This is a genomic window from Shewanella sp. NKUCC06_TVS (genome assembly GCF_019345515.1).
GTDB classification, from domain to species: Bacteria; Pseudomonadota; Gammaproteobacteria; order Enterobacterales; family Shewanellaceae; genus Shewanella; species Shewanella oncorhynchi.
In genome coordinates this window covers 115343-173013 of the sequence record NZ_JAHKQX010000011.1, presented here as the reverse complement: position 1 = coordinate 173013, position 57671 = coordinate 115343, and the positions used below count along the sequence as shown (strand labels likewise).

Annotated in this window: 49 protein-coding genes (1 of these 49 cut by a window edge); 18 read left to right on the top strand and 31 right to left on the bottom strand. The window is 45.9% G+C overall.

The window, feature by feature from the left end; all coding sequences use genetic code 11:
- Nucleotides 1-483: 483 nt before the first annotated feature.
- On the bottom strand, nt 484-3249 hold the full coding sequence (gene polA, locus KO531_RS13900; protein WP_219251463.1) for a DNA polymerase I: 2766 nt from the start codon (nt 3247-3249) through the stop codon (nt 484-486).
- Between the two features lie 387 nt (nt 3250-3636).
- Here polA and elbB point away from each other — a divergent pair, with 387 nt between their 5' ends.
- Nucleotides 3637-4299, top strand: coding sequence for an isoprenoid biosynthesis glyoxalase ElbB (gene elbB / locus KO531_RS13895; protein ID WP_219251462.1), 663 nt, complete (start codon nt 3637-3639; stop codon nt 4297-4299).
- A gap of 88 nt (nt 4300-4387) precedes the next feature.
- On the opposite strand, the gene glpG is transcribed toward elbB, so the two are convergent.
- From glpG to KO531_RS13870, 5 genes are all read right to left on the bottom strand, one after another.
- Nucleotides 4388-5233: a rhomboid family intramembrane serine protease GlpG gene (gene glpG, locus KO531_RS13890; RefSeq protein ID WP_219251461.1), complete on the bottom strand. Its 846-nt coding sequence runs from the start codon at nt 5231-5233 to the stop codon at nt 4388-4390.
- Entirely contained in the window at nt 5230-5535 is a 306-nt protein-coding gene (gene glpE, locus KO531_RS13885) for a thiosulfate sulfurtransferase GlpE (RefSeq protein WP_006084745.1), read from the bottom strand. The genes glpG and glpE overlap by 4 nt, the downstream gene beginning before the upstream one ends.
- Before the next feature lie 101 nt (nt 5536-5636).
- Nucleotides 5637-6662, bottom strand: coding sequence for an L-threonine 3-dehydrogenase (gene tdh / locus KO531_RS13880; RefSeq protein WP_012090660.1), 1026 nt, complete (start codon nt 6660-6662; stop codon nt 5637-5639).
- Nucleotides 6663-6673: 11 nt separating this feature from the next.
- Nucleotides 6674-7867: a glycine C-acetyltransferase gene (locus KO531_RS13875; protein ID WP_168826108.1), complete on the bottom strand. Its 1194-nt coding sequence runs from the start codon at nt 7865-7867 to the stop codon at nt 6674-6676.
- A 286-nt stretch (nt 7868-8153) separates the two neighbouring features.
- Nucleotides 8154-8801, bottom strand: coding sequence for a TetR/AcrR family transcriptional regulator (locus tag KO531_RS13870; RefSeq protein ID WP_219235129.1), 648 nt, complete (start codon nt 8799-8801; stop codon nt 8154-8156).
- 147 nt (nt 8802-8948) lie between these two features.
- Between KO531_RS13870 and waaA the strand changes: the two genes are divergently transcribed.
- A complete protein-coding gene (gene waaA, locus KO531_RS13865) occupies nt 8949-10214 on the top strand; it encodes a lipid IV(A) 3-deoxy-D-manno-octulosonic acid transferase (RefSeq protein WP_219251460.1) in 1266 nt (421 codons plus the stop codon).
- A gap of 26 nt (nt 10215-10240) precedes the next feature.
- Here the strand turns inward: waaA and KO531_RS13860 are convergent, their stop codons facing one another.
- A complete protein-coding gene (locus KO531_RS13860) occupies nt 10241-10996 on the bottom strand; it encodes a 3-deoxy-D-manno-octulosonic acid kinase (RefSeq protein ID WP_219251459.1) in 756 nt (251 codons plus the stop codon).
- Nucleotides 10997-11094: 98 nt separating this feature from the next.
- Here KO531_RS13860 and KO531_RS13855 point away from each other — a divergent pair, with 98 nt between their 5' ends.
- From KO531_RS13855 to KO531_RS13840, 4 genes are read left to right on the top strand one after another with little or no spacing between them, the layout of a single operon-like run.
- Nucleotides 11095-12144, top strand: coding sequence for a glycosyltransferase family 9 protein (locus tag KO531_RS13855; RefSeq protein ID WP_219251458.1), 1050 nt, complete (start codon nt 11095-11097; stop codon nt 12142-12144).
- A gap of 24 nt (nt 12145-12168) precedes the next feature.
- A complete protein-coding gene (locus tag KO531_RS13850; RefSeq protein WP_219251457.1) occupies nt 12169-13236 on the top strand; it encodes a hypothetical protein in 1068 nt (355 codons plus the stop codon).
- Nucleotides 13237-13294: 58 nt separating this feature from the next.
- Nucleotides 13295-14287 carry a hypothetical protein gene (locus KO531_RS13845; RefSeq protein ID WP_219251456.1) on the top strand — a complete coding sequence of 331 codons (993 nt, stop codon included), beginning with the start codon at nt 13295-13297 and terminating at the stop codon, nt 14285-14287.
- Nucleotides 14288-14305: 18 nt separating this feature from the next.
- Nucleotides 14306-15055 carry a glycosyltransferase gene (locus KO531_RS13840; RefSeq protein ID WP_168826120.1) on the top strand — a complete coding sequence of 250 codons (750 nt, stop codon included), beginning with the start codon at nt 14306-14308 and terminating at the stop codon, nt 15053-15055.
- Between the two features lie 84 nt (nt 15056-15139).
- On the opposite strand, the gene KO531_RS13835 is transcribed toward KO531_RS13840, so the two are convergent.
- Both KO531_RS13835 and wecB read right to left on the bottom strand, forming a co-directional pair.
- Complete coding sequence (locus tag KO531_RS13835) at nt 15140-16252, bottom strand: glycosyltransferase family 4 protein (protein ID WP_219251455.1); 1113 nt, start codon at nt 16250-16252, stop codon at nt 15140-15142.
- On the bottom strand, nt 16252-17373 hold the full coding sequence (wecB, locus tag KO531_RS13830; protein WP_346345249.1) for a UDP-N-acetylglucosamine 2-epimerase (non-hydrolyzing): 1122 nt from the start codon (nt 17371-17373) through the stop codon (nt 16252-16254). Before wecB ends, KO531_RS13835 begins: the two co-directional genes overlap by 1 nt.
- A 297-nt stretch (nt 17374-17670) precedes the next feature.
- On the opposite strand from wecB, the gene coaD reads away from it, so the two are divergent.
- Nucleotides 17671-18162, top strand: a complete 492-nt coding sequence (gene coaD, locus KO531_RS13825; protein ID WP_105250747.1) for a pantetheine-phosphate adenylyltransferase — start codon at nt 17671-17673, stop codon at nt 18160-18162.
- A gap of 90 nt (nt 18163-18252) precedes the next feature.
- The gene (locus KO531_RS13820) at nt 18253-19728 is read left to right on the top strand and encodes a capsule assembly Wzi family protein (protein WP_168826126.1); all 1476 of its coding nucleotides are present in this window, start codon (nt 18253-18255) and stop codon (nt 19726-19728) included.
- A gap of 72 nt (nt 19729-19800) precedes the next feature.
- Here the strand turns inward: KO531_RS13820 and mutM are convergent, their stop codons facing one another.
- From mutM to KO531_RS13780, 8 genes are all read right to left on the bottom strand, one after another.
- Nucleotides 19801-20616, bottom strand: a complete 816-nt coding sequence (gene mutM / locus KO531_RS13815) for a bifunctional DNA-formamidopyrimidine glycosylase/DNA-(apurinic or apyrimidinic site) lyase (protein ID WP_071940241.1) — start codon at nt 20614-20616, stop codon at nt 19801-19803.
- Between the two features lie 35 nt (nt 20617-20651).
- Nucleotides 20652-21107 carry a hypothetical protein gene (locus tag KO531_RS13810; protein WP_219251454.1) on the bottom strand — a complete coding sequence of 152 codons (456 nt, stop codon included), beginning with the start codon at nt 21105-21107 and terminating at the stop codon, nt 20652-20654.
- Nucleotides 21108-21197: 90 nt separating this feature from the next.
- Nucleotides 21198-22181, bottom strand: a complete 984-nt coding sequence (moaA, locus tag KO531_RS13805; protein WP_131524425.1) for a GTP 3',8-cyclase MoaA — start codon at nt 22179-22181, stop codon at nt 21198-21200.
- A gap of 16 nt (nt 22182-22197) precedes the next feature.
- The gene (locus tag KO531_RS13800; RefSeq protein ID WP_219251453.1) at nt 22198-24009 is read right to left on the bottom strand and encodes a bifunctional molybdopterin-guanine dinucleotide biosynthesis adaptor protein MobB/molybdopterin molybdotransferase MoeA; all 1812 of its coding nucleotides are present in this window, start codon (nt 24007-24009) and stop codon (nt 22198-22200) included.
- A 36-nt stretch (nt 24010-24045) separates the two neighbouring features.
- Nucleotides 24046-24636, bottom strand: coding sequence for a molybdenum cofactor guanylyltransferase MobA (gene mobA, locus KO531_RS13795; RefSeq protein WP_113940167.1), 591 nt, complete (start codon nt 24634-24636; stop codon nt 24046-24048).
- Nucleotides 24620-25330, bottom strand: coding sequence for an energy-coupling factor ABC transporter ATP-binding protein (locus KO531_RS13790; RefSeq protein ID WP_173248426.1), 711 nt, complete (start codon nt 25328-25330; stop codon nt 24620-24622). The genes mobA and KO531_RS13790 overlap by 17 nt, the downstream gene beginning before the upstream one ends.
- 3 nt (nt 25331-25333) lie before the next feature.
- A complete protein-coding gene (locus KO531_RS13785) occupies nt 25334-26041 on the bottom strand; it encodes an ABC transporter permease (RefSeq protein WP_168826136.1) in 708 nt (235 codons plus the stop codon).
- A complete protein-coding gene (locus KO531_RS13780; RefSeq protein ID WP_131524430.1) occupies nt 26038-26862 on the bottom strand; it encodes a substrate-binding domain-containing protein in 825 nt (274 codons plus the stop codon). Before KO531_RS13780 ends, KO531_RS13785 begins: the two co-directional genes overlap by 4 nt.
- 284 nt (nt 26863-27146) lie before the next feature.
- Here KO531_RS13780 and KO531_RS13775 point away from each other — a divergent pair, with 284 nt between their 5' ends.
- The gene (locus KO531_RS13775; RefSeq protein ID WP_105250738.1) at nt 27147-28529 is read left to right on the top strand and encodes a sigma-54 dependent transcriptional regulator; all 1383 of its coding nucleotides are present in this window, start codon (nt 27147-27149) and stop codon (nt 28527-28529) included.
- Between the two features lies 1 nt (nt 28530).
- Entirely contained in the window at nt 28531-30684 is a 2154-nt protein-coding gene (locus KO531_RS13770; protein WP_105250737.1) for a cache domain-containing protein, read from the top strand.
- A 339-nt stretch (nt 30685-31023) separates the two neighbouring features.
- On the opposite strand, the gene KO531_RS13765 is transcribed toward KO531_RS13770, so the two are convergent.
- Together KO531_RS13765 and KO531_RS13760 are read right to left on the bottom strand one after the other, a co-directional pair.
- The gene (locus tag KO531_RS13765; RefSeq protein WP_219251452.1) at nt 31024-31482 is read right to left on the bottom strand and encodes a GNAT family N-acetyltransferase; all 459 of its coding nucleotides are present in this window, start codon (nt 31480-31482) and stop codon (nt 31024-31026) included.
- Nucleotides 31483-31582: 100 nt separating this feature from the next.
- The gene (locus tag KO531_RS13760; protein ID WP_219251451.1) at nt 31583-32242 is read right to left on the bottom strand and encodes a 7-cyano-7-deazaguanine/7-aminomethyl-7-deazaguanine transporter; all 660 of its coding nucleotides are present in this window, start codon (nt 32240-32242) and stop codon (nt 31583-31585) included.
- Nucleotides 32243-32447: 205 nt separating this feature from the next.
- Here KO531_RS13760 and KO531_RS13755 point away from each other — a divergent pair, with 205 nt between their 5' ends.
- Entirely contained in the window at nt 32448-33188 is a 741-nt protein-coding gene (locus KO531_RS13755) for a transporter substrate-binding domain-containing protein (RefSeq protein WP_219251450.1), read from the top strand.
- A 21-nt stretch (nt 33189-33209) separates the two neighbouring features.
- On the opposite strand, the gene KO531_RS13750 is transcribed toward KO531_RS13755, so the two are convergent.
- Complete coding sequence (locus KO531_RS13750) at nt 33210-34568, bottom strand: isochorismate synthase (RefSeq protein WP_219251449.1); 1359 nt, start codon at nt 34566-34568, stop codon at nt 33210-33212.
- Nucleotides 34569-35083: 515 nt separating this feature from the next.
- Here KO531_RS13750 and KO531_RS13745 point away from each other — a divergent pair.
- From KO531_RS13745 to KO531_RS13735, 3 genes are all read left to right on the top strand, one after another.
- The gene (locus KO531_RS13745; RefSeq protein ID WP_219251448.1) at nt 35084-36454 is read left to right on the top strand and encodes an ABC transporter ATP-binding protein; all 1371 of its coding nucleotides are present in this window, start codon (nt 35084-35086) and stop codon (nt 36452-36454) included.
- Between the two features lie 306 nt (nt 36455-36760).
- Nucleotides 36761-37951, top strand: a complete 1191-nt coding sequence (locus tag KO531_RS13740; RefSeq protein WP_219251447.1) for an HD-GYP domain-containing protein — start codon at nt 36761-36763, stop codon at nt 37949-37951.
- A gap of 113 nt (nt 37952-38064) precedes the next feature.
- Nucleotides 38065-38700: a paraquat-inducible protein A gene (locus KO531_RS13735; RefSeq protein ID WP_173497953.1), complete on the top strand. Its 636-nt coding sequence runs from the start codon at nt 38065-38067 to the stop codon at nt 38698-38700.
- 66 nt (nt 38701-38766) lie between these two features.
- Here KO531_RS13735 and KO531_RS13730 read toward each other — a convergent pair whose 3' ends face one another.
- From KO531_RS13730 to KO531_RS13715, 4 genes are read right to left on the bottom strand one after another with little or no spacing between them, the layout of a single operon-like run.
- Nucleotides 38767-39072 (bottom strand): DUF3240 family protein, encoded by a 306-nt coding sequence (locus KO531_RS13730; RefSeq protein WP_173497814.1) that lies wholly within the window; start codon nt 39070-39072, stop codon nt 38767-38769.
- Entirely contained in the window at nt 39069-42122 is a 3054-nt protein-coding gene (locus KO531_RS13725) for a CusA/CzcA family heavy metal efflux RND transporter (protein WP_219251446.1), read from the bottom strand. The genes KO531_RS13730 and KO531_RS13725 overlap by 4 nt, the downstream gene beginning before the upstream one ends.
- A gap of 1 nt (nt 42123) precedes the next feature.
- A complete protein-coding gene (locus KO531_RS13720) occupies nt 42124-43152 on the bottom strand; it encodes a membrane fusion-like protein (RefSeq protein ID WP_219251445.1) in 1029 nt (342 codons plus the stop codon).
- Nucleotides 43149-44372 (bottom strand): metal transporter, encoded by a 1224-nt coding sequence (locus tag KO531_RS13715; protein ID WP_219251444.1) that lies wholly within the window; start codon nt 44370-44372, stop codon nt 43149-43151. Before KO531_RS13715 ends, KO531_RS13720 begins: the two co-directional genes overlap by 4 nt.
- Nucleotides 44373-44517: 145 nt before the next feature.
- Here KO531_RS13715 and KO531_RS13710 point away from each other — a divergent pair, with 145 nt between their 5' ends.
- Both KO531_RS13710 and KO531_RS13705 read left to right on the top strand, forming a co-directional pair.
- The gene (locus KO531_RS13710) at nt 44518-45063 is read left to right on the top strand and encodes a LuxR C-terminal-related transcriptional regulator (protein ID WP_105250726.1); all 546 of its coding nucleotides are present in this window, start codon (nt 44518-44520) and stop codon (nt 45061-45063) included.
- Nucleotides 45064-45176: 113 nt separating this feature from the next.
- Nucleotides 45177-45323, top strand: a complete 147-nt coding sequence (locus tag KO531_RS13705; RefSeq protein WP_105253023.1) for a hypothetical protein — start codon at nt 45177-45179, stop codon at nt 45321-45323.
- 23 nt (nt 45324-45346) lie between these two features.
- On the opposite strand, the gene KO531_RS13700 is transcribed toward KO531_RS13705, so the two are convergent.
- Together KO531_RS13700 and KO531_RS13695 are read right to left on the bottom strand one after the other, a co-directional pair.
- Complete coding sequence (locus KO531_RS13700) at nt 45347-46297, bottom strand: putative sulfate exporter family transporter (protein ID WP_219251443.1); 951 nt, start codon at nt 46295-46297, stop codon at nt 45347-45349.
- Nucleotides 46298-46583: 286 nt separating this feature from the next.
- Nucleotides 46584-47147 (bottom strand): malate synthase, encoded by a 564-nt coding sequence (locus KO531_RS13695; RefSeq protein ID WP_011845404.1) that lies wholly within the window; start codon nt 47145-47147, stop codon nt 46584-46586.
- 255 nt (nt 47148-47402) lie between these two features.
- Between KO531_RS13695 and KO531_RS13690 the strand changes: the two genes are divergently transcribed.
- Together KO531_RS13690 and drt4 are read left to right on the top strand one after the other, a co-directional pair.
- On the top strand, nt 47403-48932 hold the full coding sequence (locus tag KO531_RS13690) for a DUF3612 domain-containing protein (RefSeq protein ID WP_219251442.1): 1530 nt from the start codon (nt 47403-47405) through the stop codon (nt 48930-48932).
- A gap of 467 nt (nt 48933-49399) precedes the next feature.
- Nucleotides 49400-51022, top strand: coding sequence for an antiviral reverse transcriptase Drt4 (gene drt4, locus KO531_RS13685; RefSeq protein WP_219251441.1), 1623 nt, complete (start codon nt 49400-49402; stop codon nt 51020-51022).
- Between the two features lie 411 nt (nt 51023-51433).
- Here the strand turns inward: drt4 and KO531_RS13680 are convergent, their stop codons facing one another.
- The 5 genes in view from KO531_RS13680 to KO531_RS13660 are tightly spaced (at most 4 nt apart) and all read right to left on the bottom strand, a layout consistent with a single transcriptional unit that may run on beyond the window.
- A complete protein-coding gene (locus KO531_RS13680) occupies nt 51434-51760 on the bottom strand; it encodes a DUF3325 domain-containing protein (RefSeq protein WP_011845407.1) in 327 nt (108 codons plus the stop codon).
- Nucleotides 51757-53352, bottom strand: coding sequence for a PepSY-associated TM helix domain-containing protein (locus KO531_RS13675; RefSeq protein ID WP_219251440.1), 1596 nt, complete (start codon nt 53350-53352; stop codon nt 51757-51759). The genes KO531_RS13680 and KO531_RS13675 overlap by 4 nt, the downstream gene beginning before the upstream one ends.
- Nucleotides 53349-53717 (bottom strand): hypothetical protein, encoded by a 369-nt coding sequence (locus KO531_RS13670; protein ID WP_105250720.1) that lies wholly within the window; start codon nt 53715-53717, stop codon nt 53349-53351. The genes KO531_RS13675 and KO531_RS13670 overlap by 4 nt, the downstream gene beginning before the upstream one ends.
- Complete coding sequence (locus tag KO531_RS13665) at nt 53710-56877, bottom strand: efflux RND transporter permease subunit (RefSeq protein WP_219251439.1); 3168 nt, start codon at nt 56875-56877, stop codon at nt 53710-53712. The genes KO531_RS13670 and KO531_RS13665 overlap by 8 nt, the downstream gene beginning before the upstream one ends.
- Nucleotides 56878-56881: 4 nt before the next feature.
- A protein-coding gene (locus tag KO531_RS13660; RefSeq protein WP_219251438.1) for an efflux RND transporter periplasmic adaptor subunit crosses the window boundary here: on the bottom strand, nt 56882-57671 show its 3' portion. The gene runs 260 nt beyond the window's last position; 790 of the gene's 1050 nt are visible here — the last part of the coding sequence; its start codon lies off the right edge, out of view — the gene reads right to left on this strand; it ends in the stop codon at nt 56882-56884.

Genomic DNA, 57671 nt, shown 5'->3' with positions numbered 1-57671 from the left:
AATGATTAATTGGCTGATTTATAGATGAAACTCGAAATTTATATACAAAAGTGATCAATACTTGAGATTTGATTTTTTACTCTAATCCTGACCTAAGATTTTGGTGTACGCGTGAGAGAACAACCGTTATGGCATTCTTGAGCATATATGGCTGACTTGAATGCAGTTTCAATTCGAGTAAATCACACCCTTTAATATCCATCTGCTGTGGCAGTGTATCGATGAACTCTACTGCCAAATGTATCAGGTAAAGATTGTTTGGCTGTGAGTGAATCATTTCTGCCGATGAAGTTTGTCTAACTTAACGAGCTAATTTGTATTGTGAAAGGGTTATTTATGCTGAGTGATGAAAAGGACTCTGTATTGATGTGCTTAGAGGCGATTAAGACGGGAGAGAGCTAATCTGAGCTCAAAATATTGAAGTCAGATTAGCTTTATTTGCAGTTAAATCATATTGATAGTCTTTAAAGGTGTATCGCTGGATTAGTGAGCTTCATCCCAGTTATCACCAATGCCCGCTTCGGCAAGCAGTTCAACATCGAGATTAGCTGCTTGCGCCATCAAGGTGCAGATTGTCTTTTTAAGTGCCTCTGCTTTATCTGCATCGACTTCAAACACTAATTCATCGTGAACCTGCATGATCATAGTGATTTCGCCTTGGGTTTCTGTTTTGATCCACTGGGCAATATTGAGCATGGCCTTTTTGATGATGTCGGCAGCCGTACCTTGCATTGGCGCGTTAATCGCAGCACGTTCAGCACCTTGGCGGCGCATCGCATTACGATCACGAATTTCGGGCAAGTAGAGGCGACGACCAAACAGAGTTGACACATAACCTAAGTCAGCAGCACCCGCCCGCGTTTCTTCCATATAACGTAATACGCCAGGATAACGGGCAAAGTAGGTATCGATATAGGTTTGTGCTTCATGGCGTGGGATATCGAGCTGACGCGCCAAACCAAAGGCTGACATGCCATAAATTAAGCCGAAGTTAACCGCTTTGGCACGGCGGCGTTGTTCTGTGGTTACTTCATCAAAGTCGGTACCAAATACTTCTGCAGCAGTGGCTCGATGAATGTCTTTGCCCTCGGCGAAGGCTTTGAGTAAGCCTGCATCTTGGGATAAATGGGCCATGATCCGTAGTTCGATTTGCGAGTAGTCGGCGGCCAAAATTTTACGGCCTGCTGGGGCGATAAAGGCTTGGCGAATACGGCGACCTTCTTCGGTGCGAATCGGAATATTTTGCAGGTTAGGTTCGCTTGACGATAAGCGACCTGTTGCCGCATTAGCTTGATGATAGCTAGTGTGTACGCGACCTGTTTTGGCGTTGACCATCAGTGGCAGCTTATCGGTGTAAGTGCTCTTTAACTTAGATAGACTTCGATGCTCGAGGATCACCTTTGGCAGTGGGAAATCTAAGGCTAATTCGACTAATACTTCTTCCGCGGTCGATGGCGCGCCCTTTGGGGTCTTTTTGGTGATCGGATAACCTAGCTTTTCATAAAACAATACTTGCAGTTGCTTAGGTGAACCAAGATTGAATTTTTCACCGGCAATGTCGTAGGCTTTTTCTTCTAAGGTATCGATTTTACGCGCCAGTTCATCGCTCTGTTGGCCGAGTAACATACTGTCGATTAATACCCCTTGACGTTCAATGTCCGACAACACTTGGATTAGCGGTAATTCGACTTCGGTAAACATGGCGGCAAGTTCGGCTTCTTTCTCGAGTCTTGGCCATAAATGTTGGTGTAAACGCAGTGTGATGTCAGCATCTTCTGCTGCATAAGGTGCAGCCGTCTCTAGCGGGATTTGGTTGAAGGTCAGCTGTTTTGCACCTTTGCCAGCAATTTCTTCAAAACTGATATTTTTATGGCCTAAATACTTGAGTGCTAAACCATCCATATCATGGCGCGAAGCCACTGAGTTGAAAACATAGGATTCGAGCATAGTGTCGAAAGCGACGCCCTGTAGTTTGATCCCTGCATTGGCTAAGATACTGATGTCGTACTTAAGATTTTGACCGACTTTCTTGATCTTTGGATCCTCAAGCAGTGGACGCAGTTTTTCTAACGCGACCGTTTTATCGATTTGAGTCGGTGCACCAACGTAATCGTGGGTCAAAGGAAGATAAGCGGCTTTTCCTGTCTCAACGGCGAAGGAAATCCCGACTAATTCCGCCACCATGTAATCTAAGCTGGTGGTCTCTGTATCTACCGCAATCAAGTCGGCTTCTTTAAGCTTAGCAATCCAAGCGTCTAATTCGGCTTCCGTGAGAATGCAGTCGTACTGTGTTGCAATCGCTTCGACTGGAGTTGAGTCTTCTTGTGTCTCGGATGCCGCATCAATTGGGGTATTTGCAGTGATTTTATTATCTAAGACTTCGGCTAACCAACGCTTAAACTCCATCTCGCCGTAGCATTTGATCAGTTCATCTTTGTCCGCAGGCTTGATGGTGAGTTCGTGCCAGTCTTGCTCAAGTTCGACATCGGTTTTGATGGTGGCGAGTTCGTAAGAAAGCTTGAGCATGTCGGCATTTTCAATAATCTTCGCCGCCATGGTTTTAGAACCCCTAAAGCCGAGCTCGGCGACTTTTTCGGGTTCCGCTAATAAATTACTCACGCTGCCGGCTCCTGTGAGCATAGCGAGCGCTGTTTTCTCACCTACGCCGGGTAAGCCGGGAATGTTATCGGCCTTGTCGCCCATCAGCGCGAGCAAATCAATGATACGGTCTGGACCAACACCAAATTTAATCGCGACTTCTTCTGGGCCCATTATGGTGTCTGTCATGGTGTTGATGAGCGTGACGTTCTCATCGACTAACTGCGCCATGTCTTTATCGCCAGTGCTGATAAGCACTGCACGGTTTTCTAAACTGGCTTGGCGAGCAATAGTGCCGATCACGTCATCGGCTTCGACGCCGGAAATCGAAATCAGTGGTAAACCCAGTGCACGAATAATGCGGTGTAAAGGTTCGATTTGCGAACGTAGGTCATCAGGCATAGGTGGGCGCTGTGCTTTGTACTCGCTGTACATGTCATTGCGGAAGGTTTTGCCCTTGGCATCGAACACGACTGCGATATGGCTCGGCTGATAGCGAGTCAGCAAGCTGCGTAACATATTCACTACGCCATAAACGGCACCGGTTGCTTCGCCCTTTGAGTTTGTCAGGTGAGGAGGCGCATAATAAGCGCGATATAAATAAGAAGATCCATCCACAAGCACAAGTGGGTTTTTAGCGACGGTTGGCATAAGTATTTTTCGTTTATCGATGACTTAGATGGCGCTAAGCATGCCACATAAGCGCTATTTCAGCCATGGCAAAATGACTCCCAGCCTGTGGATAAGTCTGTGAGTGAAAAAGTCAACTGAGAATAATGGCGATGATTACGGCTTAGTGCGATATTTTTAAGTTGTTGTTTTTTATATTTATAAAAGATTTTTGTGAGTTCAATACTGTTTCTTAAAAAATCTTCCCAATTTGTGGATTTTTTATTGACTCCGTAAAATACATCTAAGGATTGGCTTAATTTTCGGCACCCGTCAGATTCGACGAATTAAGTTAGCACGATTTTTAATCAGATCAACTAGTTTGTTTGTAGTTTGTTAAAACTTAATGACATAAGAAGGATATTTTTAATGAAAAAAGTCGCAGTGTTACTGAGTGGATGCGGTGTTTTCGATGGAACAGAGATCCATGAATCGGTTTTAACGCTTTTATGCTTATCTAAAGCGGGGGCTCACTACCAATGTTTTGCACCTGATATCAAACAGATGCATGTGGTAGATCATCTCACTGGCGAGGTCAATGCTGCTGCAAGTCGTAACGTGCTGGTGGAGTCGGCGCGTATCGCCCGTGGCGAAGTCAAAGCGACCACAGAATTAGATATCGCCGAATTTGATGCCTTGATCATTCCCGGTGGCTTTGGTGCGGCGAAAAATCTGTGTAACTTTGCGACGAATGGCAGTGAGTGTGAAGTGGAACCGCTGGTGACTGATTTTATCAATGAGTTCATTCTGGCGAAAAAGCCCGTTGGTTTTATCTGTATTGCTCCTATGATGATCCCGCGTTTATATCCCCAGGGTGTAAAAGGCACTATCGGTAATGATAGCGATACTGTTGCAGCGTTTAATTTGATGGGCGGTGAGCATCAAGTTGCTACAGTACATGAGATAGTCGTGGATGAAGCGAATCGCATTGTCAGCACTCCCGCTTATATGTTGGCTGGTAATATTGCTGAAGCGCATTCAGGCATCGAGAAGCTAGTCGTTAAGCTACTAGAAATGACTGATCAGAGTTAGTTTGAGCGGTTTGTAGAGGAGTGAAGCGAGTCATTGAACCAAGATAAATTTTAGGATTTATCTTGGTTCACTATATTAGATTGAGCTATTAGATTGAGCTCGAGGATTTGCGGCTATCAAATAAACCTTGGGCTAAACCTATGAGTAAGCCGCCAATGTGGGCGCCGTTAGCAACCGAAACCCCGAGAATATCTGTGAATCCCAATGCCAACCATATCATCATAAAGCCCATATATGATGGTGGGAAATCTATTCCAGCTACGGGTTTACGTATACCCATGATCCAAGTGTAACCCACCACTGCATACACAACGCCGGACAGCCCGCCAAAGTTAGGTCCACCGACATAATATTGGATAACGTTTGGCAGAGTTCCTGCGACAAACAGCAGGATGAGTAATGGTGCAGTACCGATACTGGTTTCGATTTTGCCACCTAAATACCACCACCAGAGCAAATTAAAGATGACGTGCATGGCTGAAAAATGCAGTAGGCTCGGTGTAAAAATACGCCAGAACTGGCTGAACTCTGAATGAGGTACGGCCCCAAAATAGGACAGTGCTTCGTAGGTTTGGTTGGCGAATCCTAAGTTCATCGCCGCAAAAATGATTACGCAAACCGCAAATACGATCAGCGTGACTGGGCCTGCGCCAGTAATAAATTGGGTGAACAACTGCAGCGAAGGGGCACCATAATCGAGTTTGGTTTGGGTATCGCCGTGTTCCCACGAGGCTTGCAGATATTTATTGTCGTATGGGTGAGCAATAAAATGGGCAAACTCTTTGCGTGCTTGCTCCACATCTTTGTCATGGATGACGAGAATGGCGACGCCTTGCTCCAGCGGCTCAATTTGGCAGTCAATGTCTTCCCCTTTGAGGTAATCGACAAATGCCTGCGCGGCTCTACTGTTGGGGAGTCGGCCAATTTCTATCATGCATTCGCCTCATGCCAGGCGCTATAGCCGCCGTCTAGGCTGTAAACGTCATCAAAACCTTGTTCGCATAAATATTGCGCCGCATTTTGGCTGCTCATGCCGTGGTAACAAACCACCACCAGTGGGCTATCCATATCGGCTTGGCTAATAAATTGCGCTAGGTTTTCGTTATTCAGGTTAGTTGCACCTGCAATATGGCCGTTGGTGAAGCTATTGCCATCGCGGATATCGACGATTTGCACTGGCTGTGCTTCGGTCATTTGCAGCAATTGATTAACGCTTAAGTGTTTAAAGGAAGACATAATAAAACCTGACAAAGCTAAGAGATGGAAATCAAGATGGGATAAGTGTGCAACAAGGGGCTGCGAGTGTACAGCCCCTATCTAGGTAATGCTCTGCAGGATTAATCCCAGCTGAGGATCACTTTACCCGATTGGCCCGAGCCCATAGCGTCGAAACCTTGTTGGAAATCATCAATCTTGAAGTGGTGAGTGATGATAGGTGAAATATCTAAGCCTGATTGGATAAGACTGGCCATCTTGTACCAAGTTTCGAACATTTCACGGCCGTAGATGCCTTTGATGACCAAACCTTTGAAGATCACTTTGCTCCAGTCGATGGCCATTTCACCACTTGGTATACCGAGCATAGCGACTTTGCCGCCGTGGTTCATGGTATCTAACATGGCGTGGAAGGCTGAGGGTACGCCAGACATTTCTAATCCAACGTCGAAACCTTCGGTCATGCCCAGTTCTTTCATCACGTCTTTTAGGTTTTCTTTTGACACGTTCACAGCGCGCGTGGCGCCCATTTTACGGGCCAGTTCTAAGCGGTATTCGTTGACGTCGGTGATCACCACATGGCGCGCACCTACGTGACGACATACTGCTGCCGCCATGATGCCGATGGGACCTGCGCCTGTGATCAACACGTCTTCACCGACTAAATCGAAGGATAATGCTGTGTGCACAGCGTTACCAAACGGGTCAAAGATTGAGGCTAAATCATCGCTGATATCATCAGGGATTTTAAAGGCGTTAAAGGCGGGGATAACTAAGTATTCTGCAAATGAACCTTCACGATTGACACCCACGCCAGAGGTGTTACGGCATAAATGGGTGCGGCCTGCGCGGCAGTTACGGCAGTGGCCACAGGTAATATGACCTTCGCCAGACACGCGGTCTCCAATCTTAAAACCACGAACTTCTTGGCCGATATCAACCACTTCGCCGACATATTCATGACCAACAACCATGGGGACTGGAATGGTTTTTTGTGACCATTCGTCCCAGTTGTAGATGTGCATGTCGGTGCCACAAATCGCAGTTTTTTTAATTTTGATCAGCAGATCGTTGTGGCCCATCACTGGCTTAGGCGCATCGACTAACCAAATACCTTTTTCGGCTTTTAACTTGCTTAGTGCTTTCATTGTCTTAAGTCCTAAATAATGCCCATTTCTTTGGCAATACGGGTAAAGGCGGTGATCGCTTTGTCGAGTTGCTCACGGGTATGTGCCGCTGACATTTGCGTACGGATACGGGCTTGTCCCTTAGGAACGACTGGGAACGAGAAGCCAATAACATAAATATGTTCTGCTAATAAGCGGTTAGCAAAGTCGCCCGCCAGTTTCGCATCACCAATCATCACTGGGATAATCGCGTGGTCGGCGCCGCCCAAAGTAAAGCCTGCTGCTGACATTTGCTCACGGAAATAACGGCTGTTTTCCCATACGGCTTCGCGCAGGGCTTGGCCTGATTTGAGCATTTCTAACACATGGATAGATGCAGTCACGATTGACGGCGCTAATGAGTTAGAGAACAGGTAAGGACGTGAACGCTGGCGTAACCAGTCGATGACTTCTTTTTTACCCGAAGTGAAACCGCCCGATGCGCCGCCTAAGGCTTTGCCTAAGGTGCCGGTGATGATGTCCACTCTGTCCATCACATTGCAATATTCGTGGGTTCCACGGCCGTTTGCGCCAATAAAGCCTACCGCGTGAGAGTCATCGACCATCACCAGTGCGCTGTATTTATCGGCTAAATCACATACGCCTTGCAGGTTAGCAATCACGCCGTCCATCGAGAATACGCCATCGGTGGCGATCAAGATATTACGGGCGCCCGCTTCTTTCGCGGCGATCAACTGAGTTTCTAAATCGGCCATATCGTTGTTGGCATAACGGAAACGCTTTGCTTTACATAAACGTACACCGTCGATGATAGAAGCATGGTTTAACGCATCAGAAATGATGGCGTCTTCTGCATCTAACAAGGTTTCGAATAGACCTGCGTTCGCATCAAAACATGAAGAGTACAGAATGGTGTCTTCAGTGCCGAGGAATTCGCTCAGGCTAGCTTCTAGCTTTTTATGTATGTCTTGGGTACCGCAAATAAAACGTACTGATGCCATACCAAAGCCGTGGCTGTCTAAGCCCTGTTGGGCGGCTTTGATTAGCTCTGGGTGATTCGCTAGGCCTAGGTAATTATTCGCGCAAAAGTTAACAACTTCTTGGTGATTAACTTGAATGGCAGTTTGTTGCGGTGAGGCAATAACACGCTCGCTTTTATATAAGCCTTCGGCTTTGATGTCTGCAAGCTGTTGATTAATCTGTGCGTAGAATGAGGTAGAGGCCACCTGATATCTCCTTAGTTAACTTTATTCTGATTTTGGGAGTGGCGGCATTCTAACTCTAAACCTAATCGGCCTACAGCCTTTTTTTCATGCAGGTTCGCAAGATAAACTAGTTTAGGGCTAAAGTGGTTTTTACATTATAAAAACTAATGTGCAACATAAGTTTGCCACTGTTTGACTGAGTATTCTTTTAAGCGTTGTAGAGCGAAAACGGGTTCGCACTCAGTACTATAATTGCTTTGAGTTTAGTTCCGAATGCGAGTTCCCAACATAGGTGTTTGGGATGACGTTATAGAGATTCTTGACTCGCTAGCGCGTGGTAATGTTGCTCTAGGCGAGTAAAAGTCGCAACGGAAGTCGGGGTTGCATAGGCTTTGAAAATCATCAGCACCCTTAAAACGCCTTCATAAAGTGTCGCTTTAGTAATGGTTGACGTGCTGGATTGTGTGAGTTGATAACCAATCCAAAAGCTGACGATCATCTTAATGGTATCCGCCAGTGGCGTGATTTTGTCAGCATCGACACACAGAAATCCATCTTGTGTGAGTTTATGCAGCACATGGCTTGAACGCGTTAAGACTTGCTGCTGTGCGTGCAAATAGCGTTTTTTTAGTTCTCCATCGCGGGCGAGAATATCCGCAAGATTGGCGTACATAAAGCGGAATTGCCACAAGGTATAGAACATAGCATCGAAGTAGCCGATTAACAGTTCTACATCCACTTGCTTATCTTCATAGGGTTGGAAACCCGATTCGAGATGATTCTCATATAGACTGAAAATACAGCGGATAATGTCTTCTTTATTGCGAAAATGGTAATAAAGATTCCCGGGACTCATATTTAAGTGAGCAGCAATGTGATTGGTGGTGATGTTTCTTTCGCCATGCTCGTTGAACAGTTCAAGACTGGCATAGATTATTTTGTCGCGGGTTTTCATAAGTTATCCAAATTGCTAGTGAACGCCACATAATTGATCAAAGAAAGCTAACCAACGACCGCCGAACTGCTGGTAAATTATCCCTAATTTGGTGCATATGCTAACATTGCCGCTATTCATCAGGCAAAACTCATAAGCACGTTTTTAATGAATCGTTTTCTCTATTCCACGATCTTATATTTATTATCCCCTTTGCTAGTCGTCTATTTAGCATTTCGTGCTATTAAAAGCCCTGATTACCGCGGTCGTTGGGGGGAGCGTTTTGGATTAACCCGACTTAAATCGACGGATTTACTGGTCCATTCTGTGTCTATGGGCGAAACGCTCGCGGCAATCCCATTGATCCGTTTGATTATGCAATCACACCCTGAGCTAAGCATTACGGTTACCACAACCAGCCCAACAGGGTCTGCAGAAGTGCGCAAAGCCTTTGGTGACTCAGTGCAGCATTGTTATTTGCCCTTTGACTTACCTTGGTGCGTGAGGCGTTTCTTGTGCCAAGTCTCGCCTAAGTGGTGTGTGATTATGGAAACTGAGCTGTGGCCTAACTTAGTTGCTGTTGCTGCCAAACGCGGTGTGCGCTTGATGTTAGCGAATGCCCGTCTGTCGGCCAAGTCGGCGGCGCAATATGCTAAGCGCCCTAAACTCAGTCGACCTATGTTGCAACGACTCGATATTATTGCGGTGCAGACTCGAGTGGAAGCGCAGCGTTTTATCGAGTTAGGTGTATCGCAGGACAGAGTGACAGTATGCGGTAGCTTGAAGTTTGATCTCAGTATTACGCCTGAGCGTTTAGCCAATGCCAAGCTGTTGCGTCAGGCTTGGGGGCGTGAAACCTCGCCGATTTGGGTCGCAGGCAGTGTGCATCCTGGAGAATTTGACGCCATGCTCATCGCCCATAGGCAATTATTGGCTCAGTGGCCCGATGCCTTGCTGATTATTGCGCCGCGTCATCCTGAGCAGTTTTCTGCCGTTGCTGAGTTTGTTGCCAGCCAAGGTTTTGAATCTGTTCGCCGCAGCGGTAATCTTCCTGTGGCGGCCACGACTCAAGTGCTGGTAGGCGATACCATGGGTGAACTTCTGACCTTTTATGGCGCCGCGGACCAAGCCTTTGTCGGTGGCACGCTGATCAATAATGGTGGCCATAATCCCTTGGAGCCTGTTGCTATGGGCGTACCTGTTATGGTGGGGCCGAACCATTGGGACTTTGCCCAGATTACGCAGATGTTGGCGGATGCTGGTGGGTTAAGGGTTGTCGCTTCGGCGGATGAACTTGCCGCTAACTTGATTGAGTATTTTGCTAAACCTGAGTTACGCCTGCAGGCGGTGAACGCGGGATTGGCTGTGGTTGAGGCTAATCGTGGTGCCTTGCAACGACAATTTCTTCTCGCGCAATCTTTAATAACCGCTTAATTCAACGGGATAATTTGTTAAGTGGATCAGGCGCTTTGTATCGCCGTTTGGTAGCCCTGCATCAGTGATGACCAGTTATCAGCGGTGAAGGCAAGGTTTGGTAGCTTGGCTTGTTCTTTATTAAAGGAACGTAACAGTCTGTCTAGATTCGATTGCTGCCATTGCGGGCTCGGTGTTTTTAACTCACCACGGTCGAAATCGATAAGATAAAACCGCTCTGGCGTTAAGAGTTCAGTTTGTGCGGGCTGGAACAGAATATTCTTGGCATTGAGGTCGGCGTGGTACACACCACGCTGATGGAATTGGGCGATGCAAGCCCCTAATGCCTGCCATTGCTCTGTGCTCATGACCCCTTTGCCGAGTTTAGCGACTAAATCTTCGGCACCTTCGACCCGTTCGATAATGATATCGGCGCGGTAAAATAATCCATCGCGCACTATGTTGGCGGCAATCGGTTTAGGTACAGCAAAATCTTCGCGATACAAAATGTCTAATAAGCGTAACTCTCCCATGGCGCGGGTATTTTCGAGGCCAGTATAAACGTAAGCATCTTTGCTGAATTTCTCCATTAAGCCGCCACGCCAATAATGACGCAATACCCAATGACTGTGCTCAAATGCCACAAACCAAGTGGTGTAGCGGCCTTTGGATGAACCGACGACAGCATTTTTAGTCCGCCAAAAATCCACCGTGAACCACGCGGGATCGATATCTGTTGGCGTATTTTGGCAAACTGCAATGTTACCTTGGGCGGTTTTTATGAGCTGTATCTGAGCATTCATCGGAGATTTGTTGACTTAAGCGTGGCACCTAGGGCCATTCTACATTAAGATCCTTAGCTTGCGCCAAATAACCTTAAGAGCTTTTAGCTTCAATCCCAATGAGTTTAAATCCCAATACCATGAATTCCCTTTGTTTGCTGCGCTTATCCGCTATCGGTGACGTCTGTCATGCCGTGGCTATGGTGCAGGCGATTCAGCGGCAATACCCCGAGCTCAAAATCACATGGGTGATCGGTAAACTCGAATATCAATTGTTGAAGCATTTACCTGGTATTGAGTTTGTTATTTTCGATAAATCTCAAGGATGGCGCAGCTATTTTAATTTGCGTAAGGCGTTAAAAGGCCGACGTTTTGACGTGCTGCTGCATATGCAGGTTGCGCTACGTGCAACCTTGGCTTCATTAGCCATTTCGGCAAAGGTGCGCATAGGTTTTGATCGTGCCCGCGCTAAAGAAGGTCAGTGGCTAGTGACAAATCACAGGGTGGAGCCCTTGGCCAAGCCCCATGTGCTCGAAGGATTTATGGGATTCGCTAAGGCGATTGGCGTTAACGATCTCACTCCTCAATGGCATATTCCTGTGCCAATTGCGGATACTGAATTTGCCCAGATGCAGATTAAAGACAATGAAAAAGTCTTTATCATTTGCGCCGCAGCCAGTAAGGCTGAACGTAACTGGTTACCAGAGCGTTATGCCGCCGTTGCGAGCCATGCGATTGCGAAAGGATTTAGAGTCATGCTGTGCGGTGGCCCAACTCAACTTGAGAAGGATTTAGCAGAGCAAATTTTGCAGGCGTGTCCCTCTAAAATCGATAATTTAGTGGGCAAAACCAGTCTGACTCAATTATTGGCCCTGCTAAAACGCGCAAGCTTAGTGTTAGCACCAGATACGGGCCCTGCGCATATGGCGGTTACCCAAGGTACCCCAGTCATTGGTTTATATGCCCATTCCAATCCTGGGCGCACAGGTCCTTACCTATCGCAGCAATATGTGGTGAGTGCCTATGATAAGGCCATGAGATCGCAACATAGTGGACAAATTAAGTGGGGAACTCGCGCTAAAGGTGAGCATTTGATGGCTTTGATCAGTGTTGAAGCTGTGATTGAGAAGTTTGATCTGGTGGAGCATGACACTAAAGCTTCAGAATAAATTTATTTGGATTAAAGGTTAATTATGGCTCCTCAAAAAGCCCCTAAGTTTTTGTTTATCCCAGTCTCATCGGCTGAGGGCATAGGTGAGTATATGCGCTCAATGATCATTGCCGATGAGGTGAAGAGAACTTGGCCGAATGCCGAGATCAAGTTTATTTTGAGTCAACAAGCTCCCTATGCGACTCAGTGCCCTTATCCTGCTGAGCTACTCGAAGATACGCCAACTAAACAAGTCAAGGCGGTTAACCAAATCATGTCTGATTTCCTGCCTGATATAGTATTGTTTGACGCATCCGGTCGTAAATCGCAGTTAGTCCATGCCCATAAACTCGGTGCAAAGGTAATCTTTCTCAGTCAGCATAAGCGTAAGCGTAGTCGTGGAATGAAAATTGGCCGCGCTTTAGTGACGGATTGTCATTGGGTTGTGCAACCAGAATTTGTGATTGGCCCTATTAGTTGGTTAGATCGCCTTAAGCTGAAGCTAATTAATAGACCTGAGCCTTTGAATATTGGTCCTGTCTTTACCCAGCCAGATATAATTACCCAATCTGCATTATTAGCGCAATATCAGCTAACGCAAAATGAGTTTGTATTATTCAATGCGGGTTCTGGTGGTCACAGGGTGAATGGTGAACTAGCCGCTGATATTTTTGCTAAGGCTGCCAGTGAAAGTTATAAAGCATCTGGTATTTTAAGTGTCATGGTTTTCGGCCCGAATTATCCAAATCTTCTGCCTGAGCTTGAGGGGGTAGTTGTTATTCCCCAATTGAATAATCAGCAATTTATTAATATGTTGGCCGCGGCTAAGGCTGCCGTATTGAGCGGTGGGGATACTTTATTACAAGCGATAGCGCTGCACAAACCGACATTAGCGGTTCCTGTATCGAAGGATCAGCCGCCAAGGATTACAGCTTGTGTGGCTCAAGAGTTGGTTTTGAGTTGCGATACAGCATTGGAGCCAATGAAAAATAACCTTGCAAAACTGTTATCTCAAGAACAAATGATGCATCTTTGTACTAAATTGGCACGAAGCAAACATTTGAATGGATTGGATATTGCGATAAAACAACTAAGGCTATGGGTTAAATAGTTGCTAGAAGAGTCACGTTTTAGCTTTTTGCATTTATAGAATTAGGGACGCACATATTATGGGATTTGATGGAAAAGTATTGAATTATGATGAGTTTAAAGTAGATCTCGCCAAACTTGATGAGCCGAGAAAACCTGGAATAAGTGCTATTCTGCGAATAAAGAATGGTGCCGAATTTCTGAGATCTAGTATTGAGACCCATATTCCTTACTATGATGAAATTATTGCCTGTTATAATGATTGCACTGATAATACTGCTGAAATATTAAATGATTTGAAAGAAAAATATCCTGAAAAAATAAAAGTTTTTGAATATTTACCTAAAGTTCATCCTATATTCTCAGATGCACATAATAGCTGTACAACCTATGATGTTCATAGTTTGGCAAACTTTTACAATTATACCCTTTCAAAAACCAGCTATAATATAGCAACAAAGTTAGATGATGATCATATTGCAATTGATCGTAATCTTAAACCAGTAATTAGCAGGATTCGTAACGATATTGCTTCTAACGTTAAGAAAGTATATACATTCTCAGGTGTTAATCTAGCATTTGATGTGAACAACAAGTTAGGAGTTTATAAAAGAGAACCTCTCGTTGGTACAGGGGATCATATGTACTTCCCTGTTTCTTCTAAAATTTATTTTTCTCAAGAAAAAAATGTTGAAGCATTTAAGTTCTTGGATAGTAAATATGAAAAGAAATATATGGGGGTTATGTATTTTCATCTTAAATATTTAAAAAGTGGTTATGGTTTTTTAAATTTGGAACCCCAGAAGCGTAATGAGATTGTAAAGCAATTTGTTTCAAATTCTGATGTTGTTGGCTTCGAAGATTTTATTAGTGAAGATTCTATAAATAATCTATGTAAGTATCATAACTCTATTGAGTATTGGTTGCGAACACAGAAAGTTTTCAATGTCATCATTTACGCTTTATTTAAAAGAAATCCACCATTAAGAATTGCGCGCTTAAATCAGCTTTTTCAGGATTTAAATGGTATTGATTTAGATGAATGTGTTACGAGGCGTTTAAAGAAATTTTAATTTATAATGGGTCTTGTTATGAGTAATAACACTGTTTCACTGGTTGTCACGAGTTGTAATCGTTTTGACTTACTCGAAAAAACAATTGAAAGCTTTTTAAAATATAATACCTATCCTATATCACAATATATTGTGATAGAAGATAGCCATAATCGCGAAAAACTTGAGAACACGCTGGCAAAGTTCAAGGGAATTGAATTTGTTATGGTTCACAATGAACCGCAGTTAGGGCAAATGAAAAGTATCGATAGAGCCTATTCTTTGGTAACTTCTGACTATATATTTCATTGTGAGGATGATTGGGAGTTCTATCGCGAAGGCTTTATCGAAAAATCGTTCGAGGTTTTACTTTCAGATGATAAAATAGTAACAGTCTGGTTGCGTGAAACTAATGATACTAATAGCCATACAGTGCTTCCTGAGTTGTACTTTTGTAAAAATGATGCTTCATTGACGTATCGGGTTATGCATCAAAATGATTTGCTTCATGGCGTCTATTGGCATGGCTTTACGTTAAATCCAGGCTTAAGGCGTTTAGCGGATTATCAGTTGATTGCGCCGATTGCACAATATACAAGTGAAGGTGGAGTGGGTAATAAGTATTATGAACTAGGCTTTAAAGCTGCAATTTTTCCCGAGGGAAGTGTGAGACACATAGGTTACCATCGGGGAATTCGTTATAAAGCTGATATAGCTAAATGGCGAAAAGATTTCAACGTTGCGTTTAGACGTTTTAAGTCAAAAATACATAAAATATTGAAAGTATAATATATAGCCACTACATGATTAAAGTCAACCATGTAGCTCTATTCTACTTCCTAATCACATTTTTAAAACTTATGTAAGTTGTGATTATTGATTATTGATTACGTCAATCCAGCCTTTACTCCAAGTATCTTTAGCACATGGAAGTGTAATAGAGTTTAAACCATTTTTAGCAAGATTTTTACATAAATCAACATTATTGAGAGCGCTTGAAAGTGCTTGTTCCATATCTTGCGAAGTTGGCATTACTAATGAGCCATTGTATCCATCAATAATTAGATTTGATAGTCCGCCAATGTTGGAACTCAGTACCATACAACCTGCGGCCATAGCTTCTATCATTGAGAGTGATGTACCTTCTGATCCTAAAGTAGGAATAATAGCGATATGATGTTCTTTATGTACTTTAAAACAGTCATCTGGACCATATTGCATTATATCTACGTTAGAGTCATTGGCAAATAATGATTCTAAATATGGTTTTAAGGGACCATCACCTGCAAAGCTGACTTGAATATTGTGTTGAGGTAATAATCTTTTTATGATTGGTGCAATTAGCTCTATCCCTCGGTAGTCAACAAAGCGCCTGGCGATAATTATTTTAATTTCACTATTATTATTCCATTTTTTTTCAAAGTCAGAGTTACTGATTTTTTCATTATAAAAATTGTATATTATTTTTACTTTTTTATTCCCAACATTAAACCACGTGCGATACCAATTTATGAAGTTGTGGTCTACGCATACCAAGGTAGAGTTATTTTTTATGTAAGATAAGTACTTACAGTGGTTTAATAGTGAGGATGTAAACTGAACAAATGAATTGTTAGTTTTTCTCGGTTTATCCCAAGATATTCCGTGTTGAATAGCTATTTGTTTGTATCCACTCAGGTTTACAGCGTATGAGTCTGTTGCGTAAATGATAATATCTTTTTTCTTATCTGCATTTATTTGTACCCATTTAGCGAGTGCAAATTTCTTTAGGTTGCCACGAAAAAACCCTGTACTAACTCCATGAACATTGACATGTAAAGTTTCGAACATAAATGGCTCTTTGGCTGGCTGCACTAAATGACACTTCCATCCCTGTAGAGATAATACTTCCGTCAGGTTAAGGATGTAGTTTTCTATGCCGCCAATAGTTGTTAATGTGCCATCTAAATTAAACATTGCACGATAAATTATATAAATATTAGACATTAGTCGACCTGATAATGAAGTTTTATAATCTTGTGTATTCGTTGGCACGCTTGTCCATCGCCATAAGGGTTAACTGTTTCACCAAAGGCCGAGGGGTTGTCTATTAGTAGTGTAATTTCAGATACGATTTTATCTATGTCAGTACCGACTAATCTAACCGTTCCTGCTGTAACGGCTTCTGGTCTTTCAGTCTTATCTCGTAGAACTAGCACTGGTTTTTTTAAAGAAGGCGCTTCTTCTTGAATTCCACCAGAATCAGTAAGAATAATATCTGCTCGATCCATTAGTGAAACAAAGGATTGATAATCCAACGGTTCTATAAGATGGAAATTATCTAGTTCACCTAAGTATTCATATACAGGCTTCTGAACCTGAGGATTTAGATGCACAGGATAGATCAGTTGCACGTTAGGATTTGATAGTGCGATGGTTTTTAATGCCGTGCAGATATTTTCAAATCCGACGCCAAAGTTTTCTCTACGATGCCCTGTAATTAAAATCACTTTTTTGCCCTGTAACTGATCAAACAAGGGACTAAGTTCTGAAGGGTGACTGTAATTATCTTTTCGGGTAAAGGCCAAGGTTTCAAAAAGCGCATCAATAACAGTATTACCAGTGACGTAAATATGTTCAGGCAAATATCCTTCATTTTTTAGATTTTGTGCCGCAGTCTGCGTTGGGGCAAAATGCAATTTTGACAACACTGCGGTTAACTTACGATTAGCTTCTTCTGGCCAAGGAGAATGAATATCGCCTGTCCGTAATCCAGCTTCAATATGACCGACATCCACTTTTTGATAAAATGCGGCTAATGCAGCAGAAAAGGAGGTGGTTGTGTCGCCATGAACCAAGACGATCTGAGGCTGAAATTCTTTAATGACTTTGCCTACGCCTTCAACGATCGCTCCTGTTAACCATTCCAAAGTTTGATTTGGCTTCATTAAATCCAAATCATAGTCTGGTTTTAATTCGAAAATACTTAATACTTGGTCAAGCATATGGCGATGTTGAGCTGTTACACAAATTTTTACATCTAGTTGTGTATCAGTAGCGAGCATTTTCGCCAGAGGACACATTTTGATCGCTTCAGGTCGGGTGCCAAATACAAGAAGAATTTTCACAATAAAACCTACCCAAGTTACGGATGGAAAGTAGTTGCTGTTTTCGGTGTGTTATTGGGCAAAATTGAACCTTTTAAGATTAGTATGTTGGCCAATTAACTGCAGCTGAATAACAATTTTCGAATAGTCATTCTACCTTTTAGGTGGCTCTTTGGCTATGACACATTAGAGAAGCTAGGTTCACTGACGTCTATTTTTTGTGCGCAAGACGGCACATCGAAGATACTTTTGCGCTGCGACATAAGCGGGTGATAAACTGCGATACATAGTATTTCAAACACCTTTTTTGTTGAATTCATGCATACAAGAGCTATTTATCCAGGAACTTTTGATCCTATCACCAATGGCCATGCCGACTTGATTGAGCGTGCGGCTAAACTGTTTAAACATGTGGTGATTGGCATTGCGGCTAATCCTTCCAAGCAGCCTAGATTCACCCTTGAAGAGCGAGTTGAATTGGTCAATCGGGTGACTGCTCATTTGGATAATGTCGAGGTGGTGGGGTTTTCGGGGTTGCTAGTGGATTTTGCCAAGGAGCAAAAGGCCAGTGTACTTGTGCGTGGGTTACGCGCGGTATCCGACTTTGAATATGAATTCCAATTAGCAAATATGAATCGCAGATTGAGCCCTGATCTGGAAAGCGTGTTTTTAACGCCTGCCGAGGAAAACTCATTTATCTCTTCAACCTTAGTAAAGGAAGTCGCTTTGCATGGTGGCGATGTGAGCCAGTTTGTTCACCCTGAAGTAACGGCTGCATTGGCGGCAAAGCTTAAGTTGGTTAAACCTTAGATTTTACCTGCGAACTAGATAGTTTTTACGTAGGAGTTTTGTGTTAACTTTGAGGCATTGTTGCCTTGTGATGATACTTAAAAGGATGTTATGAAGGCTTTTTTTTCCCCCACGATCCTTGCTACTAGCATTGCCTCTGGCCTATTTTTTTCTTCAATGCTTGCTGCTGCACCTTGGGTCGATGCCTCTGATATATATCTTAGAGCTGACATTCAAGCACTTGCTGATGCGGGTGTGATCACTGTGCCAGTGAATACTTATCCATTGATGTGGTCAGGTATTGGTGGTGATTTAGCGAAAATTGAGCCTGAGCTGCTTTCTCCCTCTTTAGTACAAGCCTTTGCACGGGTTAATTTTTATTATCAAAATGCTGTCGATAATCGTGGTAATGCACGGGTAAAAGTATCGGCAGCATCTGATCCTGCTCGCTTTCAACATTATGGTTCTGACTATCGCGAGAAAGGTGAAGTGCTGGGCTCCTATGAGTATTTAGGATCGCGTGTTGCTTATAAGGCGACAGTGGCAGAAACTTATGATCCGCAAGATAATAAAAATTTCCGCCTTGATGAGTCTTATTTTGCCATCATTTTTGGCAATTGGATCGCAACCTTAGGCGCGGTTGAGCAGTGGTGGGGACCGGGGTTTGACTCGGCTCTACATCGTTCTAATAACGCCCGCCCTATGTCATCGTTAACCTTGAGCCGTAACAATGCTGCGGCTTTTGAAACACCTTGGTTATCTTGGATTGGCCCTTGGACCTTTAAAACCGGATTTAGCTTAACTGAAGTGGATCGTGCTGTGCCTAAGACGGCGGAGTGGGATATGCGCTTAAGTGCAAGACCGATTAAACAGTTAGAAGTGGGATTGTCTTGGTCGACTTTATTTTGTGGTGAGGGCCAAGATTGTAACTTTGACTCTTGGTGGGATTCGGTTGCGAGTAATGCTGTTTGTATCGATGGTACAAATGAATGTGCGCCGAATGAGCGCCGCGATGCAGGCCATAGAACTCAAAGTATCGATATGCGTTATGCCGATACTTTGCAGGATATCCCCGTTGGATTATATCTCGAACATAGTTGTGAAAATGGTAGTGACTGCGGCTCACTTTGGGGTATTGATACCCATTTTGGCACATCGGGTAAGCAGTTTAAGTTGTTTATGGAATATTCGGACACCTATGTAAAATGCGATGGTGATAGTGCCAATTGTTTCTATGAGGATCCTGTCTATCTGAGTGGTGCTCGCTACTATGGTCGTGCTTTGGGTTCTACCTATGATAGTGATGCACAAGTGTTTGTGGTTGGATTAGTTGGCCAGTTTAATAACAGCCGTGGTTTTACCTCGTTGCTGCGTTATGCGAAGCTGAATAAAGATGGCTCCAATGTAGCGAACACTTGGGCACCACAACCGCCAAAAGAAGATTTATTGATGCTGGAGCTTTCTTACCGTATGCCAGTGTGGAAAGGCATGTGGAGCTTAGGTGGAACAGTATCGAGATCGGAGTTTGAAGTTCAAGAAAATGATACCAATGCCACGCTATTTAGCAGTTTTGAGTATCGTTTTTGACAGCTGTAATTGATTAAATAACGAAAAATGCCAAGCACTTGCTTGGCATTTTGGCTTATAAATAACGTAATATTAGCGTGTTTGGCAAATGCCACAAAATACTGTGGTGCGTTGGCCTAAACGGATTTCACTCAGCAAGTTACCGCAGCTTGTGCAGGTTTCACCGCCGCGACCGTAGACATGCAGTTTTTGGGCGAAGTAGCCCGGCTTGCCATCGGCATTGGTGAAGTCTTTCAGCGTGGTGCCACCCTGTTTAATGGCGTGGGCTAAGATTTGCTTCACTTCTGCAACTAAAACGGTCAAACGCTCGATATCGATTTTACCTGCTTCGGCCTCTGGGTGAATGCCCGCCGCAAACAGGGCTTCATTGGCGTAAATGTTGCCCACTCCCACCACGATATGATTATCCATCAGGCAGAGCTTGATCGCTTTTTTCTTGCCCGCTAAAGCTGCCGCTAATTGTGCGACATTAAAGGCATGGGTCAGTGGTTCTGGCCCTAATTTGGCGAGTAATGGATGCGCTTCTTCTGGGAGTTCACACCATAGCCAAGCACCGAATCGTCTCGGATCGTTAAAACGTAAAATACGGCCGTTGGCGAGCACTAAGTCGATATGGTCATGCTTTTCCACTGGCGTGTCGTGGGGCAAAATCCGTAAACTGCCCGACATGCCTAAATGCACTATGCTGGTGCCCGCGTCGGTGTCGATTAATAGATACTTAGCACGGCGTCGCACTTGGCGTATGACTTGGCCGATAATCTGTTTGGCTATGTCAGGCACTGGCCAGCGCAACGAGCCATTGCGGATCACAAGATCAACTACGGTTTGCTCGACAAGGAAAGGGGCAATACCCTGACGGGTGACTTCAACTTCTGGTAATTCCGGCATGGATTCTTTCTTATCTTAAGTAAAATGGGGCGGCATTAAGCTGCGGGTTTCGCATCGAGGATCGGTTGCAGTTTAGCTCGTAAACTCGGAGGCACTAAATACCAATTGCCTGCGGGAGACTTTAAGGCGCCTTCATTGGGAAAATAGATCCACAGTTGAGCATCGCGGATATCTGCAATCTGTATAACTAATTCTTGCGGATTATCTGTGGTTTCTGGCGCGGCGGTTAAGGGGGATACCCGTATGGTTTGCCACGCCTTTGCCCATTCATCACAGTTGAGGACTTTAGTGTCGCACTCCCATTGTGATGCTTGCTTGTGCAGCCATAACCCATCGAGTTGCAGCTGTGAAAGCGGCGCATTATCGTCAAATAGCAGCTGAGCATCACTCGGAACATTATTGGTTTTGTTATCCATAAAAGTCAGCACGGCGACCATAAAGGCGCAGGCGACTATGATGATGTTATTCCATTGCTTACGAGTTAATGCCATAGAAATGTGTAGCGCTAAGTATGGGGTGATGCTTCGAGTTTATCACGGCCAAATTGAGATGCTAGCCCTTAAGCGATGGAGTGGTGATGCTTAACCGCCAGTGGCGTTCATAAAGCGTAGGATTTGTACCTGATTATTGCCAAAGTCGTGCTGCTTAGGCTTGAGATTAATTCCCGCGAGAATAGCGACTTTTAATCTTTCAATATCAGCCGGAAATTCCCGGACTATGCTTTTGAGATCAACGGCATGTTCATTGCCTAAACACAGCAGTAATTGGCCTTCGACTGTGACGCGCACGCGATTACATTCGTGGCAGAAGTTGTGGCTGTGGGGCGAGATAAAGCCGATATGGATTGGGCTGTCGGCCATAGTGTAATAACGTGCTGGGCCGCCGGTACGTTTGTTGGAAAGCTGTAGCGGATAGTGACTATTGATGATGGCTTTTACTTCATCGCTGCTGCAATGACGGGCGCGTTTCCGCTCATCCATTTCGCCAAGTGGCATTTCTTCGATAAAGGCGATGTCTAAGTTACGGCCACGGCAGAAATCAACTAAATCAATAACTTCATTATCGTTCTGCTGTTTTAAAATCACCGCATTAATCTTAATACGTTCAAATCCCGCCGCAATAGCCGCATCAATACCATCGATGACTCTGTCTAATTTGCCGTTACGCGTTAGCTGAGTAAACAGTGTGGGGTTTAAGGTATCTAGGCTGATATTGAGGCGCTTTAATCCTGCATCAAACATGGGTTTAGCGAATTTTGTCAGCCTTGAACCATTGGTGGTCATGGATAAATCCGTCAGCCCAGGCAGTTTGCCAAGCAGACCCACTAGCTGATCGCAATCGGTGCGAACTAAGGGCTCACCGCCGGTCAGGCGAATTTTAGTCACACCAAGCTCGGTAAAGGCTTGGGCAATCCAAGCTAATTCTTCGAGGTGGAGTACGTGGTCCTTTGGCAGAAAACAGGGATCTTCCGTCATGCAATAAACACAGCGAAAGTCGCAGCGGTCGGTGACCGAGAGCCGTAAATATTCGACCTTACGGCCAAAGGAATCCACAATTAGACTCATAAAAACTCACTGGATCCTAAAGCAGATCCGCAAAGGGTTGAATAAATACAGTTTCACCTGCATTCACGGCTTCTGCATCATCCCCTATGATGATGAGGCAATTCCCTTTAACCATTGAACTTAACATCCCAGAACCTTGGTTGCCCGTGCTACTAACGTGTAGGCGTCCATCTTTACCAAGCTGATAAATCCCGCGAATAAATTCGGTGCGGCCTTGGCGGCTTCGTAGAGTTTCATCACTTATTGCAGGGAATAGCTGCGCTTGCCAGTTCACTTCACCTGCTAATTTTCGTAAAGCGGGCTGCACAAATTGCAGGAAAGACACCATGACTGCGACTGGGTTGCCAGGTAGCCCGAAGAATAAGCTGTCATTCACTTTACCAAAGGCGAGTGGCCGACCCGGACGCATGCTAATCCGCCAGAAATCAATTTTTCCGAGGCGTGCAAGCACGGTTTTAATGTAGTCCGCATCGCCGACAGATACACCACCCGAGCTAATGACGACATCGGCAAGGTCGGCGGCTTTAGCGAGAGTTGCTTCAAGGGCGGCTTCGGAATCTTCGATAATGCCTAAATCGATAACGTCACAACCGAGACGTTTTGCCATCGCTTTGATGGTAAAGCGGTTTGAGTCATAAATGCAGTTAGCTTTGAGTACTTCGCCAGGCTGGCTCACTTCATCGCCGGTGGAGAATACTGCAACAGTTGGGCGGCGATATACACTCACGTGATTGAGCCCGAGTGAGGCCAGTAAACCTTGTTCGGCGGCGCTTAGGCGAGTGGCTTTTGCGAGTGCGACTTGGCCTTGAGCAATATCTTCTCCAGCGAGGCGAACGTGTTGGCCAGAAAGAATGCGGCCTTCAAAGCTAACAATGCCATCGACTTCCTTGGCAAGCTCTCGGGGCTGCACTGTATCGGCACCCGCGGGCACTGTTGCGCCCGTCATGATACGCACGGTTTCGCCGACTTTAAGCGTGCCCGAATATTGATGACCGGCAAGAACCTCTCCCACCAATTTTAAGGTGGTAGGCATTGGGTCTTGATAGACAAAGGCGTAGCCATCCATCGCCGAATTAGTTTGTTGTGGCACGTCGACGGGAGAAATGCTGTCGCTGGCCAGTACGCGGTTATCTAAGGCGTCTAACTCGATGTCTTCAATCTCTGCCACGGGTGAAACATGGGATAAAATTTGCGCTAAACCTTGGCTGACGCTGAGGTTTTTATTGTCGCCTATGGCGCAGGCATCCACGGCCGAAATGGGGTATTGGAGTGGCGCTTCCCAGTTTTGGGCGTACTCCATCACAAAATCGGCAATCTGGCAGACATTGTTGAGATCGAGTCGGCGCAGCTCACTCGGGAGTGCGTCGCTGGGCAATTGAGTATCGTCGCAACAGGCGATGGCGAGGATATTCTCATCTTGGGTGTAGATAAAAGGTTTGCCGTGGGCGGCGCGGTGCAATTCAATTTTAGGTAATGCGAGCTTTTTAAAGCCTTCGACGAGGACAATATCGACTTTGTCGGCTTCGATTTGCTTGAGTAAATGGACTAACTCAGGATCGCCATCGCGCGCATCTTCTGTCATCAGCGCCCAGCGTACATGGGAGGCGACCAGCATTTGTCGCGCGCCAGCCTTGCGCATTTCGTAACTGTCTTTGCCGGGAATATCTACGTCGAAATTATGGTGGGCATGTTTGATTACGGCTAAGCGCAGGCCACGTTGATTTAATTCGGGGATCAATTGCTTGAGTAAGGTGGTTTTCCCCGTGCCACTGTAGGCACAAAATCCGAGAACGGGAATAGCGAGCGGATTGACGAAGGGGTTACTCATTTGCACCTCTAATTTGGGTTATTGGAGCCTTTTTAGCTATTGGGTGATTTCTATCGCTAGTCGTTGTTTTTGTTCTGGCGTATTTACATTCACAAAAGCATTGGGCTGGTCGGCGAATGACGCTACGACGAAGTGATGTTTGATATACCAAAAGTCCACTTTACGCTCACCCGCCTCAAGAAACGCTTTCATCGAGTCACGTAAGCTAGGTTTTAAGAGTAAAACAACGGGTTGTTCATACTCACCGTCACTGGCGACAGCAATCTCGGCCTTTTCTGCTTCAATTGCTGCCAACATACGCGGAACAAGGTCGAGTGGCAGGAGTGGACAGTCGCAGGGCACTACCAACAAGTAGTCCGCATCTGTTTGGCCCATAGCGGTGATCATACCCGCTAAAGGTCCGAGGAAACCACTATGCTCGTCACTTATCACCTTAAAACCGAACTCAGCATAACGTGTTTGGTTACGATTTGCGTTGATCAGGATCTCCTTAACCTGAGGTTTTATTCTATCTATTGTGTGCTTAATCATGGCTTCGCCGTTTAATTCGACGAGACCTTTATCGTCGCCACCCATGCGACGGGCCATACCACCGGCGAGAATAACGGCATCAATTTGCGATGACATACAAAGGCTCCTGTGCTGGCAAAGATTCAGGCTGTTGATAAGAGGTCATCACGCGCTCACCTTCTATGTGCCACTGTTGTTCGCAGATGGCGGTTAGCGCGCAATTCTGATGGCTACTCAGTAACATTCCTGTGCCTTCGTGTTTGAGTTGTTGGATCATTTTTAATACTAGCTCTTGGGAATCCTTGTCCATATTGGAGGTGGGTTCATCGAGCATTAATAGTTTAGGTTGTAGGATCCAAGCGCGCGCAATCGCGAGGCGCTGTCTTTCGCCACCAGAGAGATTACTGGCCCTTTCGTGCAGCAGCGACCCTAGCTGCGCCATCTCAATTGCTTGAGTAATCCGCTGTTTAGCCTTGGCTTTTGTTTCTGAGCTGAAATTCAGCCCATAGGTGAGATTATATTCTACTGTGCCGTCGAACAAATAAGGATGTTGGTGCAGATAAACGGCCTTACCTAACAATGGATTGCGTCGCCACCAAGCATTTTTGGCAAAACCGACAGCCTCAATATGGCCTTTGGTTGGTGGCATTAAGCCCGCCAGAATTTTCATCAAGGTTGATTTGCCTGTGCCATTGTCGCCTTGCAGATAAATCACATCTCCTTGGCAGAGCGATAATACGTCGGCTTTGAATAACAGGCGCGCGCCAAAGGACATTTCTACGTCACGGGCGATCAGTTTGACCTTAGTCATTGCTTAATGGCTCCTTGGCATGGCTTTGCCGCGTAAACTACCTAAGGCAAAGTTGAGGATCAAGGCCAAGATTAGCAGCACTAGCCCGAGGGCGATAGCTTGGGCGAAGTCACCTTTGCTGGTTTCAAGTGCGATTGCGGTAGGAATATTACGGGTCACGTTTAAAATATTACCGCCGACCATCATAGAGCAGCCGACTTCGGTCAGAATGCGACTAAACGCCGCGACAATCGCCAGCAGTAAGGGCATGCGCAGTTCTCGGCATACTGTCCACACTGCGCTGCACCAAGAGGCACCTAAGGTGCGTGAGGTTTCCCAAGCTCTGCGATCAACGCTAGTGAATGCGGCTTGGCTCATTGCAATTAGCACGGGGGCACAGATGAACATTTGCCCGAGAATCATGCCTTCTTGGGTAAATAACCATTTTAGATCGCCCATAGGACCGTTGCGTGTTAGCAGTAAATACACGAGTAGACCGATAACCACTGTGGGGATTGATTGCAGAGTTTGAACTAAGTTAGTGACTATCCATTTGCCACGAAATGGTGCAAACGCCAATACAAAGCCGAGCACCATGGAAGGAACAAGCGTGATCAGCAGTGCCGCGAAAGAAACCGAAAACGAGATCGAAATGATGGACCAAACGTCAGGGTCTAAAGAAAACAGCAGGCTTAACGCCTGCTGTAATAGTGCTAGCCAGCCGTCGTTCATTCGCTATAAGTTGCCTTGAACAATTGCTCGCCTTCAACTTTGAAGCTGTTGATCATGCTTTGACCTTCTTTGCTGATCAACCAGTCGCTGAATGCTTTAGCGCCTTTGTGGTTCAGATCTGGGTATTTAGCAGGGTTGATGAGAATGACTTGGTATGGGTTGGCTAAGGTTTTGCCACCATCGAAATCAACGGCAAGATCGAGCTTAGTTTTATAAGCCACGAAAGTACCACGGTCAGACAGAGTGTAACCTTGCATTTCGTTTGCCATCAGCAGGGTTTTACCCATGCCTTGACCTACTGAAGTATAACCTTTGAAGTTAGGAGTAACATTTGCCGCTTTCCATACTTCTAACTCTTTGATGTGAGTGCCTGAATTGTCACCACGAGAGATAAAAGGCACGCCTGATTTTGCCATTTTAACGAAAGCTTCTTCGGCTGTTTTGCTGTCACGGATTTTTGCTGGGTCGTTTTTAGGGCCAAGTACTACGAAATCATTTTCCATAATGCCACGGGGCTCAACACCAAAACCATCGGCTACGAATTTAGCTTCGGCGCTAGGTGCGTGAGTCATGACTAAATCCACGTCACCTTGCTCACCTAGTTTCAGGGCTTTACCTGTACCTGTGGCGATGACTTGAACCTTGTAGCCTGATTCACTTTCGAACTTAGGTAACAGTTCTTTCAATAGGCCTGAGTTTTCTGTGCTGGTGGTGGTGGCTAACTTGATAATTTCAGTCGAGTGAGCGGGTAAAACAGTGAACATACTGGCTGCAACAACCAGTCCCAGTAATGACTTCATATGAGATTTCATGTTTAGCATGGGTACTCCTTGGCGGAAAATAGGATTCCAACTCAAATGCCTACTGAGTGGAAGGTCTCGTAAATTGTAATACGTTCGGTTGAAAGCAAGTTAGATGCCAAGCTGAGAATGCGGTCATTTTCTTCACAGCTTAACCTAATTTGTGAGCTTGATCCCAAGCTTAACAAATACTCTACAGACAAATTGTCTCAGGACAAACTTCTGATGGTTCATAGTGACCTATTCATCTATTTTCAGTGCTAGAATTGGTCGCAAATGAGTCAAAATGTCCAGAAGCAGACAATATGAGCCAGATAGATAATAACCTCAAGCCTCTTCCATCGGCAGTATCGGTACTGATTGTTGATGATGAACCCGGAATGCGGAGTTTTTTAAATAAGGCACTCTCGAAGAAATTTGCCTTAGTCGAAACGGCGGGCAGTATCGAAGATGCTGAGCAGCTGCGTAGCCGTTGCCATTTCGATTTGCTTATCGTCGACATTCGTCTGCCTGGTCGTTCGGGTATCGAATGGCATGAAGCGTTGGATGAGCAGGGGCGTCGTTCGGACATCATTTTTATGACTGGCTATGCTGACATGGAAGTCGCGATTACCGCGCTACGCGCTGGTGCTTCTGACTTCATCATGAAACCTTTCCACCTCGAACAAATGATGACTGCGGTCGATCGCTGTATCGAACGTCGCTTGCTTAAACGTGAAAACTTGATGCTGCGTCGTGAGGTTTCAATCGGTTATTCATCGACCATTATTGGCAGCAGTGAAGCCATGAAGTCGGTGAAACATATCATCGAACGTGTGGCGCCGACCAATGCCGTCGTCTTGATCCAAGGTGAGTCGGGCACGGGTAAGGAATTAGTCGCACGGCAATTGCATTTGCTTAGTGGACGTCAGGGACCTTTTGTCCCAGTTAACTGTGGCTCTATCGCTCCTGAACTGCTCGAAAGTGAATTGTTTGGCCATACCGCCGGTGCCTTTACGGGTGCGAAAGGCAATCGTGAAGGTTTATTCAGTTTTGCCTCGGGCGGGACGATTTTTCTCGATGAAATTGGCGAAATGCCACTGAAAATGCAAACGGCTTTACTCCGAGTATTAGAGCAAAAAGCGATTCGTCCTGTGGGCAGCGAGAAAGAAGTTAACATTGATGTGCGAGTGATCGCGGCCACTAACCGTACTCTGATTGATGAAGTGGATGCAGGGAATTTCCGTCGAGACTTATATTATCGGCTGAATGTGCTCGATATTTTAATCCCGCCATTACGTGATAGACCCGAAGATGTAGTGGAGTTAACCCATCATTTCACTCGCCAACTTGCCGCTGAATTAGGGGTAAGAGAAGTCGTATGGAGCCATGAAGATATGGTGAAACTACAGCAACACGAGTGGCCTGGTAACATTCGTGAACTGCGCAACATGATTGAGCGTTGTATTTTGCTGGGCAAACCGCCAGCGGAATATTGGAAGCAACAGCTGAAGAGTGAGTCTTTATCCACATCGGGTTATCCATTGGATTGGCCATTGAAAGACGTGGAAAAACACCATGTGACCAGTGTTGTGGACTTACATTCTGGCAATAAGTCTGCCGCGGCGAGGGATTTAGGCGTATCGCGCAAAACCTTAGATCGCAAGTATAAAGAGTGGTTTGATTTTAGTGGCGAACAGGAGTCATAGAGTGTCATTCTTCACTCACTTTTTTGGTGTCAGTTGGCAGCAAATGCAGGCCAAGGTGCGCTATCGCATATTAATCCTGACGTTACTGCCCATTCTACTGACACTGGTGAGTTTAGTGTTTATCACTATTTACTGGAACATCAGTTATACAGGTAAGCAGCTGTTTATGAAGGTTAAAGCTGACTTATCTGTTGCCGAAAACACTTTGCAGCAAGTGCAAGTACGCCAAGAAAAACAACTTGAACGTGTGGTGACGTCTTGGACTTTTCAAAATGACTTTAGGCCACTTTTCAGTGGTAAAGAATTAAGTGGCGAAGTCAGCTACCGAGCCAGTATTGATGCTTTTCTTCTTGAACAGAAAAAACAGCTAAATCTCGATTATTTGCGTTTAGTTAGTGTTGCCGAAGCGGCCGCAGACCCCGATTTACGACAAATCCTTCCTAAGTTAGACGGTTTATTACCTTACTCCGGCTTGATGGTGCTGCCGCCCGAGCGTTTAGCACGTATCGATCCCGAATTGGCTATCACTGCGAGCATTCCGATAGTTGCAACCTTGCGGGCGCAGAGCCCCGTTAAAACCGTTGAAGAACGTGGTTTATTGAGCCGTAGCCTATTGCCCGTCCCTGATATGGAAGGCAAAGTGGCTTGGTATCTCGATGGTGGGATCTTGTTTAATCGCGATACTCGAATTGTTGACCACATTCGTGATCTGGTATACGACAAAGGCACCTTGCCCGAGCGTTCCATCGGCACTGTGACCATCTTCTTAGATAACATCCGTATTTCCACCAACGTGCCGCTGCATTTTTATCCCACAGGCAATGAGACGCTGGGCCGCGCGCTTGGCAGTTTAGTGTCGGAGGAAGTGAAAGACAAAGTGTTAACTCAAGGCGAGCAGTGGGTCGATCGCGCTTTCGTATTTAACGATTGGTTTATTTCCGCTTATGCCCCCTTGGAAGATGTTCGCGGCCAACGTGTCGGTATGATCTATACCGGCTTTTCTGAATCGCCATTTATCCATAATTATTTACTCAATATCATAGAGCTAGGCACGATTCTAATGTTAGTGCTGTTGGTCTCTGGCCTGCTGGTTTATCGCGGTGCTTATAGTTTATTGCAGCCCATTGAACGTATTCACCATGTTGTACAAGCTGTGCAGTCGGGGCGCAATATTCGTATCGGCGCCTTAGGATTAGATAGGGATAATGAGTTATCGAACTTAGCCGAGCAATTTGACAGTATGCTTGACTTGCTACAGCGTCGAAATGCCCAAATTCAAGCGGCGGCAGAACAGCTTGAAATGAAGGTTGAAGAGCGTACTCGTAGCCTGCAGGATAAAACCTTAGAGCTGCAACGTAACGTGGCATTACTAAACGAAACGCGTCAACAGCTCGTCACTAACGAGAAGCTCACAGCTCTTGGCGAATTGACCGCAGGTATCGCCCATGAAATCAATAATCCGACGGCCGTTATCCTCGGCAATATGGAATTACTGCGCTACGAGCTTGGCGATAATGCAGAAGTAGTGAAAGAAGAAATTGATCTAGTCATTCAACAGGTTGGGCGGATCAGCACTATCATCCGTAGCCTGTTGCAATACAGCCGACCAGGCGAATTCAACGCACCACTAGAAATGCATCCGATGACTCCTATTATCGAAGAAATGTTGGTGTTGGTGCGACATTCGATTCAAAAACAAGAAGTCGTGTTGATCACTGAGTTAAACGCCAGTTGTCCAGTACAGGTTAATCGTCCGCAGTTGTTGCAAGTCTTGATTAATCTTGTAGTGAATGCGGCGCATGCGATGGACGGTAAAGGACGTATTTGGGTGCGAACCTATGACTGGGTGCAGCAGGATATGCCGATTGGCGTCAAAATCGAAGTGGAAGATGAAGGCTCAGGGATAGCGCCAGAGCAGCTTGGACGGATTTTCGACCCTTTTTATACCACACGTAAGGATGGCACTGGTTTAGGTCTTTCGCTCAGTTACGGCATTATCAAGCGGATTGGTGGCACGATAGAAGTGAGTTCAACTTTGGGTAAAGGGTCTTTATTTACCATAGGTTTGTATCATGAAGCGAAGGAAGATCAGCAAAATAATCCCTACGATGGCTTACACTTTGCGGGCAACTACAGCGATATGTCTGCAGATTAGTCTTATCCCGTTAGATAGGCAGTGTGTTGTATTTGGCTGATTAAGTTTGAATTAAAATATGTCGAGCGATTGCTGGCTTTGTATTATGTGGCTTTGCATTACTGATTTTTAGGCAAAAAAAAAGCCGGATGATGAGTCCGGCCACAAAGAGTGTGTGTGAGCAATGTCGTGCTTGCAAACTCAGGAGCTCCATAACAACGTCGATTACCAGTCATCGTTGTTAAAGATGAGTTTTGGAACGCACGTTAACGATAATCATTCTCAATTGTGTTTGCAAGCTATTTATTGCAAAAAGTGCACATCTTTACAAATATCGTTTTGCCCTCATCCATTAACGGTTTAGATCGACTTGCACAGATACAGTTTATGATCGACTAAGCTTTTAGGATCGGCTGTTAGTTCAGTAATTAAATATTGATTACTGATCAATAAATTAAGCATCGCAGGAAAACGATTCATCGTTTTCACCTGAATATGATTATAGCCATGGCGGCGTGCCCAAGTTTCTTGATATTCGAGTAGACTCTGCGCTAAGCCTAAACGTCTAAAGTCGGATGCAACGCCACCTAACCAGCTATAAAATATAGCCTCTTCTTGCTCATAACCCAGTTTAAACCCTGCCAATTCACCTTCTACATATGCGACTAAGATCAAACATGTCTTGCCCTGTAAGCGCTGGTCCAACACTTCGTTTGTGAGTGGGTGATCGAGCTCTGGGATTTGTTGGCTAAGTTGGATAAGCTGAACGGCTAACTCGGGAGTCAAACTTGACTCTGCTTTAATTTCAATAGAATACATAGTTTACTCTCATAAAAAATAAGCCCCACTCGCGCGTTAACAGGAGCAGGGCTGAGCTATTAACTGGTTAAATTATAACAGGTCTGGCCAGTTGGGTTAATCAGGAAATTGATTCTTGCGGATTGGCTCGCAAAATCTTGTCCTGTAAGACTTTTAGCAAAACACCGTATGCCGGTAGGAAAAGGCCTAAGCTCACGATTAGCTTAAAGCCGTAATCGACTGTAGCGATTTCGGGCCAATTGGCTGCCATAAAGCTATCGGAAGAGGCGTAAAAGGCGATACTGAAAAAGACTAAAGTATCGACCAGATTTCCGACTAAGGTTGAGGCGGCTGGGGCGACCCACCAAGAGCGACTGGCTCGAATACGGGCAAAAACCTTAATATCCATCAACTGACCAATCAAATAAGCCGCGAAGCTGGCAAAGGCAATTCGGAACACAAAGGTATTCCACTGTGCAAGTGAATCAGTACCTTGAAAGCTGCCTTGATGGAACATCACTCCCATCACGTAGGAAATCATCAAAGCGGGAATCATAGCTTTGAGTATGATGCTGCGTGCGGCTTGTTGGCCAAAAATACGGACAGTGAGATCTGTGGCTAAGTACACGAACGGAAAGCTGAATGCCCCCCAAGTTGTGTGGTAGCCAAACAGTTGAAATGGCAATTGTACTAAGTAGTTGCTGACGCAAATAATCAGTATGTGGAATCCTACTAATAGGAATAAAGCGCGGCGAAGCTGCGCTGTGGTTAACATTAACATATGTGGCCTTTTTAGTTGTGTAGGGCGGGGTGAGGGAACCCGCTAATATTCAATTTATTATGTTTACGACTTTATTGCCGATGACAGCGTGCTGAAATCGGGTCGCCATTATAGTGGTCGAGTTTTAAGATGCAAGTCTGCTGTTTAAATGTGCACATAGAATGAAAACTCTTCTACACTTTGAATACGTCGAAGGAGGATAGCCATGAGACGATTTTTTGCTACTTTTTGCTTATTTTTAGCTGTGTTACCTGTATCTGTTTCCGCCGCTCAGCCGATAGTGGTCAATGTCGCAACGTCAACTTGGGAGGGATTTGCCAATCGTGATAAAACGGGTTACTACTTCGAGTTACTTCAGCGGATTTTCCCTGAGCCAGAATGGCAACTCAATGTGCAGTTTATGCCTTTTGCCCGCAGTTTATATCTTGTTGAGCACAATCGTACCGATATCACGCTCAGCGTTTACAAGGGTGATATTAAAAAGGGGCTATTAACAGAGAATATGGTTGAAGTGGACTCTATCGATGTGGCTGTTACTGCCGAGGCAGCAGCAGGCTGGACCGGTATTGAAAGCCTATCCCACAAGAAGGTTCAGGCCATGCTGGCCTACAGATACAATATGCTGACACCTGTGCCTATGTATTACGAAGAAAGTAGCGATATGTTGACTATGCTCAATAGCTTAAATGCTGGACGTATAGATGCCGTGCTAGATTACAAACCTAATTTACTTACGTTTGTTCCTAAATTAAAGGCGCCACAAAATTTTGTGATTATTCAAGGTGTACTCAAGGCCGAAACCTATTTTGTTTTCGCTAACACCGAGAAAGGCCAGATGTTGAAACAACATTTTGACCTTGCACATAAGCGCTTAATCGATTCGGGTGAACAGGACAGGCTTTACCTTGAAACGATTGAAAAACGAAGGGCTGACGGCGCTGAATAGTCTTAATGTTTACTAGGCTTATTACATTTCGAATAAAATCGACATTATGGTTGCGAGTTTATTTTCAAGCTCTTGCCACTCAGCTTCGGGCTCAGAACCTGCAATAATTCCCGCCCCCGCAAATAGGTTAATCCGACCTGGTTCGATCAGCGCACTGCGGATCGCTACCGAAAACTCACTCTCATATTTATTGAAATAGCCGCAGGCACCGGCGTACCAACCACGAATATAACCTTCACGTTGACGAATAAAGTTTAGCGCTGAATACCGCGGCAAGCCGCCAACTGCAGGAGTAGGATGCAGGGCTTGCAACAGTTGAAAATCATTTACGCCCGGCTTTAATTCGGCTCGAATTGCACGGTGTAAATGTTGAATATGGTTCAGTTTAAAAATAGTCGCTAATTCATCGGCGCCAACATAATTGCTCAGCGGCGTGAGCATATTCACTATGTGACTGCGAACAAGTTGGTTTTCAACGCTATTTTTGTTGTCTTCTAATAAAGCGTTCGCCAGCGCAACATCTTCTTCTTGATTGAGACCGCGTACCGTTGTTCCAGCAAGTGCCTCGGTAAATAGTTCTTGCTGACGGCGGCGGAATAAACGTTCTGGTGAGCAAGAGATAAAAGTGCGATCTGGGCTAAATTGAAAGCCAAACTGGAAACTATTGGGATTACGGCCCTGCCAGCAAGCCAGCACCATCCAAGGATCGATAGGTTCGTTGACTTCAAGTTGTGTTAAGCGGGATAACACGACTTTTGGGGTATCTTGATTGGACTTAGGATCCACCACTTGCTCGACTAATGTCTTCCAACGTTCAAAATCAGGTTTGTCACTGCGCCCAAGTGGAACGATCTTTTTAGGTGGCGAGAGTGGCTTAGCAGGCATGACGGCTTCGATAGCGCCGATGGCCTTATCTATCTCGCTATGGTGATCATTATCAGCAAAATTAAGATTCACTAATAGGCTAAATTTGTTCCCACTGCGTCTAAATTCAATGCGCGGCAGGATAAAGCGGCTATTACCGAACTCAGGCCAAGACTCTATAGTGCGATCGAAGGCAACACCGCCATAGTAGCGAATATTCTGATTCGTCGATAAGGCTCGCTGCTCTTGGTAGGCCATGGCCAGTTGCTGATCATTGATTCCGGTTTCAAATCTAAAGTCTTTGCACGCCCCTATCGCCGCGACTTCTTCGATTCTGTCGCGCCCATGCCAGTAGATCCTTGGGTATTGAGTCTGTGATGCCAGCCATGAAATTAAAGGCATAGCGACAGTATTTAGTGACAACTGCACTATCGGTTCCGTCGGTGGAACTTGCTTTAATTGAATGAGTTTGTCGATGAGAGACTTAAGGTCTTCAGACAGGGCATGAACGGGCAAATAGAACTCCAAAGATAACGGATGAAGGCGAAAGCTGAAGGTCACTCTGTCAGCGTCAGTAAATTCGACTCAGGTTAATGTCCTCTTTTACAAGCCATTTACCTGTAGTGATTTTAGTCTGTAAATAAGAATCTTTCGCTCAAATTAAAGGCCACGGTCGAGTGTGTCAAGATGTAAGGCCCTATCGTGTGACTTTCGCCATAGTCTCATTTTACGCTGATAAAAAATGTGACTTGAGTGGGTCTTTTTGTCGGGCAAGTCACCCTCGGTGGACATTTTGTCTCTTAGTCGTTAAATGTACTTTCCCTTTGTCGTAATTAGTCGATCTAGGTTGGTTTTTAAACGTTTTTCGGTTGAGACAGAATAATCGCGGTCCACAATAGCTTGCACATCTTAAATTTTCTACGTGACAAGTTAGATGTCTATTAACGTATGACTCGCCGTGGGAATGAAAAGACGACTAGGGTGAAGCCTTGTCATAGACTGTTCGTTAGATCTTTATAGGCAGATATAGCATGAAACTCTTAGATCTCGAAGGCGTTAGCTTCAACTATGGCAGCCAGTTACCGACGGTATTGCAGGAAATTAACTTGGCGATTGGTACCGGCCAATGCCATTGCGTGAGCGGTCCTACGGGCTCAGGAAAATCGAGTCTGCTAAATCTACTGGCGGGCGTGTTAAATCGCCCGCATGAAGGTGATATCTGGCGTTATCCTCAATTGGTTACGGGTCTGGTAATGCAAGACCCACAAACTCAGCTACTAAGGCAAACCGTTGGTGCCGAGGTGGCTTTCGCCTTAGAAAACCTCGGTATTCCCGCCGAGCAAATGCTACCTAAAGTGCAATTAGCACTGCGGCGCGTGGGCTTGTATCTGCGCCTCGATACCCAAGTCAGCACGCTTTCCCTCGGTCAAAAATATCGCTTAATGATCGCCGCCCAACTAGTGTCAGAGCCGCATTTACTGCTGCTCGATGAACCTTGGGCACAACTCGATGATCACGGTGTGAGTGAGCTGCTGGTCGTGCTTCGTAATCTTATCCAAGATGGTATGGCGCTAGTATTAGTTGAGCATAACGCCTCGGCATTCGCCGAGATTATTCAGCATTATTGGCAGTTAGAGGCTGGCAAGTTGTCCGAAGGCATCTATACCGTGAGCGATGCGCCACAAATTGAAGCGCCTGCGTGGCGACATCAAGCTAAATTTGAGCATTTAGGCAAAGTCTTGGTCAGCGCCGAAGCCTTTGATTTTGGGTTCGATGCTTGTCCCATGTTATTTGCGTGTCCACAAGGATTCCAATTGCAAGCTGGGGAGATAGTGACCTTAGTGGGCGACAACGGCTCTGGTAAAACGAGTCTATTGAAAACTATAGCGGGCGTGCACAGTTTAAGGCAGCGTCTTCCCCTTAAAGTGCTAGGGCGAAGGCCTAAATTGGGGATTTATGGCGCTGAATTGGGACTGTTGATGCAAAGGCCGAGTCGACAATTATTTGAGTCTAACGTGCTAGCCGAAATGCAGTTTAGCCTTAGGCGCTTTGAACTCCCCAAAGAGCGAGCGGTGCAAATGTTGGACGAGTTGGATTTATTTAGCTTAGCCCATCTGTCGCCCCACAAATTATCCTACGGCCAACAGCACTTGATTGCCTTAGCGTCACTTGCCTGTTTACGCCCTAAGGTGCTGCTTTTGGACGATCCATTGGCGGGGATGGATAAGCATTACTACGGCAAAGTGTGGTACTTGCTAAAGCGGTTAAGCTCCCAAGGTTGCGCTATTTTGCTCAGTACTCACAGAAGCATTGAACACAGTGCAGTGTCACGGCAACTGAGTTTACGTAATGGTTTATTGGTGGAAGAGTCAACTGAAATGGCTGAGCGTTATGTGGGGTAGTTGTGAGCTTTTCGCGCGTGAGGGTCGTTGGTTTTGAATGCCTAGCCCTTAGGCATTTGTTGAAATAATGAGAGATTGAAATGGGCCTAATCGACGCCTTAAGCTCTGATTTCATCGTATCTTGTTTAGGACCCTTTATTTACCAAGAAAGTCTATGGTGATTTTCTAATCCTCGTCTTAGAATGCCCCTCACGTCTGTTCTATAATAATCAAAAATAACAACAGAACATTTGAGCGTAAGTCGCTTTAATGTCGTATGGTTAAGTTGATATTTTATTCAGGCACATCATCCTTGGGGTTGTAGATATGAGTGAGTCGGCAGAATCAGTTGAACTTATCAAATTACCTGTGTCGCAATTGACATTAGGTATGTTTGTCAGTGCCATAGACAAAAATGATAAAGGTCAACTTGCTATTGCAAATGCAGGACAAATTAAACACAAGGATGCGATTTTAAAGTTAGCTAAAAGTGGTATTAAATTTGTTTGGGTAGACGCTGATCGTTCGGCTGAACATTGTGGGTTAAAGAAAAAAATCACTAACGATAATCAAACTGACAATAAAAAAGCGCTCATTAGCCGCGATAAGCAACAAGCTCAAGCTAAAGTCATGCTTACCGAGGCGAAAGACCTCATTCGTAAAGTCTTATCTGAGACCTTCGAAGGTAAAGCCATCGAAGTTGCCCCCTTCGAAGCGTTAGCCGATACCATGATAGAGTCAGTGATGTTGGATGCTGATGCGCTTAAATGTATGTCTGCACTCCGTTCAAAAGATGCCTATCTACTTGAACATTCAGTGAATGTTGCCTTTCTACTGGTTACCTTTGGTAAATACTTAAAGCTAGATCGCGTCATGCTACGGGAAATGGCGGTCGGCGGGATTTTACACGATATTGGCAAGATTAAAGTCGACAATAAAGTGCTGCACAAGCCGGGTAAATTGACACCAGAAGAGTTTGAACATATGAAGCTGCATCAAGTGTATGCGCTTGAAATTATGAACGAAACTAATGGATTGTCGCAGATCAGTAAAGATATCTGCTTAATGCACCACGAAAAGTTAGATGGCAGAGGTTATCCAAGGGGTTTGAAGGGTGATGAAATCCCCCGCCATGGCCGTATGAGTTGTATCGTTGATATCTTCGATGCTTTAACAGCAACGCGATGTTATAAAGAGGCGATGAGCCCTGCCGCGGCCTTTAAAATTTTACTCAGTCTGACGCCATTCCATTTGGATCAAGAATTGGTCTATGAGTTTATTCGTTGTATTGGTGTTTACCCTGTGGGTTCCTTAGTTGAATTGTCGGATGGTCGTGTTGGTATTGTTTGGGCCTCGAAAGATAGGGATGCGCTACATCCAATCGTAAAGTGTTTTTATTCTTTAAAAGTAAAACGTTACACTGATGTCGCTATGGTGGATTTATTAAAATCTGAACTTTATATTGAACGCGGTGTGTCACCGAGTACATTAGATATCGATCCGACTCCTTTCTATTAATCTTCAAATCCTACCTTAAATGCCGGTCATCTGAGTCGATGGCTGGTGTGAATGATTGCAGAGCCTGCGCTAAAAACCGTAAACTGAAAGTATTTCTCTGGTCGAGCAATGCTATGAACAGTGCTATGAAATCACTATTTCCTATTTTTATCATTCTCTTATCCTTGGCTTTGTTAATCCCTGGGGTGACTCAACCTATTTTGAGTATCAGCGGCAGTATCGATAAGGCCAAGCTGGCGGAACAAGGCATAGAGCAAGTTGCCCAAAGCTTTGATGAGGACTCTGGGCGTGAAAGTGCCCGCGGTATGTTAAGCATGGTCAGTGGCTTGCTTGGGTTTAATAGCCTTAAAGGTGAAGTCCAAGTGTTGCAGAAGACTCGTAGTATTTGGGGGACGGTAACCGAACTTTATCACTCTGGGAATGGGCTCGTCGCGGGATTAGTCATGTTATTCAGTGTGATAGTGCCAGCCTTGAAGTTGAGCTTAATGTTGGCACAGCAATGTGTTAGCTCGATTGGCCTGAAACTGAGGATTAATGCCGTCGTCAACGCACTCGCCAAGTGGTCGATGGCCGATGTGTTTGTGATAGCGCTGATCATCACCTTTATGGCGGGGAACGCCTCAGGTGACATGGGGGAAATGTTAAAAACCCAAGCGCAATTTGAAAACGGTTTTTACTTCTTTACCGCTTACTGCATTTTATCGATCCTGAGTGGTTTTTTAGTGCGGCGTCCAACGCCAATTTTGTAGCTATTTTATAAGGCATCCCGACCTTAGCGATAAGGTCGGGATGCCGAGATTTAACCGCTCAGCGAGTTAGGACAAAGTGCCATTTTGATAGATGGGCATAATCCAATAGCGACAGGGATTATGTTTGCAGACCAGCGCCAAAGCAGCGAGCAGCGCGGCTTGTTGCGTAGCGGGGTGCATGATTTCGAATTTGCAGAACTCCCGATAACCTTCCACTTGTTCCTTGATATTAAAATGGCTGTGTTCACGGCTAAAACCACAAATATTCCCTAGGCTAAAGCCCGATAGAAACTCCAACTCTATCAAGGTATCGACTATGTCGTCCTTAATATCATTTTGGGCGATCAGTACTAACAGTTGTTCTGTGCTCATTTACGTTTCTCCAGCCAAAAATACAGAATTGGCAGTAAATACAGTGTGGTTATGGTTGAAGTGAGCAGACCGCCAATCACCACAATCGCTAAAGGTTTTTGAATTTCAGCCCCAGGACCTGAGGCAAACACTAGCGGCATAAGACCAAACATGGCCGTTGTCGCCGTCATCAAAATGGGGCGTAAACGCCGCGCTGCACCTTGTTCTACCCGTTCGCGCAGATTACTGAACATGTGCTTGGTTTGTTCGTAATAGCTGACCATCACCACGCCATTGAGCACAGCAACCCCAAGTAGGGCGATAAAGCCAACTGAGGCGGGCACGGACAAATATTCCCCCGATAAATACAGGCTAACTATGCCGCCCATCATAGCGAAGGGAACGTTGGCGAGGATTAAGCCCGCTTTGGCCAGTGAGCCAAATGTGGTGAATAAAATCAAAGTGATCAGTGCGATAGCAATGGGGATCACTAGTAGTAAATTGCTGGTGGCCCGTTGTTGGTTTTCAAACTCACCACCAAAACTTACGCTATAACCGCTCGGGAGTTTGATTTCCTTTGCTATTTTAGCGCTGAGCTCTTCTACAAAACTCACAATATCGCGACCTTGCACGTTGGTGGTGATCACTGAAAAGCGATTCCCTTGCTCACGCTCGATAAGGATGGGGCCTTGCTTATAGCTTAAGGTGGCGACATCACTCAGGCGTTTTAAGGAGTGATCTGGCATCACCAGTAACTGATTTTTAAGCTCATTAATGCTGCTTAAGTGGCTCTGATTATTAGCCATCAGTACGGGTGTGCGCTTCTTACCTTGCAGCACTTCGGTCACTATCACGCCTTCGAGTTGGCTTTTCAGGTAGCGAGCAAACTCCATGGTGCTCATGCCAAAGCCACGGGCGAGCTCGTTATCTAAGGTGAGGTTGATAAAAGGACTGCCTTCGATCATCGCCATTTTCACATCGACGCTGCCGCTGGTGGCATTAACGAGCTGTTGGATCTGGCTCGTGAGCTGGCCTAAGGTGTCGATATCATTACCAAAGACCTTAATCGCCACGTCGCCAATACTACCAGTGAGCATTTCGGACACGCGCATTTGTATCGGTTGAGTGAAGTTAAAATTAACGCCGGGATAGTCCAATAACACAGTGCGGATCGCATCGATAAGCGCTTCTTTATTGGCAAAGCGCCATTCGCTGCGGGGCAGAAGTTCTAAGAATACATCGGTTTCATTGAGCCCCATGGGATCTAAGCCGATTTCATCCGCGCCAGTACGCGCCACCATTTGTTTGATTTCAGGAACTTTAGCCAGCAAGGTTTGCTGAATTTGCTTGTCGATGGCAATCGAAGCTTCGAGTGAAATCGACGGGGATTTCTCCAGCTGCAGGATAATGTCGCCTTCATCTAAGGTCGGCATAAAGGTTTTTCCCACTAACCCGAACAGCCCTAGGCTGACGATAAGCAAGCTAAAGGCGATCACCATAAAGCGTTTTTGATGGCTAAACGTGCTCTTGAGGCTGACCAGATAAAACTGTTTAAGCTTTTCAATCGCCTTAGGTTCCTTGGCGGCTTTTTCGTTGACGAGATAAGAAGCGATAACCGGAATGACAGTTAACGACAACACCAGCGCCGACAGCATGGCAAACACGATAGTGACCGCAACTGGGGTGAAGAGTTTGCCTTCAAGCCCGCTCAAGGTCAGTAAGGGCGAGAACACTATCATGACGATCACTGTGCCCGACACCACGGGAATGGCAACGTCCTTGGTCGCGCGAAAAATCAAATGCAGCCGCGGTAATCTCTGCTTAGTAGCGATGAGATTCACCATGTTTTCGACTACGACCACAGATGAATCCACTAACATGCCGATGGCAATAACCAGTCCGCCTAGGCTCATTAAGTTTGCAGAAAGATTGAAGTAATCCATCATCAAAAACGTCATCAACGCGGCAAGAGGCAGCGAGAGTGATACGACCAATGCGGCGCGCACGTTGCCTAAAAATAGCGCCAGCAAGATGATCACCAACACTACGGCTTCGAATAAGGCATTGGAGATGGTCTCAATCGCGGTATTGATCAGATTCGCGCGGTCGTAAAAGGTGTTGATCTGGCTCCCTTCTGGTAAGGTTAGGCTGATTTGATCGAGTTTTTCTTTAATGTTTTTGACTACTTGTGCGGTATTGGCGTCTTTCAGGGCGATGATCAAGGCTTCGGCGGTTTCATTGCCGTCTTTAGTGACTGCGCCATAGCGGGCTAAGTGGCCAATTTGAATATCGGCTAAATCCTGCAGTCGATACACTCTGGCATCATCGGCCTTGATCACTAATTGTTTGAGCTCGTCGATGTCATCGATGCGACCTTCGGCACGCACTATGATGGTATCTGTACCAATGGTGAGCTTGCCCGCACCTTCGTTGTGATTATTCTCAACTATCGCCTGTTGCAGCGCCGCAAAACTTACGCCCGCGGCCGCCATAGCCGCAGGTTTGGGTGTCACACTAAAGCTTTTGGCATAGCCACCGAGGATATTCACATCGGCGACACCTGCAACGGTTCGTAGTAGCGGACGGATTTCCCATTCGAGCAACTGCCGTCTTTCCATCAGCGAAAGATTGGGATTTTCGAGTGAAAACATAAAGATTTCGCTGAGCGGCGTACTCATTGGCGCTACGCCGCCCGTCACACCTTCAGGGAAACTGTCCCACACGGCGGCGATGCGTTCGCTCACCTGCTGGCGCGCCCAATAGATATCTGTGCCTTCGTCAAAATCGAGGGTGATATCGCTGATGGCGTATTTAGTGGTCGAGCGCAGAATCGATTGATGGGGAATACCTAACAGTTCGGTTTCAATCGGCACGGTAATTTGCGCTTCGATTTCCTCCGGCGTCATGCCGGGCGCCTTGAGGATGATTTTCACTTGGGTGGGCGAAATATCGGGAAAGGCATCCAAGGGAATGGAAAACCAGGCTCGCGCTCCCGCTAACATGATGATCAGCGCCACAATCAGCACAAATAAGCGCTGCGTAAGCGAAAAGCGGATGACTGAGGTCAACATCTTATTCGCCTCCTAGGCCAAGCATTATGCCTTTGACTGCAGCAACTGACTGGGATAACACTTGGATTTGGCTGAGATCTTGATCGCTTTCAACGATATATTGCTCTGGGGTTGAACCGAGAATATCGATCGTAATCGAGGTGAGCGTGTCTGCGGTTTTAGTGAAGACTTGGCTGTCTTGCTCCCAACTGAATACGCTATTTTTAGGCAATAAATACACCGCCTTTTGATACTCGGGTATCACAGTGATTTGTTGTCCTAACAGTAAGTTACATTCCTGCGGCAAGGGTGATGACCAAGCGGTCACAAAGGCACCTTCGGCGATGGCCGACACGGACTCAATGGCTATATGGCACTGATTGATATTCACCGCCGAAAGTGAGTGCGACTGACTCATAGGCACACTGACCTTGACGCGAATGCTGTCGCTGTGCACCAGTGAGAATAGCTGCGAACCCGCCATATAAGGCCCTTTTACTTGGTTGAGTTTAACGATCCCCGCCACTGGCGTGCCTACCACTAGGGAGTCTGTGGTGGCATCTGTGCTTTTGACTATCTCCATAAAATGCTGCATGTGCTCGTATTCGAGGTGAGTGCTGAAGTAGTCTTGGCTGATCTCGCGCCATTTTTCGGCGCTGATACTGCCATTGTTTAATAAGGGTTTATTGCGCTCATAACGGCTCTTTGCCAGTTGATATAAGCTGCCAGCAGCTTCGACTTGTGTGAGGTAGTGGAACACTTCTGGCCCAGTCAGTTTAACTATTGCTTGGCCTTTAGTGACGAGCTGGCCTTGGCCGACGAGGAAGCTGATCTGCTGGATATTCTCCGGCGTGCTGATCCAATAATCGTTACCGGGGAGGATTTCAACCTGCGCGGGCAACGGGCTGCCCTCATAACTGGCGACTTTCTGTGGTTGTACGTAGCTCAGGTCTAAATTACCGAGGGAGCTTATCGTTAAGGATTCAGCCTGCACTAAAGTGGCAACACTGGCGGATAAACAGAAAAGGCATGCGCCGTACTTGGCCATCATAATGAGATTCCTAAGGCTTGCAGTTGTTGGGAGTGCAGTTGTTGCTGCGCGACTTGGTTCAGTGCTAAGCGGGATTCGGTATCGAGCGCATCCATATAGCGGCGCAGCCAGACTTCGTAGCTAACTTGGTTTTGGTCTTTGACCTTGGCCAGCTCTTCAGTGATGGTGCGGCTAAGGTGTAAGGCTTGGGTTAGCAATGTTTGTTTGTCGAGTAAGTTTTGTTGCTGTTGCTCTAGCTTTTTAAGCTGAGTTTTTAGCTCGATATAGGTACGGTCGAGGTTGAGCGTGTGCTCGGTATTGGCTTGTTGCCATTGGGATAATTCGGTTTGTGATAGGGCAGAACCTAAGGTCAGTGGTACAGAAACGGCGATGCCAAGTTGTTGATCATCGACTTGATTATCGGCGGTATTTTTGGCCGTGAGTGAGACAGCCCAAGGATCGTTATTCCCTGCTTGCTGACTCTGGATGATCAACAGCTGTTGCTGCTTCTGCAGGCTCAATAGTTGCCATAATGGATGCTGCGCGAGCATGTCATTGGGTTGGTTGTTGGCAGAAAGTGGCCGCGCGGTTTCGGCTATGTTCTGCGGTATTTGCTCTTGTCCGGTGAGTTGTTGATAGAGGGCACGCGCCTCGGCCTGTTGCTGATTAAGATCGACCCGCTCCAGTGCAATATCCACCAGTTCGCGTTCTAACAAGAGTATGTGGGCAATCGGCAGTTCGCCCGCATCTGTGAGTTGCTTTTGCTGACTATGAAGCTTGTCGAGTAATTGGCTCTTGCGATCTAATTGGGCCAGTTTCACTGCAGCAAGACGATGTTCCCACAGGCTTTGTCGCAATAATCCCGATAAATACAGGCCTTGCAGCGCGGCTTGTTGCACCTGAATGCCTTGGGTGAGTTGTTTAATTTGCTTATCGCTGCTGTGCAAAGCAGGGGATTTTATTGGCAAATTGAGTGAGAGTTCCTGCTCGTAGCTGTTACCATTATCTAGGCTACCTAAGTGACTCAAGCTAATGCTCGGCAGGCCATTGAGCCAAGATGAACTGCTTAAGCTTATTTGTGATTGCGGTAACTGACCGCCTGATTGAGATAGAGAATGTAATCTTGCTTGGCTGGTGGTGAGTGCTTGAGATAGCTCGGAATGCGCGGCGTGGCACAGGAAACTGCTGCTGACTAAGGTCGCCAACAGACATAACTTGATACAAGACGTACTGACAGACATAGGACGATTCTATGGTAATAAAGTGTGCTGTTAGTGTAGGGATTGGTGGGCGAAAGTCGTGGGGGACATGTATCATAAAACCGTCTATGGTACATATGTCCCATAAATTAATGGGTTGATTTTGCTTTTATTTAGGAGTTTTTCGATGAAGGATCTTGTCATTATTGGTCTGTTGGCCTTGATCATATGCTTTAAGCTTTTTGACATCACTTCCGACATTCAATTGGGCATTCCCCAATGGCATATTGCCCAGGAAGCCATGTTATTAGTGCTCACTGTGATTGGTGCCATGTACTTAAGTTATGACCTTATTCGTCGCTCCCGCGAAGTGAAAGCGTTGGCTAAACGGTTGGAGCATGCGGATAAAAAAATCGACAATATGTCGACGCAAATGCGCTCTGCCAGACAAGAATATAGCCAAGCGGTGTCGCAGCAATTCGAGACTTGGGGCTTTACTAAGAGTGAGCAGCAAGTGGCATTTTTACTGCTTAAGGGTTTAAGTTTTAAAGAAATTGCTGAAGTGCGCCAGACTAAAGAAAAAACCGTCAGACAACAGGCATCGACCATTTACGGTAAAGCGGCAGTCGATGGACGCCATACTTTTTGTGCTTGGTTTATGGAAGATTTTATTCAAGAACATAATCAAGATCTTGCTGCGAATGAAGCGGCATCAAGCCCTAAGGCGGCTTAATCAACGCAGGATTGGCTTAGCTGTTATAGCTATTTGTTATTGAAAATCGATATTTGCTGAGTTTTTAGTTCTAAACAATAATGAGCATCCCCTAAGTTTGCAGGAAGATGCAATTGAAAAACTGGCTGATTATCGTGTTTTGCCTGATTGCCTTGGTCGCTTCGACGCAAACCACAGGACTCGTGCGCTCACTTATCGAATTCTCCGCCTTTGTTGGCGTCCTCTACTGGGCTTGGCGAATGAAGCCGACAGCAGAGTAGATTGGCTTTGAGTTAAATCTTAGCTATTGAAAATAAAGAATATACACTAAAGACGTGATACCAATCGCTGCCCACAGCATCACCCCAAGCAACAAAGGTTTGGGGCCACTCGCCCGCATCTTCTGCACTGTAATTCCTGCACCAATCAAAAACAAACACAGGACTAATGCCCGTTTCGACACCATAAATAAGGTGTCATAAACAGCGTGGAATTGTGGCAACCAATGGGCCACGGCAATGGCTAAACAATAAAAACCGATAAAATACGGCAGGTTAAGCTTGCGCTTATTGCCACCAAACAACATAGCGCTGACCAATGCTATCGGAATAATCCACAGGGCACGGGCGAGTTTTATGGTTGTTGCGGTTTTTAAGGCTTCATCGCCGTAGGCTGAAGCCGCGCCAACAACCGATGAAGTATCGTGGATGGCGATGGCACTCCACACGCCAAAATCGTATTGGCTCATATTGAGCAAGTGGCCGAGTGCAGGGAATAAAAATAGCGCGACTGAATTGAGCACAAATACGCAGGCTAATGCAGTGGCGGTTTGATCGTTACGCGCATTGATGGCCGGAGCGACTGCGGCAATGGCACTGCCACCGCAAATAGCGGTACCAGAGGCGATTAAGTGTCCCGTGACATGATCAAATTTCAGGGCGCGGGTGAGCACAAACCCTAAGCTGAGGGTGAAAAAGATTGAGCCAACAATCAGGCCGAAGTTGTGGGTGCTCGCCTCGATCGCCGCGTTTAAGTTAATCCCAAACCCTAAGCCAATGATCGAATAAGACAGGAGTTTTTTGGTGAGTGCGGCGATATTCCATTGCACTGGCACCCAACCAAGGCTGGCTAAGGTAAAACCGAGCACTAGCGCCATGGGCGATGAGATAAAAGGCGCGAGGCATAACAAACCCGCACAGATGAAAACAATGCGATGAGTCTTATTATCTTGCTGTGATGTTGATGAAGAATTCATAACGCCTTAGGCTCGAGCGATTCGGTTTATCGTTCCAACCACAGATCTTCACATTAAGCGACGGATACAAAATGGCGATCAATTGGATTGATCATGGAGACAGATGCAAGAGGGCATTATAGCTGTGTGTATGATCCTCAATAAAATCAATTAAACTTATCTAGTTAATCAATTTTATTGACTCTTAGAAGGTTTGGCAAAGCAGGAGGGTAAATCGAAGAAGATGAACTGAGCTCAGTTCATCTTCTTAGCTAGATAATAAATGGCGAGGTTACAAAACGTGAAATTATAAATTTACGATACTTTTCAAGTTGTAATCGCTGCCATCCTTTGCGGTAAACAACTTATCTTGGGTGTCGTTGGCGCTGGACATACCCGCATGTAATAGGCTGAGCCAATGGCGCGATGCGGCAGAACGTGACTCTGGTGTTCCGACTACCATGTTTAATGACGTTCCGATTTGGATATCTTCCAGATTGGCAACGTCTCTCGCACCTATCATGCCACTGCGGTCGAAACTGAGTTCAACGTGGCAACCTAGGTCCTGTAACACTATGGCGCAAGGCGCATCTTTAGTGCCGTTAAAGGCCACAAACTGTTTTGGCTGACGTAAACCACTGTGGCTGCCGTCGGCAAAAAAGGCCAACAGGTGTTGGTAGTAAACCACATAGCTGCTCACATCTTGGTGTGAACCAGAGTTAAGTGGAAAGAGGCGGTCGAGGAATTGTTTCGCATTAGCGATCTTCTCGTGCTCGGCGACATTCACTTGGGCCACGGCTAGCACTTCTTCTGCGATGAGGCTGTTTAGATTCGGTTGGATCTGGTTGCTCTTGATAATTGACATATTCATCGCTTGTTCCTCTCACTCTTTCAATTTAAAAAAATTCAGGGTTTTGATTTAACTTTTGGCTTATCAAAGTTTGTCTTCAATTTGGTTTGTCCGCTTTGAGTGCTTAGCCACTTTTAGTGGGAGTGGTTAAGCATTTCTTGTACTGGAATGGCTTAGCTTGTTCGCATTAGCCTTTCCTTGATTGCTTGATTTGTAGTCTAGTCTTTTTTTGACTACAATTTCACAATAAAAATTTTACACTGTGAATTTTACAAAATGCGCAATGATCAGAGCTTGATGAGAAAATCACATTTCCTAGGCACAAAAATACGTAACCTACGGAAACGTAATAATTTAACTATGGAAGATTTGTCGGCACGATGCATTCGAGTCGACGCGGGAAGTGCGCCTTCTGTGTCATATTTGTCGATGATCGAACGTGGCAAGCGTGTGCCGAGTGCCGGCATGCTGGCAGTCATCGCCGCGGTTTTTCAAAAAGACGCCGAATGGTTCTTAGACGATGTGCCCGAAGAAAACGCCATTACGCCAGACAAGGGCCGACGTGGTGGCATAAGTGGTATGGCACTTGAACCCAGCTTTTTGTTTTCCAATGATATTTTACAAATAGCGATACCTGAGATGCTGTCGCAGACAGGGATCTCAGGTCGGCAGTTTGCCCATTTATTGATCCGTGCCCATCAAGAACACCATCAAAATCATTTCCCCGATCTTGAACGTGCCGCTGAAGAAGTCGGCCTCAAACGTATGCCCTTATCTTTGGACGATATGCTGGATATCGCTAAGGAAATGGGATTAAAAATCAAGTGGATAGACAGTACGCCGCAGGAAGTTATCGATGAAATGGGCGTGAGTTCGCGTCAGTTGGTCACCTCATTTATTGAGCCGCCGAGCACGATTTATGTAAATAAAATCCTCAAAAATCGCCCCAACAGACTCAAATATGATTTAGCCGTGCACATAGGTCATTGCGTGTTGCACAACAAGGACGGCCTCAAGAGTGTGATGATCTCAGGCCGCAAATTAGAAGTGGATGAAGAGGCGGGTATGCAGTCCAATACCTTGAACGCGCAGGATATCTTGCATGCGTGGCGCGATTTTGAATCGAGCTTCTTCGCCGGTGCGCTGCTGTGCCCTAAAGTGCCTTATCGCCAATTACTCGACCGCCACGGCTATGAGATTGAAGTACACAAGCAACTGCAAGTGTCAGCCTCAGTCGCCATGCGGCGCATGACAGTGGTATCTCCTTATCCCCATTGGCATTATTTCGACGCTTACGCACCAGGCAAACTCAAAGCCGTTTACCGTGGTAACGGGATTCCACTGCCTTGGGGCAATATGCGACTAGTGGAAGACCCTTGTCAGCATTGGGCCGTCTTTAGGATGATCAGTGAGCCGACGGTCGGTACTTCGGCACAGATTTCGATTTTAAACGTCGGCAACGAACCACGTATTTACTGCTGTGAGTCGATTAAAGTCGAAGACTCGGCTGGCAACCCGCATGTTCTCTGTGCTGGCATAGATTTAAATCCAGCGATTGAAGCACAGGGTAAAGATGCCCTGTCTATCGCCCACGACCTGAAAGATGCCTGTGTCGCCAGCGGCGGTTCAGTCACTATTCCCAAGCACATTAAAAGCGATCTGGTGAGCGTCGCAAAAATCCTCAATATCAACTGGATAGAACGCGGGATTAAAAACGACGCCCGCCTTATTTGCTCTCGCGGCGCCGTATGCCCACGCCAACCCAGTTGCTATCAAGCAGGTAAGTCACAGTGCGATGGGGAATAAGTTTGGGTTAATCACTGTTGTGATTTTATTATCAAGCTGCGCTTGATTAACGTCGTGGGTCTTCAACCCACACCCGACCAAGAGGGGATCAACAGCAATTCCCTCTTGGATCTCCCTTGCTGCCCCCAACGGAGTTGAAAGCCCCTTGTGCCCATTGACAAATTTGCTATCGCTTCCGAAGGATGCGTCCATGCACCTGCGAAAGCTAGCTCGCCATCCATGGCGAGACTCACGCGAATTTACCATTCGCCCTGCGGCAACTCCGAGGGGACTTGTATTATTCGGCATTAGAGGTCAATTTAGATCAGAAGTAATTTGTTCTTCTTGCTTTTGAGTAACTGATTTTTATGTGGCTTATATCTCGGTGGCGCATTTTTTAAATTAACAGATAGATCTATTAAGTACTAGTTATAGAAAATATTAATTATTAAGAATAATTTGAATGGAATTAAATTTAAGGATCTTAAATGATAATAAGCACTGATGGTAAGTTATCTATTAATGAAGAACGTAATCTTTATGAGGCGTTAACCAGGCGGAATTATTTCCCAAACCAAAAGGAAACAATTGGTGAGTTACCACCATGCCTTGATACCAGACAATTTACCCCCGAAGTGTGTGAGGCTCTTGTTGCTGATGCAGGAAATTTTACCAAACGGAAACGTGGTTATGATTTAGTAGAGTACAAAGCGACCCGCTATAATAACGTTCCTAGATCTTTGGCTCTTGTTCATCCTCTAGCATATGCCTTTCTTGCAAAGCATATTCATGATAATTGGGATGGAATTAAGTCAATTCAATATGGTAATCAAAGCATAATAAAGCCAGAGCAAAGGCAAGATGGCCGCATTATGGTTATGAACTACGAAGCGCCAATTCTTCAAAAAAGAAGATATATTAAAAAAAGCTTCTCAAAGAAATTTTGTGTTAAATCAGATATCGCCAACTGTTTTAACAGTATTTATACGCATGCTATTGCTTGGGCAACTATTGGTGTTAAGGAGGCAAAAGCAACATCAACTGATCAAAGCCGCTGGTATAATCAATTAGATTTTCATCAACGAAACTGTAAAAGGGGGGAAACTCAGGGAATTCCTATCGGGCCAGCTACATCTAGTTTTATGGTTGAGTTAATTCTTCAGAAGGTTGATCAACAACTAACAGATAAAGGGTTTAGTTTTGAACGCTATGTAGATGACTATCTTTTTTATTGTGAGAGTTATGAGCAGGCTCAGCAGGTGATATTAGAGTTGGGGCAAGAGTTAGCTGTGTATAAATTGACACTAAACTTAAATAAAACTCACGTTATTAAGTTACCTAATACAAGTGAAGATGACTGGGTTTTAGAACTGCAAGGTGCATTGCCTAATAGGTTTGGTAAACCAGAGGGTCAAAATCAAAAATTTAGTGCAACTGAAGCTATTACATTTATTAATAGGGCGATTGTTGTTAATAAGGTTACACCTGATGGTAGTGTTCTTAAATACGCAATTCAATTAATCACACCTCACATAGATATTTCGGCATCTCCTGATGTTGCTTCTTTTGTTATTAATTTGTCGTGGCATTACCCTATATTAATTCCTTTTATATCTCAATTGGTTGATAATGATAATGAAAGTTTTTGTGCTTATGTTGAACAACTAAACAAAATAATTATTGAGAATGCAAAACAACTTCGATCAGATGGTATGGCTTGGCCTCTACATATACTAAGGAATAGTCAGCAGATGCCTTCTGATGATGCAATTAATGAAATATTAAAGAGTCGAGATTGTGTATCTATTACTATCCTCTATTCTATGCTGACGGATAAGAGTCGTATTTTAGAATTTATTAATCCAATTCTAGAAGGCGATGATTATCAGAAAGACAATTACTGGTTACTTCTATATCAGTTGTATTTTCATGGTGAGTTGAAACGTAATCCTTATCAAGATGGAGTATTCGTAACACTCAAAAAATTTAATGTTAACTTTATTCCTGATACGTCGCTCAGTGAAGCCGAGAGGGAGTGCAAGAAGATACACTCTAATTTTATTAGGGAAGCCTTTATAGCACTGGATTCGGAATCTAAAAATAATCTATAAATCAGTTGTTTAAATTATTTTTAAGGTTATTTCATCGGAAAATTTCCTTTGTAATAGTATCGAGTTACCTATCGTAAAATACGAGATTTAGTTGGAAATAATGGGCTACAAAAATATGCAGGAATTAAAGAGATTAAGCACTCGCATGTAAGTGACCGTTGGCGGCATGGATGCCGCCGTCGAGCCTATAGGGATATATTCACGGCGAGTCACTGGAATGAGAGTGCTTAATCATTTCAGCGTCGCTTATTAATATGTTCGGTCTAGAATTTAAAGGTGCGATTGGCTTCAATCAGAACCATTATCTAGCTAATGGTTAGCGGATAGCAGCATTAATTCCAGTAGTAAAAATTCCCTAAATCTTGTCTGTATTGAGCCTGATTGACGCCATTTGGTGTTTAAAATCATAGATTAATACAACAAACCGAGCAAACACACTACGGCGCTGGCGGGCAATATGGGCTGTAACCAGCGTGGTTTGTAGCTGAGTAAAATTACTAGGATTATCGAACTTAAACACACCCAGCCGAGCAGTAATACGCTGGCGTACGCTGGGCCGTAATGACGACTGGCAAGCCAATAGCACAGGACGAGCGTTGCAGTACCAGCGGTGCGAAATCCGCGTGCCTGCGCATCGGTTAACGGGCGGTTACGCACGGCGCGGTGGTGGCTAAAATAAGATAAGGCCAACAGTCCCATGGCGATAAAACAGGTTAACAATTCGCCTGTGGCTGTCATGATTCAACTCCTAATTTTGCCGTCGCTTTGGTTACCCGTGTAGCCAGCACTTTTTTAGGGCTACGCAAGCGTTTGGCTGCCATGTAAAACAGCGCTGCAAGTGCGAGCATCATGAGATCAAATCCTGCGAGAACATAGGCTTGGCGCTGTAGATTGCTTATCAGCTGATACTGCGAAGTCATGGCATTGAGCAGGGGTAGCAGGCCATAAAGCAAGGCTGTGAGTAAAAAAAGTCGTTGCCATGTTTGTTTATCTCGTTTGAAACAAGCGAGCAGTGCGACTAACGCCCAACTGATAAAGAAACAATGGATTTCCCAGTTCTCTCTATCTGCAAAGGTGGCGGGTAAGAGTCGATTGGCATAAAAATAACAGGCTAGCGCAATGGGCAGGCCAGCAAAGGTGGCGAGATTCAACATGTTCACTAGCGTGAGCCCGCTATGATTCTTATCTTTTTTAAGCTGCTTTTGTGCCAGTTTATCGGCCCACATAATCGCGCCGCTGGCGATCATCACGCAGCCCGTTAATCCCGCCAGTAAATACAGTAAACGTAGGCCTTGGCCAGCAAAGCGACCACTGTGCAGGGCTATCATGGCACTTTGGGTTTGATTTGCTCCCGAAGTCACAGCCGACTGCGCCAACACCAACACAGCCCCTGTCACAGTAGACAAGTGATACCAAGGCGCTTGCTGATTTAAGCTGTGCTCAGGGGCGATTTTGACTGTTACGCTGGCATTGCTGTCGTTGAGATTATCAAACTGTAAGCCTTCAAGTGGCGACTCACCCACGACACTGTGAATCGCACTGAGTAAACTCTGACTATCGAGCATAGTGGCTGGCGTGCCAGTGGCGGCGGGAGTTTGGTAAATGGGTTTCCATTGCGAATAAAAGGCTTGAGTTTCATCACCATATTGCGTGTTAAGTCCCCATGGCATATACATAAACATCAAAGTCACTAGGCCGGTGTAAGTGATCATAAGATGAAAAGGCAATGCGAGAACTGAGCTGGCGACATGGGCATCTAACCAAGAGCGCGGGCCTTTTCCGGGGCGAAAACTAAAGAAATCCTTAAAAATACGTTTGTGGATCACTATCCCGCTGATGATGGCGACCAGCATGAACATAGTGCAAAAGCCGACAATCCAACGCGCCGTGAGCACACTCATGTAGTACAAGTCGAAATGTAGTCGATAGAGAAAGTCGCCCCCTCGGCTGTCCCGTGCTTTAGGTAAGGCTTCACCTGTCGCAGGGTTAATAAAGCCTTGATGATAATCACCAAATCGCTGGCCTTCAGCGGCGGGATCGCTCCATGCATAGGTCAGTAATGGCACCCGTTGTGTGGGTAAGTAAATCCACCATGACTCAGCGTCAGGCGCTTGTTGTGCCAAGGACGTGAGGCCCTTGAGTATCAATTGTTGATTATCCGCATTGGCATCATATTGGCTGCCGTGGTTTTCGGGTTGCATCCACAGGTTGATTTCAGCACGGTAATAGGCCGCTGTCCCGGCGAAAAAAACCAGAAACAACACCCAGCAGGTGAGCAATCCAACCCAAGTGTGTAGCCAAGTCATTGAACGAAAAAAGGAGTCTTTCATAATCCACTCCCTTGAGCACTTGTAGCATCAAACGCTTTAGCGGCGAGGTAAGCTAAATACAGCAGACCGCTAAGCGCGAATAAATCCAGCCAGTATCGCCATGTTGATTTAACGCTGAACACCCAAATCACGGCGCAGGTGTACACTGTAAATGACAGCATCATGGCGGTTAACACCCGATCAACCTGAGATAACGGCAGGATTTGCGCGAGCAAAATAGTCGCGACTGCACTTAACAAATAGCCACCAAAGGTTGCTGCGAGACAGCGATTACCTATGTGCAGGCTATCGCTCCAGATGGCTGACGTTTTCCAGCGCATCAGTCTTTGTGTTAACGGCGGAGTCATGTTGGTTTTTTCAGTCATGATGGTGTGCCACTTCTGCTGAATTTGTCTTGTGGGTGCGGGATAGCACAGAGATTAACAGGGCGGGTAAAAAGGTTAAGCTGAGTAGCGTTGCCACGATAAGGCCTGCCAATACCACTATGCCAACGCCGCGGTAGAGTTCGCTGCCAGCACCGGGGAATAACACCAACGGCAATAAGCCAAACAAGGTCGTCGCGGTAGACATTAGAATTGGTCGTAATCGACTGGCGACGGCAGATTTTACGGCATCAACGACACCAAACTGACCTGATTGCAGGTTTTTACGGCTCTGTTCTACGATCAAAATTGGGTTGTTAACGACTGTGCCGAGTAGGATTAGAAATCCAAGCATAGTAATCATATCAAAGGGTTGGTGCCAACCTTGGCCGCCAAGATACGCAAATAAGCTGCCAATAGAATTAAGCGCTTGTAAGCCGACTAAACCGCCCGCAAGTCCGAGCGGGATAGTGATCAGCACAAATAACGGATAACCCCAGTGATTAAAAATCGCGACTAATAACAAGTAGATGATCAACACGGCGACCAGAAAATTGCTGGAGAGTGCCGCTTTCGTCGCTTCGAGCTGATCAGCTGCGCCCGAAATATCCAAACTGACATCTTTGCCGACCGCACCCTGTTGATAGAGGATGGGGACTAATTCTTCCCGCACCTTAGCCACCGCGGTTTCTAACGCAATGGAACGCGGCGGAATAATGTAAAGGGTCACGGTTCTGCGGCCATCGACGCGGCGTAAACTGTCGCTATCCATTTGCTCGCTAATGTCGGCTAAGGCTTGCAGTGGCAGTACATTACCCTTAGGTGTGACTATCGGCGCGAGTGCCAATTGCGACAGACTCTGTTGATTGCCCGCAAGGCTAAATAGAAAGATATCCACCTTGTTATCATTAAGGAAAAACTCGTCGACATAGGCGCCATCGCTCAGTGCCGAAACTGCATAGCCAAACTCGCTGCCGCTAAAATCTTGTTCTACAAGACGTTGCCAGCGAGGGGAAATCTGCCACAGCGGTTGATCTAGCGACAAGGTCGATGGGTCTGAATACAGCTGTGGTTCGGCAAATACTTTTTCCGCCGCTTGATACGCCGCTTCGGCAGCACGATAGAGGCTGGCTTGATTTGGGCCAGAAATATCCAAGGCGACAGCGCGGGTTCCACCATCGTTGCTGGAAATAATGGAACCCCGCGATGAATAGGCGCGCATGCCCGGATATTGCTCAAACAAGGCGGTGAGTGAGCTCATCATGGCATCCATATCTTGGCTGCGAACGGGCTCGCTCATCACCCAAATACTGCCGACACCCACGCTGAGGGTATAGTATTTTAGCGGCGGGATCTTTTGCTCACCACGTTCAAAGGATGCCGCCTCGGCATTGACTCTCGCGGATAGCTGAGTCGTTAATTCTTCAGCAATTTTAGCCATTTCCGATAGGTTGTAACCCGGCGGCGCGACCATAGAAGTAAAGGCTTTTGGTTCTTCGCCTTCGGGTAAATATTCGGCCGGAGGCATCAGCCAAGCCGCAAGCCCGATCGTCGAGACGAGTGACAGCACAATCACAAAGGCGCGGCGTCTTGCCGACAGTACAAGCTGGCTGACTAAGCTCAATATGCGTGATGCTTTGGGCGGCTCACTTTGGTCTGTGCTTGCCGAGCGCATCTTACCGAAGCCAAAACGTGCAATAGCGGCGGGTACGATGAACACTGCGACCAACATAGAAGCGACAATGGATGAAGCGATGGCAATCGCGATATCCGAGTACAGTTGCCCCGCTTCTTGTTTGATAAATAGAATGGGTACAAACACTAGCACTGTGGTGAGCGTCGAGGCCAGTACCGCAGGCCACACATCGTAAATGCCACTGATGGCTGCTTCGAGACGATCTAATCCGCGTCTGCGGGCTTGTTCAATACTTTCGAGCACCACGATGCTGTTATCGACCGTCATGCCTATGGCAAAGGCAACACCCGCCAGCGAAATGACATTAATAGTGCGATCAAACACCAGCAGCCCGACGAAGGCGGCTAAGGTACATAGCGGAATACCGATAACACCAATCAGGGTGGCTCGATTCGAGCGCAAGAAGAGGTACATGACCAAGGTTGCCAGTAAGGCTCCAAGACCTAAATTGACCCACACATTTTCAACCGAATCTTGCACATAGCGCACATCATCACTGAATAGCTCTAACTGCATGGCGTGCTGGGCGAGTTGATTTTGATTAATCTGCGCTACCACTGGCATCATGACATCTTTGATGGCGATAACGTTAGAACCAACATCCCGTTTGACCGCTAAGCTGAGGGTGCGTTCTTGTTCGGCAAAGGACAGTTCACGGATCTCGGCGTGGTCTAGTTTTATCTCGGCCACGTCTTGCAGCAGAATATTAGTATTACCTTGGCGTTTTAAAATCAGTTGCTTAAGTTGATTTAAATCCTCGAAACGGCCAATCACCCGCAGTAAATAACGTTTTTTACCACTGTCGATATCGCCAGCTGAGGTGTCCTTGTTGCGATCTCTAATGGCTTGGCGTACATCCATAATGCTGATGCCGCGTTGGGCGAGTTTGGCGGGATCGAGCCGTATTTGAATTTGCCGTTCGGCGCCGCCTTGAATGGTGACGGAGGAAACGCCTTTGACGCGTTCCATTTGTGGGCGAATAAAGTCGTTAGCAAAATCGCGCATCATGTCTATGTCTAGATTCAGCGGGTTCCCCGCGACAGGCACGAGGCGGAAATACATGAAAGCGTTGTCTGAATATGAACTGCTGTAAAGCCGTGGTTGGTCGACGTTTTCTGGATAAGACGATACTTGGCTGAGCGCATTGCTAACACGAATAAGCGCGTCACTTATCTCAGTGCTTTGGGGGAATTCGAGTTCGATCCATGCCGAACCCGTATCAGCCCAAGAGGTCATGCGTTGTAAGTTGGGCAGGGTGCGCAGGTAGCGTTCCTGCTCAAGCAGAATTTCTTTCTCGACGTCTTGCGGTGTTGCTCCCGGCCAACCTGTGGCGACACTGATGGTGCGCACATCTAAGTCGGGGATCATTTGGATTGGGATACGCAGTGCTACAGCCGTGCCCAATACGCAAAATATCAAGACGATGACAGACAGTAAGGTGCCATGTTTAATTCCAAACTTCAGCATCCCACTAACCTCTTACTGCAGAGTTGAGTACAGAGACTGGCTGTTGGTCTTGTAGGCTCTCGTTACCGCGGATCACCACGGGCGCGTCTTTAGGTAATGGGCTAAGTATTTCAATCCCGATGGCGCTCGTATGGCCCACTTGAACAATATGCCGTTGTGCTATGTTGTTTTGCACGGTAAAGACACTGAACTGGCCGTCCGGGTGACGGACTAGCGCATCTTGCGGCACGACAACACTGTGTTGCGCCCGCTGTAAGTGGAAGGTGGCGGTGGCCGATGTGCCGGGCATCAAAAGTCCACTCGCATCAGGAATGGTTAAGCGCACCAAGAAGCTGCGAGCATTGTGGTCGCTCACGGGGACGAGTGCATTCACATGGCCGATAAACTGCTGTTCAGGCAGCATATCTGCGGCAATATCGACTTGAGTTGCAGTGGCTATGTTTTGGAACATTTCCTGTGGCACTTGAATATCGAGCCAGAGCTGTTCTTGGGATACTAAGGTGAAGATTTCAGTGCCGACATTGACCCATTCACCAGTTTCAGTTTGTTTGCTTGAAATCACTCCCGCAAACGGCGCGATAAGTTGGTGGCGGACGACCACCTCTTTTTGGTGTGCTAATGCCGCCGTTAAACTCTGCAGATTAGCTTCGGCTTCGGTTAACGCCGCTTGGCGAATCGCGCGCTCAGTTTCGGGGAATAATTGCTGAGAACTGAGTGTTTGCGCTTCGGTGAGGAGTCGCTGCTTTTCTGCCAGCATGGTCTTAGCGGCCATTACATCGGCCTGACGCTGTGCT

Bases quoted from the DNA above. Each gene is read 5' to 3' on its own strand.
- polA (WP_219251463.1), bottom strand. From the start codon at position 3,249: ATGCCAACCGTCGCTAAAAACCCACTTGTGCTTGTGGATGGATCTTCT.
- elbB (WP_219251462.1), top strand. From the start codon at position 3,637: ATGAAAAAAGTCGCAGTGTTACTGAGTGGATGCGGTGTTTTCGATGGA.
- glpG (WP_219251461.1), bottom strand. From the start codon at position 5,233: ATGATAGAAATTGGCCGACTCCCCAACAGTAGAGCCGCGCAGGCATTT.
- glpE (WP_006084745.1), bottom strand. From the start codon at position 5,535: ATGTCTTCCTTTAAACACTTAAGCGTTAATCAATTGCTGCAAATGACC.
- tdh (WP_012090660.1), bottom strand. From the start codon at position 6,662: ATGAAAGCACTAAGCAAGTTAAAAGCCGAAAAAGGTATTTGGTTAGTC.
- KO531_RS13870 (WP_219235129.1), bottom strand. From the start codon at position 8,801: ATGAAAACCCGCGACAAAATAATCTATGCCAGTCTTGAACTGTTCAAC.
- waaA (WP_219251460.1), top strand. From the start codon at position 8,949: ATGAATCGTTTTCTCTATTCCACGATCTTATATTTATTATCCCCTTTG.
- KO531_RS13860 (WP_219251459.1), bottom strand. From the start codon at position 10,996: ATGAATGCTCAGATACAGCTCATAAAAACCGCCCAAGGTAACATTGCA.
- KO531_RS13855 (WP_219251458.1), top strand. From the start codon at position 11,095: ATGAGTTTAAATCCCAATACCATGAATTCCCTTTGTTTGCTGCGCTTA.
- KO531_RS13850 (WP_219251457.1), top strand. From the start codon at position 12,169: ATGGCTCCTCAAAAAGCCCCTAAGTTTTTGTTTATCCCAGTCTCATCG.
- KO531_RS13845 (WP_219251456.1), top strand. From the start codon at position 13,295: ATGGGATTTGATGGAAAAGTATTGAATTATGATGAGTTTAAAGTAGAT.
- KO531_RS13840 (WP_168826120.1), top strand. From the start codon at position 14,306: ATGAGTAATAACACTGTTTCACTGGTTGTCACGAGTTGTAATCGTTTT.
- KO531_RS13835 (WP_219251455.1), bottom strand. From the start codon at position 16,252: ATGTCTAATATTTATATAATTTATCGTGCAATGTTTAATTTAGATGGC.
- coaD (WP_105250747.1), top strand. From the start codon at position 17,671: ATGCATACAAGAGCTATTTATCCAGGAACTTTTGATCCTATCACCAAT.
- KO531_RS13820 (WP_168826126.1), top strand. From the start codon at position 18,253: ATGAAGGCTTTTTTTTCCCCCACGATCCTTGCTACTAGCATTGCCTCT.
- mutM (WP_071940241.1), bottom strand. From the start codon at position 20,616: ATGCCGGAATTACCAGAAGTTGAAGTCACCCGTCAGGGTATTGCCCCT.
- KO531_RS13810 (WP_219251454.1), bottom strand. From the start codon at position 21,107: ATGGCATTAACTCGTAAGCAATGGAATAACATCATCATAGTCGCCTGC.
- moaA (WP_131524425.1), bottom strand. From the start codon at position 22,181: ATGAGTCTAATTGTGGATTCCTTTGGCCGTAAGGTCGAATATTTACGG.
- KO531_RS13800 (WP_219251453.1), bottom strand. From the start codon at position 24,009: ATGAGTAACCCCTTCGTCAATCCGCTCGCTATTCCCGTTCTCGGATTT.
- mobA (WP_113940167.1), bottom strand. From the start codon at position 24,636: ATGTCATCGCAAATTGATGCCGTTATTCTCGCCGGTGGTATGGCCCGT.
- KO531_RS13790 (WP_173248426.1), bottom strand. From the start codon at position 25,330: ATGACTAAGGTCAAACTGATCGCCCGTGACGTAGAAATGTCCTTTGGC.
- KO531_RS13785 (WP_168826136.1), bottom strand. From the start codon at position 26,041: ATGAACGACGGCTGGCTAGCACTATTACAGCAGGCGTTAAGCCTGCTG.
- KO531_RS13780 (WP_131524430.1), bottom strand. From the start codon at position 26,862: ATGCTAAACATGAAATCTCATATGAAGTCATTACTGGGACTGGTTGTT.
- KO531_RS13775 (WP_105250738.1), top strand. From the start codon at position 27,147: ATGAGCCAGATAGATAATAACCTCAAGCCTCTTCCATCGGCAGTATCG.
- KO531_RS13765 (WP_219251452.1), bottom strand. From the start codon at position 31,482: ATGTATTCTATTGAAATTAAAGCAGAGTCAAGTTTGACTCCCGAGTTA.
- KO531_RS13760 (WP_219251451.1), bottom strand. From the start codon at position 32,242: ATGTTAATGTTAACCACAGCGCAGCTTCGCCGCGCTTTATTCCTATTA.
- KO531_RS13755 (WP_219251450.1), top strand. From the start codon at position 32,448: ATGAGACGATTTTTTGCTACTTTTTGCTTATTTTTAGCTGTGTTACCT.
- KO531_RS13745 (WP_219251448.1), top strand. From the start codon at position 35,084: ATGAAACTCTTAGATCTCGAAGGCGTTAGCTTCAACTATGGCAGCCAG.
- KO531_RS13740 (WP_219251447.1), top strand. From the start codon at position 36,761: ATGAGTGAGTCGGCAGAATCAGTTGAACTTATCAAATTACCTGTGTCG.
- KO531_RS13735 (WP_173497953.1), top strand. From the start codon at position 38,065: ATGAACAGTGCTATGAAATCACTATTTCCTATTTTTATCATTCTCTTA.
- KO531_RS13730 (WP_173497814.1), bottom strand. From the start codon at position 39,072: ATGAGCACAGAACAACTGTTAGTACTGATCGCCCAAAATGATATTAAG.
- KO531_RS13725 (WP_219251446.1), bottom strand. From the start codon at position 42,122: ATGTTGACCTCAGTCATCCGCTTTTCGCTTACGCAGCGCTTATTTGTG.
- KO531_RS13720 (WP_219251445.1), bottom strand. From the start codon at position 43,152: ATGATGGCCAAGTACGGCGCATGCCTTTTCTGTTTATCCGCCAGTGTT.
- KO531_RS13715 (WP_219251444.1), bottom strand. From the start codon at position 44,372: ATGTCTGTCAGTACGTCTTGTATCAAGTTATGTCTGTTGGCGACCTTA.
- KO531_RS13710 (WP_105250726.1), top strand. From the start codon at position 44,518: ATGAAGGATCTTGTCATTATTGGTCTGTTGGCCTTGATCATATGCTTT.
- KO531_RS13700 (WP_219251443.1), bottom strand. From the start codon at position 46,297: ATGAATTCTTCATCAACATCACAGCAAGATAATAAGACTCATCGCATT.
- KO531_RS13695 (WP_011845404.1), bottom strand. From the start codon at position 47,147: ATGAATATGTCAATTATCAAGAGCAACCAGATCCAACCGAATCTAAAC.
- KO531_RS13690 (WP_219251442.1), top strand. From the start codon at position 47,403: ATGCGCAATGATCAGAGCTTGATGAGAAAATCACATTTCCTAGGCACA.
- drt4 (WP_219251441.1), top strand. From the start codon at position 49,400: ATGATAATAAGCACTGATGGTAAGTTATCTATTAATGAAGAACGTAAT.
- KO531_RS13680 (WP_011845407.1), bottom strand. From the start codon at position 51,760: ATGACAGCCACAGGCGAATTGTTAACCTGTTTTATCGCCATGGGACTG.
- KO531_RS13675 (WP_219251440.1), bottom strand. From the start codon at position 53,352: ATGAAAGACTCCTTTTTTCGTTCAATGACTTGGCTACACACTTGGGTT.
- KO531_RS13670 (WP_105250720.1), bottom strand. From the start codon at position 53,717: ATGACTGAAAAAACCAACATGACTCCGCCGTTAACACAAAGACTGATG.
- KO531_RS13665 (WP_219251439.1), bottom strand. From the start codon at position 56,877: ATGCTGAAGTTTGGAATTAAACATGGCACCTTACTGTCTGTCATCGTC.